Origin of the sequence: Alistipes sp. AM16-43 (assembly GCF_003435745.1) — a bacterium.
Classification (GTDB): Bacteria; Bacteroidota; Bacteroidia; order Bacteroidales; family Rikenellaceae; genus Alistipes; species Alistipes onderdonkii.
In genome coordinates, this window is sequence record NZ_QTUQ01000011.1 from 1 (window position 1) to 51,834 (window position 51,834).

The following is a 51,834-nucleotide window of genomic DNA, read 5'->3' on the forward strand; positions in this document are numbered from 1 at the left end:
GATTATCTTTTGCTTTACACTTTTTTATACCTCTGTTTTTTATCCCCGGAACTTCATGCGGATTCCGGGGATCATTATTGTATGGCTTGCGGTGCCGGCGTGCGTGCCCGCGTTTTTGGTACGTAGTAGCCGGTTCGGGACAGCCTATTCGCAGTTGCGGCAGCAGAGGTTGCGGTCGCCGTAGCCGTTGTCGATCTTGGTCACGTAGGGGAAGAACTTGGCTTCGCGCACCCATGCGAGCGGGAATGCCGCCTCGGCGCGGGTGTAGGGATGCGTCCATTCGCCGGCGATCTCGGCGGCGGTGTGCGGCGCGTTGGCGACCACGTTGTCGGCCTGTCCCGCGGCGGCTTCGCACTCGCGCTTGATGCTCACCAGCGCTTCGATGAAGCGATCCATCTCGGCCTTCGGTTCCGATTCGGTCGGTTCGACCATCAGCGTCTCGTGCACGGGGAACGAGAGCGTCGGGGCATGGAACCCGTAGTCCATCAGGCGGTGGGCGATGTCGCCGCAGTCGACGCCGTAGTCCTTCTTGAAAGAGGTCAGGTCGAGGATCATCTCGTGTCCCACGCGGCCGGTCTCGCCCGAATAATAGGTGCGGTATTCCGGTGCCAGCGCCGAGGACATGTAGTTGGCATTGACGATCGCCATTTCGGTGGCGCGGCGCAGCCCGTTTCCACCCAGCATCTTGATATAACCGTAGGTTATGGGCAGCAGCATGGCGGAGCCCCAAGGGGCCGACGCCACGGCCGTGATACCCTCGTCGCCGCCCGTCGGCATAACCGGATGCGAGGGAAGGAACGCCCTAAGGTGCTCGGCGACGCAGATCGGGCCCACGCCCGGGCCGCCGCCCCCGTGGGGCATGGCGAAGGTCTTGTGCAGGTTGAGGTGGCAGACGTCGGCGCCGATGTAGCCGGGGTTGGTCAGCCCCACCTGTGCGTTCATGTTGGCGCCGTCCATGTAGACCTGTCCGCCTGCGTCGTGCACGGCGTCCACGATCTCGCGGATGCGGCTCTCGAACACGCCGTGCGTCGAGGGGTAGGTGACCATCAGCCCGCACAGCTCCGAACTGTATTCCCCGGCCTTGGCCTTGAGGTCTTCGACGTCGATGTTGCCCTTGTCGTCACAGGCCACCGTGACGATCTTCATGCCGGCCATGGCGGCCGACGCGGGGTTGGTGCCGTGCGCCGAGGCCGGGATCAGCACCACGTTGCGGTAGCCCTGTCCGCGGCTTTGGTGGTAGGCGCGGATCACCATCAGCCCGGCGTATTCGCCCGCAGCGCCCGAGTTGGGTTGCAGGGAGCAGGCCGCGAAGCCCGTGATCGTCGCCAGGTCGTTTTCCAACTCCGTGATTAACTGCATGTAACCTTCGGCCTGGTCGGCCGGGGCGAAGGGGTGCATCATCTGGAAGCCCGCCAGCGAGAGCGGCTGCATGAGCGCCGCGGCGTTGAGCTTCATGGTGCACGAACCTAAAGAGATCATCGAATTGGCGAGCGAGATGTCCCTCAGTTCGAGCTTCTTGATGTAGCGCATCAGGTCGCTTTCCGAGCGGTAGGTGTTGAAGACCGCCTCCGAGAGGTAGGCCGTGCGGCGGCGCAGGGCGGCCGGCACGCGGCTTTCGGTGACGGGCTTTACGGCCTTGGCTTTCCTGCCTTTGGCGGCGGCGAAGATGCGTATTACCTCGGCGACCTCTTCGGGGGTGGTCACCTCGTCGAACGACATGCGCACTGAGCCTTCGGTGGGGTAGTAGAAGTTGATGCCGCTTTCGAGTGCCAGCGACTGCACGACGGCGGCTTCGGCCGAGACTTCGAGCGTGTCGAAGAAGTCTGCGGCGGCGAGTTTGTAATCCATCGCCTGGAGTGCGTCGGCGACCGTTGCGGCGGCCAGGTGGGCCGTGTCGGCGGCGCGTTTCAGCCCCTCGGGGCCGTTGTAGACGCAGTAGAAGCCTACCATCGAGGCCATCAGCGCCGAGGCGGTGCAAATGTTCGACGTGGCGCGTTCGCGCTTGATATGCTGTTCGCGCATCTGGAGCGCCATGCGCAGCGCCTTGTTGCCGAGGCGGTCGACCGAGACGCCGATGATGCGGCCGGGCATGTTGCGCTTGTAGGCCTCGCGCGTGGCCATGTAGCCTGCGCCGGGGCCGCCGAAGCCCATCGGGGTGCCCAGGCGTTGCGTCGAGCCGACGGCGATGTCGGCACCCCACTCGCCGGGGGATTTGAGCAGCGCCAGCGAAAGCAGGTCGGCGGCAGCCGTGACCAGCACGCCCTTGGCATGTGCCGCGGCCGTGAAGTCCGTATAGTCGCGCACGGCGCCGTTGGCGGCCGGGTACTGGACGATGGCGCCGAACTCCTTGCCCGTGAAGCTGTATTCGTCGTATTCGTCGATGATCAGTTCGATGCCGAACGGTTCGCTGCGCGTGAGCAGCACGTCGAGCGTCTGCGGGAAAATGTTGCGGTCGACGAAGAGCTGGTTGCGACCCTCCCTGACCGCTTCGCGCGGGCGCAGCGCGAACATCATCAGCATGGCCTCGGCGGCGGCCGTGCCCTCGTCCAGGAGCGAGCAGTTGCCGATCTCCATGCCCGTGAGCGAGATCACGGCGGTCTGGAAGTTCAGCAGCGCCTCGAGGCGGCCCTGCGAGATCTCGGCCTGGTAGGGCGTGTAGGAGGTGTACCAGGCGGGGTTCTCGAAGACGTTGCGCACGATGGCGGCCGGGACGGCGCAGGGGTAGTAGCCCATGCCGATGAACGATCTGAGGCAGCGGTTGCGGTCGGCCAGCGAGCGGATGTGGGCGGCGAATTCGTATTCGCTCATCCCTTCGGCCGGCAGCGCGAGCGGCTTCTTGAGCCGGATGGACTGGGGGATGACCTGCGCGATCAGTTCGTCGACCGACTTTGCGCCGATCACTTCGAGCATGGCTTTGAGGTCTTTTTCGTTGCTGACGCCGATGTGGCGTTCGGAAAACTTGTCGAACATATTTGTCATCAATTGGTTATTGTGGTCGGATGCGCCGGGCGGCGCGTAATCTCCATGCAAAAATACTATTTTTACGAAGACCGCAAGCGTCTGCCGGGTTTATATTTTCCCCGTGGCGCAGGGATACGCCTCCGTCGGTCGTAGCCGGCCGCGCAGGCACCCGCAGGCCGCGAAACGGGGAGTTGCGGCGGACACCGTGGGGCGGCAGGCGAGGGCGTCTGTCCGGCGGGGCTTGCCGGAGTCAGTACTTGAAACTGCTGCCCCCGATGAACTCCCGGATGATAGACGTGGGCGGGATCTCGTCGGGCGGGATGGGGGTGAAGTTTTTCAGGAACTTCAGCATGCGCCGCGCCTCGTCGTACTCGGGTACCGTGTCGGGAACCTCGCGGAGGATCTTTTCGGCATAGGGGCGCAACACCGAGATTTCGTAGAAAAGCGACGAGTTGAGCATGACGTCGGCGTTTTCCTGGTAGGGGAAGATGTGCTTCTCCTCGCCGCGGCGGACGGAGCCCCAGCGCGAAAGCGTCGCCACGGCATCTGCGCCGCGTTGCGTATAGTCGCGCGTGAGGCGGCGCAGCAAGCGGTTGTCGGTCGTGGCGATGCGCGAGAGGTTGTCCATCGCCACCGACGTGAAGCACGAGATGTAGATGCGGAATTTCTGCGCTTCGGGGACGCTCGGGGTGAGGCGCGGGTTGAGCCCGTGGATGCCCTCGACGATCAGGATCGAACGCTCGTCGAGCGTCAGCGGGTTGTTGTGCCACGTGCGGCGGCCCGTGATGAAGTCGTAGCGCGGGATGTCGACGCTTTCGCCGCGCATCAGGCGGCAGAGGTGGTCGTTGAACAGCTCGAGGTCGATGGCTTCGAGCGCCTCGTAGTCGTAATCGCCGTCGGCGTCGCGCGGGGTCTTTTCGCGGTCGACGAAATAGTCGTCGAGCGAGATCAGCACCGGCTGCAGCCCCAGTACCCCGAGCTGGATGCCCAGCCGTTTGGCCGAGGTGGTCTTGCCGCTCGACGAGGGCCCCGAGATCAGCACCATGCGTACGCCGCGCGAGATGTTGGCGTCGTAGATCGTGTCGGCGACCCATGCGAACTTGCGTTCGTGGAACGCTTCGGCCAGTTTGATCATGCCGCCCGCGTCGCCCGCGAGCACCTTGGAGTTGACGGCGCCCACGGTGGGCACGCCCATGATCCGCACCCAGGACTGGTATTCCTGGAAGATGCCGAACATCTTTTCCTGTTCGACGTTGGTGTTGAGCCGGTCGGGCGCCGTGCGCAGCGGCAGGGCAAGGTAGAATCCGTTGTAGTAGGGTTCGATGCCGAACAGGTCGACGAACCCCGTCGAGGGCGCCAGCGCGCCGTAGAAATAACCGTCGGTGTCGCCGAGCGTATAGAGGTCGCTGTAAAGCCGCGGGCGGGTGTCCAGCAGGGCGATCTTGTCGGTGAGGCCCTGGGCTGCATAGCGGGCGCGGACTTCGCTCGTGAGGATCTTCATGCGGCTGATCGGCAGGTCTTGCGCCACCAGGTCGCGCATGCGCCCTTCGAGTGCCTCGGCCAGCCCGGGCGTGAATTCGTCGATGCCCTCGATCTCGCAGTAAAAGCCGTTCTGCCCCATCGAATGGCGGATATGGAGCGTCTTGCCCGGAAAGAGGTCGCGGGCGGCTTTCTGCAGGATGAACCACGACGTGCGCTGGTAGACGCGGATGCCGGCGAAGGAGGTGATGTCCACGAAACGGACGGTCACCGGGGTATATATTTTGTAATACAGTTCCTTGATGCGGTTGTTGACCAGGGCGGCAAGGAACGGGTAGGGCCCCGGCGCGACCCGCTTTGCGACCTCGGAAAGCGGGGTGCCCATCGGCACCTCGACCGTGCCGCCGAGGTTTTCGCATATGATTTCGATGATATTTGTCATAAGATTTTCAGGCTTGAAAACATGTAAAGATATGAATAATTTATAACTTTGACAAACTAAAACCTGTGTTATGAAAGGAATACTGAGGATGGGGCTGGTCGCCGTTGCGGCGCTCGCCGCGGCCTGCGCACCCCGCGAAAGGACGCTCGTGTTGCTGTCGACGAACGACATGCATGCAAAGATACAGAATTTCCCGCGGCTGGCGTCGGCCGTCGAGGCGTGCCGCGATACGGCCCAACTCGTGGTGCTGGTCGATGCCGGCGACCGCTGGACGGGGAATGCCTATGTGGACATGGCGCCGACGCCCGGTATGCCGATGATTGCCCTGATGAACGAACTGGGGTATGACGTGGCGACGCTGGGCAACCATGAATTCGACCACGGGCAGGCGTTCCTGGGGCGGATGATCGACAGCATGGACTTCGAGGTGGTCTGCGCCAACGTGGTGAGCGACACCTGCACCTTCCCGCAGTTGCCGCCCTACACGATCGTCGACCGGGACGGGATCCGGATCGGGTTCGTCGGCGTGGTGACCAACTACGAGGGGCCGGGGCATCCGGCGGGCAATGAATCGAGTTTCGCGGGGCTGGAGTTTCCCGACCCGCAGGCGATGGCCCTGAAATATGCCGCGGAGCTGCGGCCCGAGTGCGACGTGCTGGTACTCGTGTCGCACATGGGCGACGACCGCGATGCGGAACTGCTCGCCAAGGGGCAGTCGCAGTACGACGTGGTGATCGGCGGGCATACGCACGAAGAGGTCGATACGCTCATCGGCGGCACGCTGCTGACGCAGACGGGCAAAGACCTGCGGAACATCGGCGTGACGACCGTACGGATGAAGGGGCATAAGGTGTCTGGGGTTGATTACCGGATCGTCCCGCTGGCCGATTACGAACCCGATATCCTCTACCAGAAGCAGGTCGAGGCTTACTATGCCGACCCGGAGCTGAACAAACCCGTCGGGCGTTTTGGCAATGCCGCCGACAAGTGGGGACTTGCCAACTGGATGGCCGCGGCGGTCGCCGACGAGGCCGATGCCGACGTCGGTTTCTACCACATCGGCGGCGTGCGCCTCGATTCGATCCCCGCGGGCGGGGTGAGCGCGGCGAAGGTATACGGACTGGAGCCGTTCGGGACGCTGGTGGCCCGGATGGAGATGACGCCCGCCCAGATGCGCCGCATGATCGTGTCGAAGTACAACGACCCGGTGAACGCCAAGGAGGCGCACCGCATCGACCTGATTTCGACCACGCCCTATATGATCGTCACCGATGCGGCGGACAACGCCCTCGACGTGCAGTTCCCGAAGCTGCGCGAGGGGCGGAAGTACAAGGTCGCCGTGAGCGACTATATCTACCGGAATTACAAGGATATGGAATATACCGGCGGGGAAATCACCGACGAGAAGGTGGCCGACATCCTGCTCGAAGAGCTCAGGGACGACAGCCCGCTGAAGATCGACAACACCCCGCGGCAGCGGGTGGTGCGCAAATAGGCGCCGCGGACGACGCCCGGAGGCTTCCGCGGGACGCAAATAACCGCCTGATTTTTTGCAGATTCGCAAAAAACCGTTACCTTTGTAGCCCTCACGTATGCGCATAAGGCGCGTAGGCGGGAGCTACGAGTTTAATTATTAATCATTTAACGAGCGATTGTATCGCAAAAAGAATTTCCATCATGGAAGAAACGAAAAATGTAGTCACGAACGAGAATTTCGACTGGAACGCGTATGAAAACGACCTGGGAGTCTATGACCATCCCAAGGAGGAGATCGCAGAGGCTTACGACAAGACGCTTTCGAACGTCAACGTCGGCGAGGTCGTGGAAGGTACCGTTACGGGCATTACCAAGCGCGAGGTTCTCGTGAACATCGGCTACAAGAGCGAGGGTGTCATTCCCGTTTCCGAGTTCCGCTACAACCCCGACCTGAAGGTCGGCGATAAGATCGAGGTCTATGTCGAGTCGGCCGAGGACAAGGGCGGACAGCTGGTTCTTTCGCACAAGAAGGCACGTCAGCTCAAATCGTGGGATCGTGTGAACGAGGCCCTCGAAAAGGACGAAATCATCAAGGGTTACATCAAGTGCCGCACCAAGGGCGGTATGATCGTCGACGTATTCGGCATCGAGGCGTTCCTGCCCGGTTCGCAGATCGACGTGAAGCCCATCCGCGACTACGATGTATACGTGGACAAGACCATGGAGTTCAAGGTGGTGAAAATCAACCAGGAGTTCCGCAACGTGGTCGTTTCGCACAAGGCGCTCATCGAGGCCGAACTCGAAGCGCAGAAGCAGGTTATCATGTCGAAACTCGAGAAGGGCCAGATCCTCGAGGGTACCGTCAAGAACATCACCTCGTACGGCGTATTCGTCGACCTGGGCGGTGTGGACGGCCTGATCCATATCACCGACCTCTCGTGGGGCCGCGTGAACCACCCCGAAGAGATCGTGGCGCTCGACCAGAAGATCCAGGTCGTTATCCTCGATTTCGACGACGCCAAGAAGCGTATCGCACTGGGCCTGAAGCAGCTCACCCCGCATCCGTGGGAGGCGCTCGACCAGAACCTCAAGGTCGGCGACAAGGTCAAGGGCCGCGTGGTCGTGATGGCCGACTACGGTGCATTCGTGGAGATCGCCCCCGGTGTTGAGGGACTGATCCACGTGTCGGAGATGTCGTGGAGCCAGCACCTGCGTTCGGCGCAGGAGTTCATGAAGGTCGGCGACGAAGTCGAGGCTGTCATCCTGACGCTCGACCGCGAGGAGCGCAAGATGTCGCTGGGCATCAAGCAGCTTACGCCCGATCCCTGGGAAAATATCGAAACCAAGTATCCCGTCGGCACGAAGTGCACGGCCAAGGTGCGCAACTTTACCAACTTCGGTATCTTCGTCGAGATCGAGGAGGGTATCGACGGCCTGATCCACATTTCCGACCTGAGCTGGACGAAGAAGGTAAAGCACCCCGGCGAATTCACGTCGGTGGGCGCTGATATCGACGTCGTGGTGCTCGAGATCGACAAGGAGAACCGCCGTCTGTCGCTGGGCCACAAGCAGCTCGAGGAGAACCCCTGGAACGAGTTCGAGAACCAGTTCTCGGTAGACAGCATCCACGAGGGTACGATCACCGAGATGACCGACAAGGGCGCAGTTGTCGCACTGGGCGAGAACGTGGAGGGCTTCTGCCCCGCACGCCAGCTCACCAAAGAGGACGGCACGACGCCGAAGGTGGGCGACAAGCTCGACTTCAAGGTGCTCGAGTTCTCGAAGGCTACCAAGCGTATCACCCTTTCGCACCTGCGTACGTACGAGGAGGCCAAGCGTGCCGAAGTGGCAGCCGAGAAGGCTGAGAAGCGTGCCGCCGCCGATGCTACGAAGTCGACCGTGAAGAAGATCAACGCTTCGGTCGAGAAGACGACGCTGGGCGACATCGCAGGTCTGGCCGCGCTGAAGAGCGCCATGGAGGCTGCCGAGGCGAAGAACGCCAAGAAGGCTGCCAAGGAAGAGAAGGCCGAGGAGTAATCCCCGTACGGAGGGACGGTGCAGCCGTCCGCCGATATATCGAAAGAACCGCAGGCGTTACGCCTGCGGTTCTTTTTTTGTGGGCGCGTTTGTGGGCGCAGGGGAAGGAGGGGCAGATGGTCGCGGTTGGGAAAAGGATTGCGGGGCGGGGTGCGGGTAGACCTGGGCGAAGGATAGGCCGGGAGCGGTGAAGGACTGCGGCGGGTTGAGGCGGAGGACAGGGCTTTTCGCCCCACTCCGGGAAAGTTTGCCGCCGATTTCTTGGACGCGTGGCGATAACTCCGTATATTTCGGGCCGAATCGTAAAATATAATCAGGAACTAAATATAATCATGAACGGATACCGCGCCTTATGAAAAAGCTGATATTATCCCTGTTTTCGCTGTTTTCGGTGTTTGCGGGTGTCCCGCACTGCCTGGGAAATCCTGCCCCCGAGGAGGTTCGGGCGTCGCAGCCCAACCGGGAGAGGCGGCACGGGGCTTACTCGAAGGATAACTGGACGGTGTATTACGAGGGCAGGAAGGTGAAGGGCGCTTCGGCATCGTCGTTCACGGATCTCGGCGGTGGGTACGGTAAGGACGACTGGACGGTGTTCTACCGCGGCCGGAAGGTGGAAGGGGCGTCGGCCTCGTCGTTCGAGAGCCTCGGGAACGGGATGGGGAAAGACAACTGGCATACCTACCAGTACGGGGAACGCTATGACGGGAGCACGTTGTCGGGCGAAAGGCTGGGCGGCGGTTACTCGAAGGACAGCTGGACGGTGTATTACCGCGGCCGGAAGGTGGACGGGGCGTCGGCGATGACCTTCGAGAGCCTCGGGAACGGATACGGAAAGGATGCCTGGAAGGTATTTTACAGGGGCGGAGCGGTGAAGGGCGCCTCGGCACAGACGTTCGAAGAACTCGGGGAAGGATACGGGAAAGACGCATGGAAAGTCTATTACCGGGGAAAAGAGCTGCCGGGGGCGTCGCCCGGTTCGTTCGAGGTGCCGCGCGACAGCTGGTGAGAAATGGCCGCCACCGCTATAACGGCAGTGCCCTTCCGAACGGAAAGGCACTGTTTTTGTTTCCCGCAGGGTAAACCCCGAGACGGAATGAGCAGATTCAAGCCCCACATCGCCCTGCTGATATGCAATATCGTATGGGCCATGGATTACCCGTTTTACAACATCGTATTGCCGCACTATGTCCATCCGATGGCCATGGTGGCGGGGTCGCTGGTCGTCACGGCGCTTTTTTCGCTCGTGCCGCTGCTGTGGCAGAAGGCCGAACGGGTCGCGCGCGCCGACATCCGCAAGCTGATCGGCGCCGCGCTGCTGATCGGCGTGCTGCGCAAGGTATTCATCATGTACGGGCTTTCGATGACTTCGCCCATCGACGGCTCGATCATCGACACCATCGTCCCGCTGCTGGTGCTGCTGCTCTCCGTATTGCTGGGCATGGATCGCTTCACGAAGCTCAAGGTCGCGGGGCTGCTGCTCGGCATGGCGGGCGCCGTGGCGGTGGTGCTGACGGGCGCCTCGTCGTCGCATCAGCATTCGCATGTCTGGGGCAACGTGATGATCATGCTTTGCGCCTGCGCCACGGCGCTGTACATGGTCTGGTTCAAAGCCCTGGTTGCCAGGTACCGCATCACCACCGTGCTGCGCTGGGTATATTGCGTGGCGGCCGTCGTTGCGCTGCCCTTCGGGCTGAAGGAGATCATCCACACCGACTATGCCGCCATAGCCGGCCATGCGCTTTTCCCGACGCTCTTCGTGCTGACGGTGCCGACCTACCTGCCGAACCTGATGCTGAATTATGCGCTCAAGAGTGTGCCGGCCACGGTGTCGAGCATCTATACCTACCTGCAGCCTGTGCTGGCGATCGCCATTTCGGTCGGGATGGGGCTGGACAAGCTCCATCCCGATACGGTGGTCTTCGCGCTGGTGATCTTCGTCGGCGTGGCGCTCGTGCTGCGTTCCTACTCCGTGCCGCCGCGCCATCCCGATCCGCCGGCCGCGCCGCCGCACTGACCCGGGGCGGGGAATCCGGCAGCATCGAACAGTCCGGAATGCGGGTTGGTAGGACACACGGCGTGCCCGTCCCCGAATTCGGTGGATACGAATATCTGGACGGAGTATTGCCTGAATGCAAAAAGGAGAGCCTTTGGCTCTCCTTTTTTAGGGTGCGGGTAGTTGCAGGGCGGAACCCTTGCAACCTCCTGCGGACTATTCTGCGGCGGTAACCGAGAATTTGATGACTGCCTTGACCTCCTTGTGGAGTTTGGCGGTTGCTTCGTATTCGCCGACGGTCTTGATGCCCTCTACGGCGATCAGCTTGCGGTCGAGTTCGATGCCTTTGGCAGCCAGGGCCTCGGCCAGGTCGGTGGCGGTAACCGTACCGAAGAGCTTGCCCTCCTCGGCCTTCACGGCCAGCGTGAGCGGCAGGTTGGCGATGGTCTCGGCGAGTGCCTGTGCGTCGGCAAGGATCTTGGCGTCCTTGTGGACGCGCTGGCGGAGGTTCTCGGCGAGCACCTTCTTGGCGGATGCGGTGGCAGCCTTTGCGTAACCCTGGGGAATCAGGTAGTTGTTCGCATAACCGGGCTTTACGGTCACGATGTCGTTGGCGTAGCCCAGGTTTTCCATATCTTTGATCAGAATAACTTCCATTGTCTCTTCCTCCTTTAATTATTTCATGCAATCGGTTACGAAGGGCAGGATGGCCAGGTGGCGCGCACGCTTCACGGCCTGTGCCACCTTCTTCTGGAACTTCTGCGAAGTACCCGTCAGGCGGCGGGGAAGGATCTTACCCTGCTCGTTGAGGAATTTCTTGAGGAACTCCCCGTCCTTGTAATCCACGTATTTGATGCCGAGCTTCTTGAAGCGGCAGTATTTCTTTTTCTTGACGTCGACCGATACCGGGTTGAGGTAACGGATTTCAGACTGTGCCTTGTTCTCCTGTGCCATGGTTTACTCCTCCTGTTTGTTAGAAAGTTTTGCACGACGCTTCTCCGAGTATTCCACGGCGAACTTGTCCTGCTTGAAAGTAAGGAAACGGATGATGCGCTCATCGCGGCGGTACTGCGTTTCGAGCGTGCCTATGAGCGAGCCCTCGCCCGTGAACTCGACCAGGAAGTAAAAACCGGTGGTCTTCTTCTGAATAGGGTAGGCGAGCTTGCGAAGGCCCCACGACTCCTTGTTCACAATCTGACCGCCGTTCTCGGTGATGACACCCTGGAATTTGTCAGCGACCTCCTGCACCTGTGCATCGGACAGAACCGGCGTGACAATGAAAACGGTTTCGTAATTGTTCATAATACGTATTAAAATTAGTTAATTGCCCCTCAATGGGGTTGCAAATATACGGATTATTTGTAAAATAGCAAAGCCGCGCACCTTTTTTTCGGTTTTATCGCCGTATCTTTGAGCCGATTCCGCCGCCGGGGTCAGTCCCGGGTGTACGGACAGCGGCCGCAAAGGCGGGGAAAGTGCCGGGGCGTGTCTGCCTCCGGAGCCGGAAACGGGCGGTGCCGGCCCTCGCCCTGCTGCGGAAAAGGGGATGGAAATGGAGCCCGGAACAGGATTTGCCCCGGGTTTCGGCGGTCGGCCGGCGGCGGCCTATTGCAACTGGTCGATCACGTCGGTGATGCGCGAGAAGACCTCCTCCATCGAACCCGTGCCGTTGACCGAGGCGTATTTGCCCCGGGCGGCGTAGTAGTCCGAGACGACGGCGGTCTGCTGGCGGTAGACGTCGAGGCGGCCGCGGATCACCTCCTCGGAGGCGTCGTCGGCGCGTCCCGAATCCTTGCCGCGGAGCAGGATGCGCTGGACGAGCTCCTCTTCGGGGACGTGGATGTCGACCATGATGTCGACCTTCAGCCCGTGCCGGGCGAGGAGCTTGTCGAACTCCTCGGCCTGTACCGTGGTGCGGGGGAAGCCGTCGAAGATACAGCCCTTGGCATGTTTGTGCTGGGCGACATAGTTGGCGACCATGCCGATGACGATTTCGTCGGGGGCCAGTTTGCCAGCCTCGATGTAAGATTCCATGCTGCGTCCGAGTTCCGTGCCGCGGCGGATCTCGTCGCGGATAACCTCGCCCGTCGAGACATGCTCGATGCCGTAGTGTGCTTTGAGCCGTTGTGCCTGCGTGCCTTTGCCGCAGCCCGGTGCACCGAATAAGACGATGTTTATCATATGTAGAAGCCGAATTTGGGATTTACCGGACAAAAATACGCTAAATTTTTGGGAAAGAGTAAAGAATCCGTAATTTTGTAAAAAAATTTATAATATGGAAAAGAAACGACGCACCGAAATAGCCGAGCTGGGTGAATTCGGCCTGATAGACCTGTTGACCAAAGGGTTCGACCCGGCGGATGCTTCGACGCTCCGCGCCGCGGGCGACGATGCGGCGGTCGTCATGCCGCCGTCCGGCGAGGCGGTGCTCTGTTCGACGGACGCACTGCTGGAGGGCATAGACTTCGACCTGACCTATTTCCCCCTCAGGCACCTGGGATACAAGGCCGTGACGGTGGCCGCAAGCGATATCCTGGCGATGAACGCACTGCCCTCGCAACTGATGGTGTCGCTCGGTGTGTCGTCCAAGCTGTCGGTGGAGGCGTTGCAGGAGCTGTACGAGGGAATTGCCTTCGCATGCAGGGAGCAGGAGATCGACCTCGTGGGGGGCGATACGAAGGCTTCGATGACCGGACTGGTGCTGGGCCTCACGGCGCTGGGACATGCCCCGAATGAGAAGGTCGTGTCGCGCGGCGGCGCACAGCAGAACGACCTGATCTGTATTTCGGGCAACCTCGGTGCGGCGTACATGGGGCTGCGGCTGCTGGAGCGTGAGAAGCGGGTGCTTGCCGACGTGAAAGACCCCGAACCGAAGTTCGCAGGGTACGAATACCTGCTGGAGAAGTATCTCAAGCCGCGTCTGCGCAAGGACATTGTGGAGGCATTGGCCGAGGAGGGCATCGTACCGACGTCGATGATCGACCTTTCGGACGGGCTTTCCAGCGACCTGATGCAGATTTGCAAGGCGTCGAAATGCGGGGCCCGCATATACCTCGACCGGATGCCGATTGCAAAGCAGACCTATGCCTTGGCCGAAGAGATGAATGCCGATCCGGTCGTGGCGGCGCTCAACGGCGGTGAAGACCACGAATTGCTGTTCACGGTGCCGCTGGCGTTGCAGGAGCAGGTGATGCGCATGGGGTGCGTCGATGTCATCGGCCATATAACGCCCGAGTCGACGGGGATATACATGGTGACGCCCGACGGTTCGGACATTCGGCTGCGGGCGCAGGGGTTTCCCGAGAAGGAGTGATTCCGGGGACGGATCCGGGTTTTCCGGGAAGGAGTGAGGCTGCCGGAGGATCAGGGGATCCCCGGGAAGGGTAGTGCCGCGCGGGGATGCCCCGGCGGAGAAAAACGGAAGCCGTCCGCAGCGATGCGGACGGCTTTGTCGTACAGGCGGTATGCCGGAGCGTATGTGTGCGCTGTACTTGGGCTGGCGGGACGGTGGCTGATACCGTTGTTTTGCGCAGGGGAATAAAAAAGCTGCCACAGGGGCAGCTTCTGGCTTTGCATCCGGCCGGGGTTTAGAGTGCGTTCACGTGCAGCTGGAGGGCGCTCTTCAGGTTTGCGGCCTTGTTCTTGTGCACTATATTGTGCTTGGCGAGCTTGTCCAGCATGGTGGTTACCTTGGGAAGCAGGGCTTCGGCGGCACTCTTCTCCGAGGTGTTGCGCAGTGCTTTTACGGCATTACGTGCTGTCTTGTGGTACAGACGGTTGTGGGCACGTTTGGCCGCGGTTTGGCGAATGCGTTTTTTCGATGACTTATGGTTTGCCATAATTCTGTGTTTTTTATTTTTTACTTTTTCAGTTGCTAAATCGGTTCCAGCCGTAGCTGTGTGCGGATAGGCCTGAAGCCCGCTCCTTGAAAAGTATTCACCCGTAGAGGTCTGCCGTTTTTGCTGTCCCGGTTGCCGGTCGGGAGCCCCCCCCGGTTCCGTGCCGCTCCGCAGCCCTCCTCGTTCGTAGCCCATAGGAGAGTCGAACTCCTCTTTCAAGAATGAAAATCTTGCGTCCTAACCGATAGACGAATGGGCCAATACCACTATCGCATACCCCCGAAAGGGTGGCTTTAGCGGTGCAAAGGTAAATAAAAAAGTGAGTTTAACAAAAAATTGGCGGAAAAATATTGGATATTCTACTTTTTTGCGAGCCGGATGGTCAGCGTCGCAGGGTCGAACGAGATGCCTGCGCCGGCGAAAAGCCGTTCGATATGGCCGCTCGCCGCCATGTCGGCCGCCGACATGCAGTGCAGTGCGGGGGTGTCGATGAGCGCTGTGGCGTCGCAGAGCCCGAGCGCCACGTCGAGGTCGTGCGTCGAGAAGAAGATGCATTTGCCCTCTTCGTGTGCCAGGCGGCGCAGCAGCGACGCCAGTTCGTAGCGGTTCGGAAGGTCGAGGAAGGCCGTGGGCTCGTCGAGCAGGATCACGGGGGTGTCCTGCGCCAGAGCGCGTGCGATCAGGATGCGCTGGCATTCGCCGTCGGACATGCGATCCATGGTCTTGCGGGCGAACGACGACATGCCCACCAGCGAGAGCGAGCGTGACACGATGTCGCGGTCGGCCTGCTGCATGCGCCCGATCCAGTTGGTGTAGGGCGCGCGGCCCAGGGCGACGACATCCTCGCAGGCCAGGTTGGCGATGCGTATCTTGTCGGTGGTGACGAAGCTGACGGTGGAGGCGCGTTGCAGCGCGGTGAGTGCGGCGAGGGGCTTGCCGCAGAGCCGGATCTCGCCGGTGGCCGTGCCCAGCCCGGCGATCGCCCGCAGCAGGGTGCTTTTGCCCGTCCCGTTGCGGCCTATGAGCGCCGTGATCGACCCTTGCGGGAGCACGGCGTCGGCGTCGCGTAACAGGACGCGGCGGCCGTAGGCGAGGGTGAGGCCGTGCAGCGAGATGCCCGGTGTCCCGGGTGCGGGGCCTGTGTGCGGTCGGGGGGTATGGAGGGTGTCGGCTGCCATCTTAGAAGAGGTTACGGTTGCGGACGACGACGATGATGACCACCGGGATGCCCATCAGGGCCGTGACGGTGTTGATCGGCAGCGCCAGGGTTTTCGAAATGAGGTCGCAGACCAGCAGCAGGGCAGCGCCCGCGAGCATTGATCCCGGCATGAGGATGCGGTGGTCGGCGCTGGCGAAGAGCATGCGTGCCAGGTGCGGGACGGCCAGTCCGATGAAGCCCACGGGGCCGCAGAAAGCGGTGACGGTACCGGCCAGCAGTACGGTGGAGAGGAACAGCAGCGTACGGGTGCGTTGCACGTTGAGCCCCATCGTGCGGGCATAGTTTTCGCCCAGCAGCAGCAGGTTGAGCGGCTTGATGGCGGCGACGCTGAGCACGAGCCCCGCGGCGACGACGGGGAGCATCAGGGCGAGGTTGCCGCCCGTGACGTCGCCCAGCGACCCCATCGTCCAGATGACGAACGATTTGAGCGCCGCCTCGCTCGACAGGTATTGGAGTATCTCGACTACGGAACTGATGCCCGAGCCGAACATCATGCCCAGGATGAGGATGACCATGATGTCCTTGATGCGGCGGCTGACCGCCATCACAACCAGCAGCACGAGTGCCGCGCCGAGCCATGCCGCGCCGGCGATGCCCAGCGACTGTACGAACGAGTGCGCCGAGACGCCCAGCAGCGGGGCTCCGAGCAGGAACAGCGCTACACCCAGCCCGGCGCCCGAGCTGATGCCCAGCACATAGGGCCCGGCCAGCGGGTTGCGGAAAAGGGTCTGCATCTGCAGGCCGCTGGCGGCGAGCGCCGCGCCGGCCAGGAGTGCCGTGACGGCTTTGAGCAGCCGTATCCGCAGGATGATGTCCCGGATGGCGGGGTCGCAGTCGCCGCCCGTGAGCGCCGCCCAGATGTCGGCGGGTGCCACGGAGACCGAGCCGACCAGGAGGTCGGCCGTGAAGAGCGCCACGGTCAGCAGCGCAAGTGCCGTGAAGAGGAATGCGGTTCTGCCGGGGGCCATTTAGCGGTACTGGAATTTGAAGGAGGTTTCGTAACGTACGTCGACGGGGACGCCGTTGGCCGTGCCGGGCGTCCACCTGGGGGATTTCTTCAGGGTCTCGATGGTCTTTTCCCGGCAGACGTCGTTGTGGGCGCGGAGGATCTCGATGTCGCGCAGTTTGCCCTTCTTGTCGACCGTGAAGGCGACCCGCACGGTGCCGGAGGCGGCACGCTGGTATTCGCCGCTCTTGTGGCGGATATTCCGGAAGAACCACGGGTAGAGCCGCGAGGCGTATTCTCCCTGGAAGAGCGGATAGACGATCTGCACGTTGAGTTTATTCCCCTGTGCGTCGACCGCATGGCATTTGATCGGACGAAGGTGCCGGAAGTCGACGGGCAGCAGGTTGCGGATTTCGACCGGCTCGCCGTCGACCAGGCCGGGCGACCAGGCCGGGGCTTCCATGACTATGCTGCGGACTTTGCGCAGCGCCCGGGGATCGCAGGCCGAGACGCTTTCGCAGCCGGTGATGCGCCCGTCCCTGCCGATGGTGACCACGGCGTTGACGACCTCGCTGCGGAGCTGGGCGTACTCGTTGTCCGACACGAAGGGCAGGCGGCTGCACACCCAGCGGACGAAATATTCGAAGTCCTGGTTGTAGAACTGGGGGATTTTCACCCGTGTGCCGAGGCGGTTGCCCAGGGTGTCGATGGCGAAGACTTCATAGCCCTGCCGCACCATGGCGATGCCGTCGTTGAAAGGATAGGCCTTGGTATACCGGCAGGGGATGACCTCGGCGCCGTTGCGGTCGGCGAAGCCGTAGAGCGAACCCTGCTTGATGACAGCGCGGCCGTCCGAGAAGTAGCGGAACCACGGTTCCGCGCCCGAGGCCGCCGTTTGCAGCCAGAGCAGGGCCGAGAGGAGTATTGCGAGCCGCTTCATTATTCGAGCCGTTTATAATAGTAGAGTTCCGCGGTGTCGACCGCCTGGGGGTTGAAGACGGTGCACAGGTCGCGCAGCACCAGGTCGGGGCGTATGACGCCCGACTCCCAGAAATCGGAGCCTCCGGCAGGGGTCTGGCGGCGGTTGTTGTTGAAGACCTGCCGGTTGCTAACGGCGGGGACGTCCGCGAATTTGGGGTTTTGAGCCGTGAGTTCGGCCAGGGTGTTGCACGGGCCGACGTTGATCCACGTGTCGGCGGACGAAGCCAGCAGGTAGGCCTCCTCAAGGTCGACGGCGACCGAGGTGTCTGAGGCGTTTTTCGTGTAGACGTATTCGCCGCCGGCGTCTTCGATCAGGCGCACCATGAAACTCCGCGACGAGGGCATGAACCAGGTGTCGCGGTAGGGCGTGTTGAGCATGACTTTCGGGCGTGGGCTCCGGGCTGCTTTGGCGATTCGGTTCTTGAGCGCGTTGTAGCGTGCGGCGATTCCGCGGAAAGTCTCGGCACCCTTGTCGCGGACGTTGCACAGTTCGGCGGCCACCATCAGCCATTCGGCCTTGCCCAGAGGCGACTCTTCCATATAGTCCCCGATATATATATAAGGAATGCCCAGTTCGCGGAGCTTGCCCGTGACGACGGTATTTTCGCCCGTCACGCCGTAGAGCAGGACGAGGTCGGGCCGCATGGAGGCCAGCAGTTCGAAGTTGAGGTTGGTGTCGTATCCCACGTCGCGCACTTCGCCGCAGTAGCGGTGTTCGTTGACGTAGGTGTTGCTGATGTAGTCGATGCCCGAAACACCGGAGATGCGCCGCACCTCGCCCAGGGCGTCGAACATGGCCACGTGGCTCGAAGACATGCAGACGACGTGCCGCACGGGGGCTTTCACGACCTGGGCGTCGAGGCCCGCCGGGGCTTTGGCCCCCTCGCGCAGGATGAGCAGGTGCTGCTCGACGTTGCCGGCCCCCTGCCAGGGGTTGCGGACGGTGACCAGGGTCGCGGCATCCTTGTCCCGGCCGCGGATGTCGAATCCCGAAGCATACTCGGGCGTGTAGATTTCGACTGTGAAGTCTGCGGCGGAGCGTGTCGCGGAGCCTCCGCAGCCGCTGGCCAGGAGCCCGGTGAGTACCGCTATGAGAAGTGCGAATCGTTTCATTGAGGACAAAATTAGAAAAAAATCTTGCAGAAATGTGACGATTTGTGAAAAATACACTATATTTGCACTCCGAAACGCTACGGGGTGTAGCTCAGCCCGGTTAGAGTACGCGTCTGGGGGGCGCGTGGTCGCAAGTTCGAATCTTGTCACCCCGACTTTTCGAAAAGCCTTGATAATCTGATGATTGTCGAGGCTTTCTTGTTTTTGTATCTGTTCGTATGGGTAGGGCTGTGCGGGCGGGGGAATACGATTCTGCGGGGAAATACGTTATTTTATGGGATACGGAAGATGCGGGCGGTGCGGGAAACCCGGAAGGCCGCGGACGGGAGGTTTCAAATTTTTTGCTATATTTGATGTAGTCTGAAGGTATTTAATTGACTACAAATAGATTAAAAGAAACTCGCATGAGAATAGGCAACGGATAAGAAATTGGTAAAGTGCTTTGATACACTATATTTCTCATGCTGTCAAACAACTCTTATTTGTTTGCAAATATAATATTATTGCAGGTAAAAATCAAAAATAACGAGGTTTATTTTCATTTTTGCCTGCTGATATTTGTTCCGGATTGTCGGATACGATATATTTGTAATTAGGATTCGTACCGTGTTCCAAGCGGTTCATAAGTAACGACTTGCGGAGTTTTGGCAACAAGGGGATGCGGCTCCGTTTTATAGAAATGACTTATGCAAACCGACTTATCCATTTACAACAGTCTTCGCCCTTCCTTTATAGAAGGCGTTCACGCCGTGAAGTTCAATGCTTTGTCGGCGGTCATATCGCGTTACCGGGATTATGCCCGCAGTTCCGAACAAATAAAAGCGTACTCGGGAGATTCTCTGCTGATGCGGGACATCGCCTCCTTGCTTGACGAAGCACCCCGTCCCATAACGAGGGAATACCAGGATTTCACCCCGTTCCTGCTTCTTCTGATGCTTTCGGAGGAATTTCATGTCGTCCATTACGTCGAGCGTCTTGTAACGTGGTATTTCGGCTACTGTTGTGTCGATGAACTGCGGACGGTTTGCACCATTCTGTCCGAGTGTTCCTACCCGCATCACGACACGCTGCGGCTGCGGTTCAAGAATTACCTGCGTGAAGCCCGTAAGACATTGGGTATGCCCGTTGAATGTAACGCTGCTGTCATGCTGAAAATGCTCGACGCCTCTTATGAACATCTCACTCCCGCCGATGTCGGGGAGTTCGAGGAGCTGTTGCACCTGGGGGACGATTACGAGTTCATCTCCCGTGTCAAATCGAATTATCTTGCCTCGGATAACGTCACGGAACTCGCCGGGGTTTGCGGGTATTCCAGCACGATTACCTTCCGCCGGCGTTTCCAGCGGGTTTTCGGCTGCTCGGCCTCCTCGTGGTTACGTCAGCGCCGTATCGAACGTATCGGGGAGTTGTTGCGGACGACACACTACACGTTGCAGGAAATAGCCTACATGTGCGGTTTCTCCGCCCAATCCCACTTTACGGACTTTTGCAAGCGGAATATGGGGAGCAATCCCACTTCCATCCGCCAGGAAGGTCGGATCTGACATTAAAATCGGCTCCGTGATAAAAAAACGAAGAGAAAGATAAAAATCGTAATCCGCCGGTTTTTCGATTCGCTAACTTTATACGCGAAAGTAACAAGACGGATTATGATTGCATTTATAGAAAAATTAAACAGCGAAGTCCTGCGGAGTATCGAACGTATCGAATCGCGGGATACCGACGTGTTGAAAAAGTCGCTTGAAGCGTCACGTGTCCTGGGAGAAGCGTTCGACCGTTTGAAACAATATATCATCGGCTACCGTTTTCAAAACGATGACGAGGAAATAAAGTTCTTCAAAGAAATCAAACCTCGTCTTTTTTGCCGTCTGATCTATTACCGCAAGCTCTACAATATCGAGATGAACCGTCCGGTAGGAAGTATCGAGGCACAACGGGAGTACCTGGACGCCCATGTTCGGGCCATCAACGCGTACACGCAGAAACGCCTCGACTTTATCCGCTATTTCCGCAGCGGCGCTACACACCTGGACAGCCTCTATTTCCTGCGCGGGCAGACCGACACGGAGCAATACCTGGAAACCTTCTACTATGAACTCGACCCGCAGTTTTCGACAAACGCGGATTTCAAGGTGGCGAAAATCCTGGCCAACGATATGTTGTCGGTTTATCTTATGGGCGAATTGGAATCACTGGAGAGCACGAACCTCCGGAACATGGTTCTGCCATTGCCTGACGTGCGTCCGACATGGCAGGACTCGAAGACGGATCTGACGGAACTTATTTACCTGCTCGACAGTAAAGGCTGTTTCGGCAATGTGCCACTCACGCAACTTGCCAGCTACATTTCCAACGCTTTCAACGTACACCTCGACATGAACCTTTCGAGGACATTCTGCGATATGAAAATCCGAAACAACCCGACACCGTGGCTTGACAAGGCGAAAGAGGCCCTGCTTAAACGTATGCAGACGTGGAAGCGAAACAAGAAAAACGGCAATTCCGAGTAGAACATGAACCGGTAAAGCACTCTATTTCTTATAGAAGCACTGATAATCAGCGTTGTATATAACAAAAGAACCGAGGTCGGTTTTCCCCCGTAACTCTCGAAAGGAACTTTCCCGAACGCCCGTATTTGCACCCGTATAAGGAGCCGATACGGGTGTTCCGTTGTAGCCCCGTCCGGATTAGAACACCGTTAAGCGTTGAATCACAGTATGCTATCGCATTTCTGCCAATAAAAATACCGAGTACGGGCCGCGGATTTCGGTAAAAAACACTGCCTTCTTCACCGCATGAACCGTTGAGAATCAGTTCACTGCAAATTATCAAAAAAAAGTCGTACCGACCTCGTTTTAAGCTGTCCATATAAGCCCGACCTTTGTAACAGACTAAAAAACAAAGGAGTATGAAAATCATAGTGATCAGTTCGCGAGCCTATAACGAGCTTGTCGGGCGTATAGAGAAAATAGAGGCTGCAATCGCCTCTCTCCCTGAAAAGGGGCGTGCATGGAATAAGGAGTATATAAACGACGAATGGATGGACGGCGAGCAGGTCTGCCGTTACCTGGGCATCAGCGGGCGTACCCTTCAACGCCTCCGCTCGGATCACGTGATCACCTATTCGGCCATCAACCGGAAGCTGTATTATTCCCTCACGGAAATCCGCCGTGTGCTGAAGGAGCGTTCCGTGCGGCGCAAAAACCGACCAAAGGAGTAGGCCATGTTTCTGGATAAGGAATATTTCGACGGATGGATGCAGCGGCTCTCGGAACGGCTGGAACGTATTGAGAAGCTGTGCGCGGGGGACGTGGAGCAACCGCTTTCCATCCTGCCTGACGGGGAGCGTCTTCTGGACAATTACGACCTGTGCCGTATGCTCAATATCAGCAAGCGCACACTCCAGCGTTACCGCACCTCGGGAGAGCTGCCTTACGAGATGATCTATCACAAGACCTTCTACCGGGAATCGGACGTCCTGCGGTTCATCGAGCGTAACTTCAGTAATTTCCGCAAGCTGAAAAAGGATCGTCCTGCCGGTTCCGGTTAGGCCCTGTCCCGAGAGTCCGGCGTCATGGAAAAACGCGGAGATACATGGAATAAGGCACGACAAGGCGGTACAACCGTTCGATATTTGCCGTAAAATCAGTATGTTTGCACTTGGAAGCCTATATAATAATGAACAATGAAAGAAACAGATAAAATATATCCTGCCGACAAAGGGGAGGAAGAGCTACTGCATAACGTGCGCCATATCTTGCAGGAAGCGCGCGCGAAGGTGATACATCATGTCAATTCGACCCTCGTGAGGGCTTACTGGCAGGTAGGGAAATACATAGTGGAGTACGAGCAGCAGGGAACCGGCCGTGCCGGATATGGCAAGGCTGTCATCAACACCCTTTCCAGGCGGCTCGTGGCGGAGTTCGGAAACGGGTTCACGGCCACCAACCTGCGGTACATGAGGCAGTTTTACCAGTGCTACCCGAAATATCACACGCTGTGTGATAAATTGAGCTGGTCGCATTGCCGCACGCTTCTCAAGGTGTCGGGCGATGCCGCCCGTGATTTTTACCTGCACGAGTGCGTCAAGGAAAACTGGAGTGTCCGGCAGCTCGACCGCCAAATCAACACGCTTTTCTATGACCGCTTGCTGGCCAGCCGAGACAAGAAAGCCGTGAAAGAGGAGATTTCCCGTACCGAACCCGGGCGTGTCGAACCCAAAGAGATCATCCGCGACCCGTATATCCTGGAGTTTCTCGGTATCCCCCAGGGAGAGCATTTTCTGGAAACCGATCTGGAGCAACTGCTCATCAGCCGCTTGCAGCGCTTGATGCTCGAACTCGGGAAAGGCTTCGCCTTCGTCGCGCGACAGAAGCGTATCTCCTTCGACGACAAGCATTTCTACATCGACCTGGTCTTTTACAATTACCTGGCCCGCTGTTTCGTTTTAATAGACCTTAAATCCGGGGAGCTGACCCATCAGGATTTGGGGCAGATGCAGATGTATGTCAATTACTACACCCGTGAGTTGATGAATCCCGGGGATAACCCTCCGGTGGGTATCGTCCTCTGCGCGGAGAAAAACGACGCGGTCGTCCGTTATACGCTGCCCGAAGATGAAAAGCAGGTCTTCGCCGCCCAGTACATGACCTATCTTCCCACGCAGGAGGAGCTGCAAACACTCTTGCAGGAAGTGTGACAACAACGCTCATGGGCATATGAAAAAAGCCGACGGAAATCTGTACTTCCGTCGGCTTTTCGCTTACATCTTAATCCCTTTCTTTGCGGGGCCGTTCTCCGGCGGGCTGCCCACGCCCGCGATCACGATGCGCCCCCCGGAGGCGTCGGCAATCTGCCGCAGCCGGGAAGGAATACGGGCCGCCGTGTTGTCTTCCTTCGGGAGCTCTTCCGCCGTGTCATGCCGTTCCCGGCACACGTCGTTATCCTCCTCCGCCTCCTTTCCCTCGCTCTCTTCTATCGGTTTGAGGCTTTGCTGTATCCTGCGGTCTATTTCCGTCAGGTCAGTTTTCAGGGCCGTCAGTTCGGGCTCCTTGCGCCAGGAACTTTCCACCACTTCCCGCAGGACGGGAATATCTTTCTCCAGTTCCTCGTTCTTTTTCCGGAATTTTTCCAGTGTCGGCTCGATGGTCGCGAGCGCGTGGATGAAGTTCATCGCCGCCAGTCGCGGGTCGGAGGCGATATTCCCGTAGTTATACTGGTATAGATAATCCCCTTCACCCCGGACATAAAAACGGTTCTGCACCAGGTCGAGCCCGTCTTTCCCGGTCGTTTCGCTCTGGACGAGCAGTTCGAACCCGTAGAGGCTCCCGATGGGTTCGAGCCTGTCGAGCGTGCGTGCCGTTTCGGCGATACGGTTGAGCTGTTTCCCGATGAGCTTGGGGTCGGAGGTTTCCAGCCCGTTCAGTTTCACGGGATTGCGGTACGAGCCGTCCTCGTTGAACTCGACGCGGGCCTTGAAGTGTTCCAGATCCTTGCCGATACGCCGTATCAGGTCGTTGTTCTTCTCTATCTTCTCCGTGATCTGCTCCAGCTTGTAGCGGCTCGATGATTTGCCGCGCACGAATGCCTGGCGTTCGCTTTCGAGCGTGGCGATCTTCTTCTCCAGGCGGGCCTTGTCCAGCAGGTCTGTATTTCCCGAGAGGACGGCTACATACTCGGAAAAATTCATGCCGCTTTTCTCGTCGATGGCCCCCTCGTCGATGGTACGGCTTCCCATGTTGTTGGTCTTGAGCTGGCGGATGAACAGTTGCTTGTTGTGCAACAGCCCGAACTTGTAGGCGTCGAGCGACTTCTCGACGGCGTATAATATCACGTCCACCTTGTTGTCGGCATGGAGTTTGGCGATCTCGTTCCCGGTGCGTATTCCCCGCCCGTCGCGCTGCTCCAGGTCGCTGGGACGCCAGGGGCAGTCCAGGTGGTGTATCGCCACGCAGCGTTTCTGCGCGTTCACTCCCGTCCCGAGCATCTCGGTCGATCCGAAGAGTACGCGGATTTTTCCGGCGTTCATACCGGCGATCATCTCCTTGCGCGCTTTTTCCGAGGTCGCCTCCTGGATGAACCGCACCTCGCTTTGGGGTATGCCGTAATCCTCCGCGAGTTTACGCCGTATCTCGGAATAGACGTTCCACCCCGCTCCGGGTTTGTAGGTTCCCAGGTCGGAGAATACGAACTGCGTACCTTTGTACGCCTCGAAACGGCGGTAGTAACCGGCAATCATACGGGCGCAGTGGCTCGCCTTGTTGTCCACGTGGTCGCTGTATAGTTCGGGGTCTATCATACGCATATCGAGCGACATCTTGCGGGCGTAGTCTGTGGCAATGAGCATTTTCGCCTTTTCCTCCCGCTCCGAGAGCGGCAGGCGGCCCAGGAGCGTGGCATCGCCCGATTTGGCGAATTGCACCAGCCGTTCTATGAACTCCGTCTGCTGGGGTGTCGGCGGGATATTGTGCAATATCTCGTTCTTTTGCGGTCGGTCGATCCCTATATCCTCCGCCGAGCGGTAATCTGTAATCTCGGAGTAGAACATGGCCAGTTCGGGAACCTTGATGAAATATCGGAACCGTTCTTTCTGCACGACCTCGTTGGTCACGGAAAACTCGTAGTCGATGGTTTTCTTGGCAAATATGGCCGCCCAGGCATCGAAGGTGCGGATATTCTGACGCTCCAGTTCCTTCGGGCGCAGGTACTTGAAAAGCAGGTACAGTTCCGTGAGCGAGTTGGAGATGGTCGTTCCCGAGAGGAACGTCGCCCCCAGGTCGCGGCCCGTGCGCTGCTGTATGGTACGCAGCGCGAAAAGCATGTTGAGCGCCCGCTGCGACCCCTCGGGATTTCCGAGGCCCGCCACCCGGTCATGCCGGGTCGTGAAAGTCAGGTTCTTGAATTTGTGGCTCTCGTCCACGTAGAGGTGGTCGATACCCATGAGGCGGAAGTCCACGGCGTCGTCCTTGCGTGTTTCCAGCGCGTGCGCCACCTTCTGCAACTTGGCTTCCAGGTTGGCCTTGCGTTTCTGACACCCTTTCATCATGGCGCGGGAAACGTCCCTGCCTTGTGCTTTGAGCACTTCGAGGTTCTCCTCCACACAGTCCAGCTCGGCCTGCAATATCTCCTGCTGTATCTCCGGGGACTGGGGTATCATGCCGAACTGTTCGTGCGAGAGGATCACGGCGTCCCAGTCGTTGTTGCGTATCTCCCGGAAGATGCGCTCACGCTTCCGGGGCGTGAAATCCTCCTTGCCCGGGTAGAGGACTTTGGCCATCGGGTAAGCGGTGCAGAACGTCCGGGCTATTTCATGGATGTTGGCTTTCAGCCCGATAATCATGGGTTTATTGGCCAGCCCGAGGCGTTTCTTCTCGTAGGCCCCGCAGCACATGATAAGGGTCTTTCCGCCGCCCACCTCGTGGTCGATTATCCCGCCGCCGAGCAGTTTGTCCATCCATATCGCGTCCTTCTGGCTGTCATACAGTTTGTCGATTCCCAGCCCCTTGAGGTCGAGGTCGGGGAATTCCTGGTGCGTCCCGTCGTACTTCGGGCGCACGTAACAGTTGAAAGTACGGTTATAGAGGTCTGTCAGGCGGTCTTTGAAGTCGGACGACTGCTCGCGCAGCCATTCGGGGAAAGCACCCCGGATCTCATCTATCTTGCTGTTGGCGAGCTGTATGGCCTCCCCGTCACGCACTTTGACCTCCCGCCGTTCTCCGTCCACCCATTTGAGGACGGTCTTGGTGATGTCGGGCGAAGTGTTTTGCAGGGCGTGTTTCAAAAGGTGCAGGCCGTTGTACTTACGGGTCTGCGCGCTGACGGCATACTGCTCCGTGATCTTCACGTTCGTCGCTTCCGCCTTCACGCCGTACTCGTCCAGGTTGGAGGCGAAGGTGATCTTCACCTCCGTATCGAAGAGCGAGGAGGCGAAACGCTCGTAAACACCTTTTGGAATCCACCGTTCGCCCAGGTTGAAATCCAGGTCGTCGAAAGCGATGGGTTTGGGCGTCGCCTCGCGCAGAGCCTCCAGCGATTCCCGGGCCGGGGCGTGGTCGGGATTCTCCCGCAGGAACGCCTCGATCCGTTCGGCTTTCCCAATGACATTGCCGGCGATGAACTTGTCGGCAACCTCGTAGCCGTCCGTTTCCGGGTTGTAATAGATACGTCCTTTCAGTTCCCCGAGTATTCCCTCCACGGTAGTTCCCGTGAGCGAGGCCATGTAGTGCGGTTCCACCCGGCCGTACTTGTTCAGGCTGGCCACAAGGGCCTCCGAAGCGTCGTCGGCGTGCGTGATCTCATCGGGATTGAAGGCCACGGGACGCTCGAAGATGTCGGCTTTGCGTGCCTTGCCGTCGATGTAACGCTCCAGCGACAGAATCTCCGTCCCCCGCGCGTCCATCTTGATCAGGTCGAGGTTGCGTTTGTCATTGAGCCGTCCGAAGCGTTCGGTGAAATTGTCGTAAAGCCGGTTGAGCATCTCCCGCAGGGCGGGGTTCGCCGTCAGCGTTTCCGCCTCGTTGTTATAAAGGTGGTAATAGGCATCGCGTATCTCGATATACATGGAGGCTTTCGTCCGTTGTGCAGGCGTGAGTTCCAGCGGGTGGAACATGGGTTGCAGGGATTCAGTCTCCCGCAGGTAGCCGACCCGGTTTTGTCCGTCCGTGACGAGTGTTCCCTCGCGGAAATAGGGGGCGACCTCCCCCTCGAACGGTCGGGGTTTCATATCCGCCTCCCGTATCTGCGGCATTTCTTTACCGGGTTCTTCCTCCTCTGGATTGTCCGGCGTGTCGAACAGGCCGCCCGTTCTCGGCGTACCGGCGGCTTGTTTCCGTTTGCCTTTCGGGGCTTCCGTCGGGGGGTGTACCGCCTGCCGTTCCCGCTGTTCCGGGGTTTCCTGCAGCCGGGCGCTTTGTCGGCGCAATTCCGCCCTCCGTTCCGGGGTAAGCGACATCATCATCTCGTAAAAGCCGTTGATCGGCGGGTTGTCCTCCCAGTTCAGGGAGGCATACAAGTCTTCGGGATCACGCTCCGGTGGCGTCGTTTTCGGCATTTCGCTCTTCTGTTCCTCCGGAGAGGAGGCCGGGGCGAATAATGAGGGTTGTCGGGGCGTCTTCCGCTTTGCTCCCCGGCGGCTGTTCCTTTTCTTGGATATACCGAGTTCTGCCTGCCGCCGCTCCTCGGCGCTGAAGCCGAACAGATCGTAGAGCGTCAGCAACGGTTCCTGCTGCACATTTACCGGTTCGGCAGCTTGGGTGGCAGGTACGGGAGCCGCCGTTTCCACCGTGTCGAAAAGCGACCCGGCGAAGCCCTCCCGCGGTTTCGGTTCCGTTATTCCGCCCACGTGCTGCACGGGAGTATCTGCCATGCCGAAATCTTCGGGTTTCGGCGGGTGCTGCTCCCACAAGCGATTCTCCCGCTCTTTCGACCAGGCCCCGAAGTCGGCCAGATCCTCTCCGGTCGGTTCTCCGGCGGGTGTGGCAGCAGAATCCGGTGACACTTGTCCGGGTTTGTTTTCGATTCGGGTAATCTCCCCGGTTTCGGTATCGACATGGTAGCCCTGCGCCGCCATTTCGGCGACGACGCGGCGTTTTTCCTCCTCTTCCCGCTGCTGCTGAAGGTTACGGGCATCGGCGATAATCTCCTTGACGATTTCTCCGGCAAGGCGGGGCTCGTGTCTTTCGGCACGCTGGCGTTCCGCCTGACGGGGACGGGACAATTCCCGCTCCGGTGTACCGGGTGTCTGTTCCGGAGCATGTTCCAGGCAATAACTCTCGTTGAAATGCCGGTTGAAATCCTCCGAGAGCATACGCCGCATCTCCCGGTCGATGCCGTCCACGCCCTCCGCGTGGGTGAACTCCATCGCCGGTTTGCCGTAGGGGTCTTTGCCTACTTTGGCCTCGGTATGGATCACCCTGTCGAACGACTGGAAAAGGTTGTTTATCCGGATGCCGTTCGACAGCTTGCGGGATTCGATGAAATCCCGCTGCCGTTCGGACAGTTCCCCCGTGGCGGCTTTCTTTTGCAGGATAACCAGGTCGCTGCCGACCTCCGTCCCCGCGTGTTCTGTAAAGAGGTTGTTCGGCAGCCGGATGGCCGATACGGGCTCGCAGCGGTTCATCAGCCACTCGCGCACGGGGCGTCCCTGCTCGGCGTTCAATACTCCCTGCGAGGTGATGAATGCCACCAGGCCGCCCTCGCGTACCATATCGACGGACTTCATGAAAAAATAGTTGTGCAGCGCCCGTGTGCCTTGCCGCCGCACGGGGTCGGTATGGGTGGAGAAGAACGGGTCGAAGAGCGCCACGTCCCCGAAAGGGATGTTGCTCACGGCCACGTCGTAGTAACCGGCGTATTTGGGTTCGATGCGCTCGAATCCCTGTACCCGCACCCGTTTTTCGGGGTGCAGGTGCTTCAGGATCAACCCCGTGGCGGGGTCTTTCTCGAAGCAGGTGATCTCCGCATAGGGGGCGTGGAAATCCACGGCACTGACGAAAACCCCCGTTCCCGCACTGGGGTCAAGAATACGTTTGGGGACGATCCGCGTGTCCCATATCGCCTCCACGATGGCGTCTGCCACTTTCGGGGGCGTGTAAAAAGCCGTCAGGACGGAGTTCTTGATCCCGTCCATGTAGCGCTTGTATTCCCGTTCGTCGGGGGTGTTCGCCCTGATGACCTCGTGCAACTCGGCCACGAGCGTTGCCATGCCGTCCTTGTCCGGTTTCCCGGTGGGGTTTTCCAGCACTTCCTTGATGGCGCCGAAGCCGCTGTATGCGCCGAGTGTCCTTTCTTCTTCGGGAGTCGGCGCCCGCCGTTCCCTGTCGAGCGTGAAGGCCGTCTTCAGCGCGTCGATATTCTGGCGGAGGTGGGTTTTCTTATTGAATGCCATCTTCGAGAAGTATTTGGACGGTTCCCGTCAGTTCGGTATAGAACAGTTCGTAGTCGGGCGTGTCGGCGAAGTCGTCCGTGAGGTCGTACTTCTCCAGCACCCCGCGGCAGAGGGGCAGCAGGCGTAGAGCCGCCTGCCGGGCGGTATCCTCGGGAATCTCCGCCTCGAATTCCCTCCAGAGGATGTTTACCAGCGTGTTGTAGGGTGAAAAGTGCAGTCCGCGGCAGAGTTCCTCGCGGGCAATTTCTTCGGCCTCGATGTGGTTGCAGCCCGAACGGATCGCCTCGCTGTACGCTTGGGCGGCGCTGTCGGCCCGCTCGGCGATGAACTCACTTTCGGCGATGAGTTCCGGGTGGCTGTCCTTGAGGTAGGATAGTAACGAAAGTCCGTAATAGGACAATTCCCCCGTGGGGGTATGGTGTTGCTTGTCTGGCATGATAAGAATTTTTAGTGGTCGTTGATAATCGGGGAAGAGAAAGGCGCCCCGGGTTCCCACCCGAAGCGCCGACCACTGAAAAAATCCTTATCAAACAAGCGTATCTCGTTATGACAGGTCTTTTCCAGTGGCAAAGGTAACGATTATTTCCGTTTGTTCCTCTTTCCCTGCCTGGGAGTATCGCGCGGTTCGAAAACGAACGAGGTCTTGAACTGGTCATCGAGCGTGAGGGCCGCGTCGAACGTCCCGCCGCCGTTTTTGACGAATCCCCGGATCGTGCCGGTTTTGCCTTTGGTCAGCAGTTCCGCGAGCTGCTTGTCGGTCAGCTCCTTGCGGGCCACGGTTCTCCATACGGTCAGGCCGCAATCGGGATTCTGGCACTTGGCGAGTTTGGGATAGAACACCACGGGCCTGCCGCAACGCGGGCAGGCTGTGTCACTCTCCGCGCCGTCGATTCTTGCTTCCAGCAGTTCTTTGGCGATTTGCGAGGCGAAGACCTCGATACCGCGATGGAACGTCGGGGCGTCCATCTCCCCGGTGGCGATCTTCGAGAGGGCCAGTTCCCAGCCGCCCGTCATGGCGACATCGGCGATCTTCTTGTCCCTGACCACGGCATACACGGCCAGTCCCTTGTCCGTGGGTACAAGCGACTTTTTCTCTCGCCTGACATACTCGCGGGCAAAGAGCGTTTCGATGATGGCGGCACGGGTGGCGGGCGTGCCGATGCCGGCATCCTTCATCGCCTCGCGTTCGGCCTCGTCGGACAGTTCGCGTCCGGCGGTTTCCATCGCCGCCAGCAGGCTCGATTCCGTGTGAAGGGGGCGCGGCCGGGTCTGTTTCTGTTCCGTGCCGCATCCTTTGACGGGCAGCTCGTCGCCTTGCACGATGTCGGGAAGGAGGGTCATGTCCTCCTCTTTCTCCTCGACAGGTTCATTCAGGACGGCCCGCCAGCCCGTCTCGACCATGATACTGCCGCGGGCCGTGAAATCATGCCCCGCGCTTTGCAGGGTAAGGGAAGTGTTTTCTTTCACGCAGGCCCCGGAAAAGGTTTCGAGCATCCGCCCCGCGACCATCTCATAGACGATGCGGTGGTCGGCATCCAGTTCGGAGGGGAGGTTCTCGGTGGGAAGCAGCGCGTGGTGGTCGGCGATCTTTTCGTTGTCCACGCTTCGGCGGGAGAGAGATGCGGTATCCATCAGGCCCGCGTATTCCGCGAAACGGGGATAGCGTGTCATGTTCCCGATGAGTGCCGGAATCTCCTCGGCCACATCTTCCGATATATAGCGTGAGCCGGTACGGGGATAAGTGATGAACTTCTTCTCGTAAAGCGACTGGGCGATGTCGAGCGTTTTTTCTGCCGAAAAACCATACCGGCTGTTGGCCTCTTTCTGGAGTGTCGTCAGGTCGTACAAGAGAGGCGGCTGTTCCCTGGCCTCCTTGCGCTCCACGTTCACGACGCGTACCGTTCGGGCGCCGATAACCTCGGCGCGGGCTGCTTCCGCCTTCTCCCTGCCGTCGAATTTCTCCGTGGAGAGGACGGTGAACTCCGTGCCCTCCTTTGCCGTGGAGAGCTTCAGCCGGAAATAGGTGGCGGGCTTGAACGCCTTGTTCTCCAGGTAACGGGAGCAGATGATCGCCAGCGTGGGGGTCTGCACCCGTCCGAGCGACCAGACGCCCCGCCCGGCAGCCACGGCAAGCGCTTGCGAGGCGTTGATACCGACGATCCAGTCGGCTTCGCTGCGGGCTTTGGCCGAGAGGTAAAGGTTGTCGTATTCGTTGCCAGGGCGGAGGTGTTGTAACCCCTCGCGGATGGCCCGGTCGGTCAGGCTGCTGATCCATAACCGCACGAAAGGGGTGCGGCATTCCAGGTAAGAGTAGATGTAGCGGAAGATCAGCTCCCCTTCACGCCCCGCGTCGGTCGCGACGATGATGCGCTCGGCCATGCCGAACAATTCCCGGAGAATACCGAGCTGCTTCACGACACCCGGGTCGGCCTTATACTCTTTACCCTCCCGAACCTGCCGGGGCAGGAGGATGAACGATGATGGCAGGATAGGCAGGTTTTCCCGGCGGAAACCCGCGATGCCGTACTGTTGGGGCATTGCCAGCCCGACCAGGTGGCCGAAGGCCCAGGTTACGGCGTAGCCGTTTCCCTCGATAAAACCGTCTTTACGGTTCGTGGCTCCCACGATGGCGGCGATCTCACGCGCCACCGAGGGCTTTTCTGCGATAATTACTTGCATGATGATTCGGATTTTTCAGTGGTTGTTTTCTTGTAGTTCTTCTTCTTTCTCTTTTTCCGGACGGGCGATCAGCCGGCGGTCGTAATAGACATGGTTGCCGTTCCCGTCGTAATACTGCCGTCCGTCGTCCGCCTCCTCCGGGGGGCTGCGTTTACCCGGCCGGAGGTACAAGGCGGCCAGCGCCGCGATCAGGAGCGGCATGGCTCCGGCCTGCATGTAGAACCATTTCATACGTTATACCTTGACACCTTTGGAGTTGCTCTTTTTGCTGCTGCGGTAATTTTTCTTCTGCGTCGGGGTGGCTTCCTGCTGTCCCTGCTTGAGCGGCTCTTTCACACCTTTGACCGCTTCGACGGTCTTGCCCTCGGAATTGACGGCGACCTGGGTACGGCTTTCAACGGCGGGTTTGACCTCCGCTCCCTGCCGTTTCGCACGGTCGGGATTCCAGCGGAAGAAGTCCATCTTGTTACGCTCGAAGTTGGGCTTGACCCAGGCGTTGAACGGCTCACCCTGCCCGTCCTTGACCATGCCCTTGATGTAGAAAGCCTTGACATCCGCCCGCTTGGAGGGATCATTCACCGCTTCCGTCCACTGGTCATAAGCCTCTTTGGGCACGGAGGCTTTGAGGATTGTCCGGTGAATCGTGAGCGTGGGCTGTCGTTCGGAGGCCGTAGTTTCCTGCCGTCCGTTTTTCTCGGCGGCCTTCTGGCGGTAAATCTCCTTGTTCTCCTGGGCGTAGCGGTTGCGATCCAAACCGTCGTAGGTAAAGGAATAGTTACGTTCGGCCGCGTCGATTTGGATATAGGCATCCCGCTTATAACCCGCGCGGGTGGTATATCCTTCGAGCAACACCTTGCCGCCGCCGTAGAAATCCATCTGCTTGCCTTCCGAGAGGTCGGCCTCCTTGATGCGGGCACGTTTTTCGAGTAACGAAACGGGCATGGGTTCCAGCGTGTTCGTCCATTTGTCTATCGACACGTAGCAGGGCGTGAGCTTGCCCGGCTCCAGCTCCAGGTCGATCACTTTCCCGGCGTGGCGGGTGTTCATCAGGTTCGTTTTCGCCTCCTCGTCGAGCAGCACCCCGTGGAAGGGGGCGTCGAGGTCGGGCCGTTCCTGCCAGTAATGCGGCACGACGCGCAGCGAGCCGTCCGCCTGCTCTTCGAGCGACACGCGCCCTTTGGTGGAAACACGCATCCCGTTCTCCAGTTCGGGGTTCATCTCCACCAGCCCGTTGGATTTATGTCCGTAAGACATGGCTTTCAGGTGCGGCTCGATGTCCTCCATGCGGATACCTTTCTTCTCCATATCCGCCAGGTCTATCTTCGTGACGTCCAGCGGCTCGAACTGCCGCTGCTCCTGCGTCTGAAGCCGTTCGGAGGGGTCGATACGGTAATTTTCCAGAATCTCCGGGTCGAAGTCGATGCGGATAAGTTTGTTCAGGGCATTCTCCGTCATGACGAAGATACCCGTGTGGACGGGGTTCTGGGCCTGTTCCATGAACTTTTTGAAGAAGGCTTCGAGGGCTGAATCCTGCGTGTTCACGTTCAGCAGGCTCGCCACATTCTGATCCGTGGGGTCGGCGGTCTGGATATTGCCGTCCCGATCCACGCCGGTAACGGCTTGCAGTCGTCCGTCGTCGGCATTCTGAACGAGCATGACTTGTTTAGCGTCGTTCTTTACGTTTTCGTCCATAATTACGAGTGTTTTTAGTTAGCACCAATAGCGATGCGGGAACGAAAGTAAGGGGAACCGGCTGAACGTAAAAGAGTTGGAAAGGCTATGGAAGCATCGGGCACAGAAGTGGCCGCTTGTGGCGCAGGGCAGAGGAAATCGGAGAAACGGAGTGCCGGGAAGGACGGATTTGGCAGAGGGTATTTTCGTGGCTCCTCACCTTATTGTCAGGTAGTCGGGATCTATTGTTAAATGTCAATAAAGCGCATGGATAACCCGTGTTTTTTTATAAATTTGCGAAAACGGGTTTCAATATCCGACAAAACGTGAGGCATGGAAATATATACCCCAAAAACCAAGATCAAACTTTCTCCGGTGATAAGAAACGGGAGAGAATTTGTCGAAGTGACTTTCGGTAATGACAATGACATCCGCTTGTCGCTGTCGAAGGAAGAAAACGTACTGCTTGTCGGCGGCAGGGCTTATCTGCCGGCAGAAGATTTCGTGCTTGCCGAGTTCTTCGACCGCTATGTGAAAATGGCGTTTATAGACTATTCTGCCATCAAGGAAACCGCCCCCCGTAAAGAGGAAGACAAACGGCCGCCACTGCCGGAAGGCTATCTGGAAAAACTTCAGCAAGTGCGTTACAGTGACCATACCGTAAGGGTATATACCTCCTATTTCCGCGATTTCCAACAGCATTTCGAGGGGCGTAAGATTGAAACGGTTACCCCCGGCGAGATAAACGACTACCTGCTGTATCTCATCCACGAGAAAAACATATCCTCCTGCCAGCAAAACCAGCGTATCAACGCCATCAAGTTCTATTACGAGAAAGTTCTCGGTCAGGAACGGCGGTGTTACAAGGTGAACCGTGCCAAACGGGAGAAGACGCTGCCCGACGTGTTGAGCAAGGAGGAAATAAAGAAGATACTCGACGCGACGGTGACAGACCTGCGCTTCTTCTGCATGTTCTCCATACTCTATTCCGCAGGATTGCGCATCAGCGAACTGCTGGAACTGAAACCCGGCGACATCAACGAATCCCGCTCCCTGATACGGGTGCGGCAGGGTAAAGGAAAAAAAGACCGCTACACCCTGCTATCAAAACCGTTGATGAAAAAGCTGACGGAATATAACAGACTATACAAACCGAAAGTGTGGCTTTTTGAACACAGACCGGGCGAACCTTTCACCGAGAGTATCGTGTCGAAACGGCTGAAGGCAGCGGCCCGGGAAGCGGGAATCACGAAACGGATTTATCCGCACCTGCTGCGCCATTCGTTCGCCACCCACTTGCTGGAGCAAGGAACCGACATCAAGATTGTGAAAGAGCTTATGGGACATAACAACATCAAGACAACGGAAAGGTATGTCCACATAGCCGACACTTTCAAAAGCAATATCAAAAGCCCGTTGGACGATCTGTTGATGGAGGAAGACGAGGTCTGATACTTAAAGAAAATAACAGCCAAATCGGCTGATAGTATAACGTTAGTCGCTTGAAAAATAAAAAGAAAAAATATGAGTGCATTTACAGAAATAATGGAATACATTCGGACTTTTGAAAAGTATGGATGTAAAGAATATGAAAACGGGACAAAAGAATACGGTCATGCACCTTTCATTGCTCCTGAAGCATATAATTTTTGCGTCTTTGCTACGCTAAATGAAGATGATATTGTTGAGTTAGAACGAGATTTGAAAAGAGAAATTCCGTCTCAATTTCGCTCGTTTTTAATGACAGATACAAATGGATTACATCTTTTCCACCATTTCAGTTTATATGGAATAAGAAAATCTTACAACCGAGATTTAAATGCAACTCCAGAGCCTTTTGGCTTACTTGAGCCGAACATTTACGAAAAACCTAAAAATGCAAAAGACACTTATTTTTTCATAGGCGGATATAGATATGATGGTTCGAAGCTCTATATAGACTCTGAAGATGGAAAAGTTCATTTCTGTAAACGTAGAGATGCTTCATCTCTTTTAGCTTGGGATTCATTCGAGGATATGCTTTTATCTGAATCCAAAAGAATATTTACTCTTTATGATGATAGAGGTAGAATGCTTGCGCCAAGCGAAAAAACACTACCGATATAGAATGAAGCGACTAACAAACAGCACTACCACTTGAAGCGGAACGCTGTCAAACCATTATCTGCCCATAAAAAGAATGAATATGAAGATAGAATTAGAAAATTGTCAAAAAAGTCTTACTCTCAAAGATTTTGAAGAAGTTGAGAGCAAGTTGGGTCATGTTTTGCCGGAAAGACTGAAAGAGTTCTATTTGCAATATAATGGAGGAGAACCTAAACAGCAAACCATCTCCATAAACAAATATTACGAAGTGGAAATTAGAATTTTCCAACCGTTCAAATATAATAAGAGTTTTAAAAATGCTCTTTTTCATACTGTTGAAGGAGAAACCTTGGAGCATCGTAGTTCTAATTCGATTTCTGACAATATTCTGCTATTTGCCAGTGGACATAACAATTTGAGAAATATTGGTGTAATTGCAATCAATATAAAAAACAGAGCTGTATATTTTTATAAAATTATTGGTTTTGTAAAAAATAGCGATGCATTTATTTTTGATGAACCTCAATTGATAGCGGATTCAATAGATGATTTTTTCAATAATCTCGTTGCTTTCCCAAAAATCGAAGAGGAACAACAAACGGAGATTATAGAAATAGAAGGTGTAATGCCTGAACTTTCGGACTGTTCGGCTTCGCTAACAAAAGAAGATATAAAGAATTTTGAGGTTGAGTTGAATGTAAAGATTCCGGCAGGCATGAAGAACTTTTACCTCAAGTTCAACGGTGGTATGCCATCACCATATTGTTTTCAACCGCAGGACGAGGATTTGGATCGGGTGGAGATAAATGCGTTCTTTCCGATAAAGGAACGCACCAATGCTTTTGAAACAATTGAAGTCATAGCCAAAGATATATGGAGTAGGAATTTAATGCCATGCAATCTGTTGCCTTTTGCTATGGATTCGGGTGGAAACTATTATGCGTTGAACTTGAAGAATAAAAAGATTTACTATTACGTGACTGACGAGTGGGACGAAAACGCTTCAAGAGAATACAACTTTGAAACAAATACTCGTTACATCGCCCAGTCATTCAATTACTTTATAAATCATTTCATCGAAGAAGAGGAATAAAGCGGGCAGATAACAAGCGGATCAATCTCCTTTAATGATGATTATCCACCGAACATTATCGACCATAAAAAAGATTAACTAACTGATAAATAATTAAATGACTGAAAGATGATGGATTTAAGAAATATCATATTGGAGAAGAAAGACCATTTGCCAAAACAAACCGGGAAGTTGGTTAATCGACTATATAACAAAATTAAACTTGATAGTTATTATCCTGACAATAAGAATGTAATAAAACTTAAAGAGTTCTCAACCGTAGAAATAAATAATTTTCTATTAGAATGTTTGGCGGAGTATGATAAAACAGAAAGACTATTTTGTGAACATCATGATATTGTTGGCTTACGAGGTGTATGGGCGGTTTTAGCCTTCTCCAAAGAAGAGAATGTCTTAAAGTATTTCGACGAACTTATAGACAAATATATTCACGGTAAACCGTTTTATTTACATTTTTTATTTGAATTATTTGGCTATTCGGAAATTCAGCACCCTTTATTCGATAAGATACGAAAGTATTATGATAAAATTTCCGATGATTTACCAGCATATATATTATTGAAAAATCTCAATATAGTGCCTTCGGATAAATATAATTGGTCTGTATCTCTTATAATTACAACAGATGGAGAATGGCTCACATCCAGTCAACTTACCGATGAAGAAAAAGAGCAAAGATTTTCATTTGAAATGCGGCTGAGTAACCCGCGAACAATGGGAGATACTTATGAAATAATAATCGAAAATGAACTATCCTCTCGAAAAAAACAAATTATTTTTTCAGATAGTAATATTCGGGCAATTAGCGTTGATAAGACAGTATTTAGCACTCCTAATATATTAGATCTGAATAATTTTGTTAGTGAGGTAGAGAATTATTTTGGTATTCAATTTAATTTTGAAAAAATAGCCTACTTATCAGTAAGCAAAGGCATAAACAGAAAACAAATAGAAAAGTGGGTGAAGAATAAATTTGTGATATAATATGGTCGATAACAAGAGGCTTAACATCTTAAAGGTAAGTTAGCCACCAAACATTAACATCCCAATTAAAAGCATGAGAAAATGACTAATTATTTTGATGATAAACAATTATATCCACTATTGTTTCAGAATGACTTTTCAAAGATTCTGTCTTTCCTTGAAAAGTATGGGCTAAATAGCGTGGATAGAAATGGCAGGAGTTTTTTAATGAATTGCATAGCTGAAGGGAAAAATGATTTTGCTTATAAACTTATAGAATTAGGCGCAAATTTAAATCATCAAGATGCGAGTGGGGCATCCCCTTTATTTGCAGCAATTTGGGCATATAATATAGAAATGATAGTTTCTTTACTTGATAATCCAAGCGTTGATAAAAATATAACGGATAATCAAGGAAGAAATGCACTTCGGATAGCATTACAATATCATCCCGAAGATTGTGAATTAATGATAAGATTTATACGTGCTGGTGTAAACCCATTTTCATGCGACAACAATGGCGTATCATTTTATGATCTACTTCAAAAATACGCTTCGGGTAGTATAACTAAAGGAGGACGCAAGTTGAATGTGAAACCAATTATTATTGAAATAGAGAATGGGATGTTAACAAACAGCAAACCGACTGAATAAGCGGAACGCTGCCGGACATTATCGTTGTCAACATTAGAATAAAAAAAATGAAAACAATAGAAGATATGAAACTTGAATTATTGAGTGATAACTCAAATAAGTTCATGCAGACTCTAATAGATTATGACATAAAAAGTAAAGACAAATATGGCAGTAATCTACTTCATTATTATATAATGAACTATGATAGTATTGTACATCCAGCAGGTGTGATTATATCCGAATTTATAAAAAAAGGATTGGATATAAATGATAAAAGAAAAGACGGACGGACTGCATTATATCTTTCTGTTCAGTGTCAGCTACAAGATATTTTTGAAATACTCCTGAATAGCAATGCAGATTTGGATATACAAAATGTAAATGGGAATACTCCTTTATGGGAAGCCGTTATGCGATACCGTGGAGATGGCTTCTTTATCGAACAACTTTTGAAAAATGGGGCTAATCCCGATATAAAAAATAACTATGGAGTATCTCCTAAATCATTGGCAAGAACTATCGCAAATTATGATGTAAGAAGATTCTTTAACAACGATAACAAACAGCAAACCGACTGAACAAGCGGCACGCTGCCAAACATTAGCAACTTGTAAAAAAATAACAATGACACATAACGAAGCCATAGAGTTATTAGTTAAAGAAGCAGCTTCATCTGACAAGAAACGGCTTACGGAGCTATTTCTGCAAACGTTAGTGAATGGACAGATTCATTTTGGACTTCAAGTATTGTCTAAAATGAAAACTTTTCATGTACATTCTTACTCGTATTTGAATATACCTAAGACTGGAGATAGATTCAAGGATGATAGGTTAATAGCAAAAGAATATAAGAAACCAGTTTTAGAACGGAATGTAATTGCTTTTGAAGATATGCCCAAAGAACAGCAAGCAGAAATCGTTAACCAAACTAATCTTCAACATTGTATTTTATGTTCTTGCCAATTTGAGCGTAATCTGGAGGAATATCCTTACGACCCTCTTATTGGACCTTGTGATGATAATATTTATGAGATGTTGCAGTGCTTATGGCAAGAAAATAAAGAGAGCCAAAGTTCTCTTCACAATCAAGGGCTTCAAAATGAAGGACTGTATATTCTTAAAGAAGTCTTTGAAACTATTATATCTGTGCAGAAATCAGACGGAATTCGTGATGTGTTCAAATTATTGAAGAAAAAAGAATTTTTCAAGCATTGGAAGAAAGAAGGAAAATGTATTGATGCTGAATTTTGTGCAGAACTCGCTTTACAAAATTTGTTGGAAATAATGGGGTATCTTGGCATTCTCCATACTGAAAAATATAAAGGAGCTTTTTATGAATATTACGGAGGATGTCCACCCAGAAGTAGCGGTCGTTCGGATTGGAATTATCCAGTGGATTTTTGGAGGGGCACAAATGGTATTGATAAAGTCGCTTTTCAGTATTGGTTTGGAGAATATAAAGAGCTTGAAAAATTTTGGAAATAAGTTGCTAACACGCAGCACTACCGCTTAAAGCGGAACGCTGCCGAACATTAATCGCTGAGAAAAATATGAATAATTGGATTGAAACATCAGGAAGCCCATTTGTCATTGTTGAGCAACAATATGCCCATCAATGGAAGGGTCAAGAAAACTACAATGCTATATGTAGCGTAACAGATTACTTGGGGAAAATCTATATAGACAATCATGTCTTATTGGTAATGGGAGATGAACCGATGGCTACACGCATAGTAAATAAAGATGGAGCAATTTTAATAATTCGTTGGAAGTATGCTCCCGATTATCTAACGGTGGAAAAACTTCTGGAGAATGATATAGTAACTGGGGCAGAACCGATAGAAGAAGTTGAAGTAAAATGGGATTCTACTGAATTAGTCCTATTTGATTCTTTGTCTCCCTATTGTGAAGCGTCGGTTAAAGTTTTTTTATCATTACAAAAAACATCTTGTATAATAAAAACTTATCTTTATCAAAAAGACGAAGTATCTTTAATAATACATTCAATCCAATAAAGACGATTAACAAGCGGCTCAACCTCCCCTTAAAGGTCGGTTAGCCACCAAACATTACAGCTATGGATATAACGAATAGAATTATTGTCGCCTTACTGGAACGAATGAAAAGTAGAAACAAGAACTTTTCATTATCAAGACCTAAGTTTCATCGGTTGTTTCAAATAAATCCCGATGGCTACTTATGGTATGGCGAGAAACTGGAGCGGCATTTACTTAACAAATATGGAGAATCGGCTGATACATTGAAATATCTTGATATATATTATTTCATTTCCAATATTGTGCGGTTGTATTACATGCCTAAAAATTCAAATTCGGAGGAAAACGAGTTTGGAAAGCTATACGCTTATGGCTCCATAATAGGGTTACACCGTTGTCATATTCCAGATAAGCGAATATATCTGAACCGATTGTTAAATACTTTACTGTTCTGTTGTCCGACTTCTGAAGAATATATCCGTAGATTCCGCTGGCAAAAAAACGGTATATATTACAAATCGCAGGATGTGGAAGTTCTTATTGCCGATACATTTACAGAAATACGGGAATCGGACAAACAATCAGAATCCATTGAAATAGTTGAGTCAATAGTCAATGAGACATACCGTTATCTGGTAGGCTCAAATACGGGGCTTCCATTTGTCCGTTCGGAAACTTTATTGCACTACAACCTGAACCCATCTGATTATATGTGGCTATATCAGCACGATAAGGAATTGTTTTATACTTGTCTTGATGCAGCAGCATTACAGTCGGAGATTTTCAGTTACAAGTCATTTGTGTACAATTTCAACCTGTATATTCTAAAAGACGCAAATATATTGGATGAATTGTCCAGATATTCCAAATGTTATGAAGCCGTTTTAGAACTGCTTTTCAAATCCGATTCAATTATGCAGAACTCTGTTATTCGGCAAATCAAATTATGTAGAAATGAAGATACCATTAAACAGAATAACAGATTGGATGCTATTAACAAATGGCTCAACTCCCTAAACAAGATTGGTTAGCCACAGAACATTAAACATTAGAAAATGAGAACACCAGTCATAATCCTGTTATTTGTAATCCTGCTTGCCGTAAGCTGCGGAGAGCCTCCCATGCCGCCGTCGGACGAGGAAATGATACGCCATTTCACCACGCACGAGGTGGCGTTCCGTAAGGTGTACGAAATCATGGCAGAGAGTTCAGAAGGTAGTTTTCACTACCCGCCGCTTTCTCCGGAAGAGGTTATTATACTTGATTCAATGGAGCAAAGCGATACATCCCATGAAACGAATGATGAACAAGACATCCCGGTATATGGACTGTTGAAGCCGGAGCGAATCCTACTCGACTCCCTGTTATCAGAGATTGGATGCGGTTTTATCCTTGTTGATCGCAGGGAATGGGGAACGGCAGATTCGGTATATGTGAGCCTCGTTATGCCGTACTACTCCCACGGCATCGTGGATGCCGGAACGTCCAAGAGTTTCGTTTACGATCCCGGATTGAGAAGCCGTCGGAATATCCGTATCACCGAACATGGCGACCTGAACGAGATCTACCGCAGGACGTACAACGACACCACGCTTTACAAGCCCATCAAGGGAAACTGGTACATCGAGTTAGACCATTCGATATAACGGCCCGGAGTCCGTATCAAAGTATGTATCACTTTTTGTCAAGAAGATACATCATAAAGCAGATAATGGCCATCGCAAGGAAAAATAACAGAACCGCAAGGAGTTCGTTAAACCTGCACTTGGCATAGTGAGACATCACTGCTTTGCCTCGCCATTTGTAAATCCTGCTGACGAGCGACATAACGGCAAATGTGACAATGCTAAAAACGACACATGGCAACAATGCCGACACACCTGGAAAAAGCCGGATAGTAACAGTCATCATAGGGAATATCAAAAGAGCGAAGATATAAATCGAGAGCATCATTTCGCCATCGACCCTGCCTGTTCGTCTTGCCTGCTTCCATTTCTCCCCCATCCACCAGAGGTAATCCCAGAGATAAAACCGTTGCTTATTCTCCTGCCGTTTCATCATGCCCAATGTATAAATCCGAGGTGGAACATCAGCGCTACATTTGCCACGATCAGGGCGATAGCGATAAGAACTATTTTGGCGAGCTTCCTGCCGGGATGTTTCATCTTCCCGTAATGTTCACGGAGCGCTTCACGCCGTCCGGCTGTATAGCGTAGCTTGCAGAATAAATCGGGAAGAAAGCAGAGAGGAATCACTATGGCCAAACCAATCATCCAGCCGAAAAGGCGCAATATCGGCGGAAACCCAAGCGGTATGAGTAGGACGAAGAGCCAGCACCAAAACAGTAGCATACGTCCGTTGAGATTGGTACGCTCCCTTTCGTGCCATATCTCGGCTACATACCACATATAGTCGATGAAGCAGATCCGGTATTTGCGATTGTCCTTTTCCATACCGTTATCTCCATACAAAGAAACCAACCAATATAAGTATAATCAGAACGCTGACCAACACAATCTGAACCCTGCGGCGTGTTTCAGGCTTGCAATCGTCAAATAACCACAGTTTGCTGTTAAACTGCCAATGACACGCCCATTTCCAACGGAACAGCAACCCTGCAAGCCATAGGGCAAGCAACCCGACACCAAACAGCAACCCGTATTGCGGGTGAGCCTGCAACCACTCGAAAAACGTTTCCGCCTTGCTGTTCATTGCTTCGTATATATCGGTAACTGTCATACTTATAATTAAAAGGATTCCGAACACAAAAATAATGTTTTCCGTTCACATAATCACTACTTTATGCTCCAAAACACCAGCTGTGCGGTTATAAAACCAGGAAACAGCCCCCGTTAAGGTAACGGAGGGTGTTTGCGGGGTGTTTGTGTTCATTTAGTTCTGTTCCGGCAGGAGCTTGCAAAGCACCGGGTCGTTCTTGATACGTTCCAGCTCCTCGGCGACGATGCGGCCGGCCTCTGCCTTGATACGTTCGTAGTTTTCCTGCACGACCTGTTTCATGTGATCCGTCCCATTCTCATCCGTGAAGTCGGTAATTTGTGGTATCTTCTTGTACCGGGCCGTTTCCGCTTTCACTTTTTCGTTGTCCACGACAATCTCGCAGTGGAAAATCTTCTGCTCGATACGTTCGTCGAAATTGTCCGCCACGGCCCCGACGAACATTCCCTGCGTGAGCGTCGAGATCTTCGAGGCCGGGATCAGGCTGTCCAGCTGCGTGGATATGGATGTCGATTTGTCGCTGCGGCTCAACGTCATGCTCTGCCGCTTCTGCAATACCTTACCGAACCGTTCCGAGAGTGTCTTGGCCGTTTCACCTACGACCTGCCCGGAGAAGATGTTGCCCACCGTGTTCATCACGACGGCGGCCTCCTTGTCCCCGTAGTCCCTCTTCAACTGTGAAAAATCCTGGAAGCACAGCAGCACGGCGACCTTGTTGCTTCTGGCCGTGGCGATCAGGTTGTCGAGTCCCTTGAAGTAGATTGTCGGCAACTCGTCGATGATGATGCCCGATTTGAGCTGGCCTTTCTTATTTATGAGCTTGACAATCCGGGAATTATACAATCCCAAAGCCGCTCCGTAAATGTTTTGCCTGTCGGGATTGTTCCCCACGCAGAGTATCTTGGGATCGTCCGGGTTGTTGATGTCGAGCGTGAAATCGTCGCCCGACATGACCCAATATAGCTGGGGCGAAATCATGCGGGAAAGCGGAATTTTGGCCGATGCTATCTGGCCCTGGAGCTGGTCTTGAGCGCCTCCGAGCCAGGCATCCATAAAGGGGCTGAGGTAGTTTTCGAGTTCCGGGTAGGATGTCAGAATCGGGAAAATATCCTCGTACCGCTTGTTCAGGAACTCGATGGCGTGCGGGAAGGTACAATACCGCCCGTTGTCGTAGATGCGCAGGAACCAGATCACGGCCGCAAAAAGGATAATGGGGCTTTCCACAAAAAAATCGCCCTGCTTCTGCACCCAGCTTCGGTTCAGGTTGAGCATGATGGTATAGGCGCTCTCGTAGGCGTCCGAAATATCGGTCATGAAGTCCGGGTGAATGGGGTTACAGCGGTGCGAGCGGCGCGGGTCGTCGAAATTTATGACGTAGAAAGTCGGGATTTTCTTGTAACCTTTCTGGTGATTCAGCAGGTGGTTGTAAGCGATTTCCGAAAGATCGGGAAACTTGTAGTCATAGATGTATTGGGTATAGCCCTTTTCGATTTGCTGTTTAATGAACTGGTTTACAACACAATAACTCTTCCCGCTGCCCGGGCTTCCCATGCAGATGCAAGCCCTTTGCGGGTTTACGACGTTGGCGAACCCGTTGTTCCACTGTTTGTTATAGTAAAATTTCGTCGGCAGATTTATGGAGTACTCGTTCTCGATCAGGCGTGTTTCCTGCTGGAATGATTCGTTCTCGTTGTTGAAAGGGTCATCCATGAGATTGTTCTTCAGCAGGCGGGACATCCACACGCCGCCCATCAAGAGGCAGATATACCCGGCCGATAGGGTCAGTATGTAGAAAGCCGCGTTCGCCATCGCCGTCAGCGGCAAGTCCAGCAGCCACCAGTTGAAGAAGAACAGCACGCCTCCCGTGGCCAGCGATGCCGTGATTTTCCGCCAGGTAATTTTCTCCTCTTTTACTCCTTTTGTCCCGAGGCATGAAAGGGCGAGGAACACGACGGCGAAAAGTTTCGTCCATAGTATATTCCGGAACAGCCCCGCGGTGCGGTCGAAGTTCAGCAGAATCCTATCGACCACGCCGATATTGATTCCCCATTCCCGTATCTGCCCGTAACAGAACCAGTAGATGTTGATAACCACGAACAAGATACTCAATGCCCGCATGAAATCCATTGTTTTTGCAAGACCCCGAAGGTCGTCTTCCTGTTGCATAACCGTAAAATTTAATAAATGAATGATAATTGAGATGTTATACTTTCCTCCGTCGTGAGGTATTCCGCTTCCGTTGCCCGTCCCGTCCGGCAGGCGCTTGTTTCGGGGACAAGCCCCTCGTGTTTTCCCCGGGATTCCGTTTCCCGCCGAAGCGCAGCTCGAAGGCGTTGGCCGAGTATGCCTTTCCCAGCCGTGATCCGTTCACGACCGTCCGTGTTTCGTGGTCAATGAACGTCACTCCCACGATGCGGCCGTTTTCGTTGCGTCGTATGTAGAGATCCACCCGGGCTCCCCGCAGGCGTTCGCGCAGTTCTTCCTCCGTGGGTTCTCCCCGAAGCGCTTTATCGACCCGGCCACGGATTTGCCTCCTCGTGTCGTCCTTCCCGAACCGTTCGGCGTTGCGCTCCATGTGCCGTTCCAGCCCGTCATACCCGACCTCTTTACCGAACAGTGAGGATTTGAGCGGCGCAGCCACTGCCTTGTCCCCGTTCTCGTCCAGCAGCGTGTAGAGCAATCCCCGGTAGGGGGTTCCGTTCCGCTCTCCCCGGACTTCCTCTATACCTATATTATATAAGGACAACAATGCCCGGAACTCGCCGAGGGTCTGGAAGCGGTATGTCGCCACGGCCGGTTTTATTACCGCTGCCACCTGGCGTTTCAGGTCGCCCCGCGTGTAATCGGCGGGGACGATCCCTTGCCCTTTCTCCCGCCTTCTCCCTTTGGCGGGATGCAGTCCGTACTCCCGTTCCAGTTCCTCGGTAACGGCCACGCTGCGTTCGTTGCGCCTGCTGTCGTTTATCTTGCGCCCGTCCTGGGCCACCTGCACCGACACGATATGGATATGCTCCCGTCCGATGTCGGTATGCTTGAATACGATATAAGGTTGTCCTCCCCAGCCCATGCGCTCCATGTAGGCCCCGGCTATCTCCGCGAGTTGCCCGTCGTCGAGGCGGTCTTCGGGAGCCGGGTTGAGCGACACGTGCACGACGGGTTTTTCCGTCCGGTAGTGCGAGGGCATCCAGCGCAGGAGGTCTTCTGCCGTCGCGGCCACGTTGAAGCGCCCATCCGCCGGCTCCCTCACGATGTGGGTCAGCAGCACCTTCCCGTCGCCCCGATCGACTTTCTCCTGGTTGTACGCCAGCGCGCCGTACACGTCTTTTCCGGTGGTGATATTGGCTACCATCGCTGTTTGAACTCTTCGGAGAGCGACACGACCTGCTGCCCGACGGCCGCCAGTTCACGTGTCGCTCTCTCCAGTTTATAGAGCAGCGCGAGTGTTTTCTTCTCGGAAAAATGCGCGTGCAGCTCCTTCACCACCTGGTTATAATTCGTTCCCACGGCACGGAATTGGGCGTGGAAAGCGGTCAGCTTCGCCACGTATTCGAGCGTTCCCCGGTCGGTCTTTACCACCCGGAACGCCTCGTTGAACACTCTCGCTTTGATAAAAGCGGCTTTGGACAATAGCCCGGACTGCTCGTAAAGGTCGAGGAAACGGGCATGTTCCACGGCTGAAAAGTTTACCGAAAAGCGGTAAACGGCCGGGTCGTTTTTCGCGGGTCGTCCCCCTTTGCCCCCTCGGGGCTTTCTGTTCTTTTCCATCGCATCGAAATTTTAAGGAGAGGCCAGGGCCCCACCGGTTCCTGAAAATTCCGATCCCTTCGCGGCTTGCCGCCCTTCTGAAAAGCACCGACTCCGGAGGTGCTTTCTCCCCCTTGCGGGCAAGCTGTTTTCTGCTGCAAAACGAGAATCGTGCAGCAGAAAACACAGCTTGCTATTTGCCCTTTGCAAATACCTTCTGCCCGCTCGCGGACAGAACATTGAAAGAGCCGCCGTAAAACGGGGCAAGGACGGCTTCATTAGCGTCGGGATCGTTCACGAGGCAAAGATACCGACCTATTCAATCGCTTGTACTACAAGTGATTACGCCACTTGCGTCCACTTTGACGCCACACGCGGCCATAGCGGAAAAAGAGCATACAACCCGTGTTTTTAAGGGTTTACTTTGCACGTGAGAACGGATACGGGCAATGACACATCCCCCTGTCCGCACACGTGCGGACGGATGCAGAAAACACCGTGTGCAGAGGAAAAAGCGGGTCTTTGTCCGGATAAGCAAATGCGGTTGCGCATGAGTATAAAATCGGACACGCGCCCATGCACCGGCATACCGGCGTAACAGCCTGCCAGCGCACCAGCATATATGCGTGCCGGCATACCTGCATAAAATCTCATGCCGTCACTTGCCCGGATACGTGAAGAGATGAACGATTACCCGATTGTATAACTAAAAACGCATGGAACAATGAAAGAGAAAACGAAATTCGTGGCCTTCTCCACCCAGAAAGGCGGAGCGGGTAAAACCACCCTCACGGTGCTGGCAGCCTCTTACCTGCACTATGTAAAGGGTTTCAATGTCGCGGTCATCGACTGCGATTATCCCCAACACTCCATCGTGGAGATGCGGGAACGTGACCTGAAGCTTGCCCTCGAAGACGAACATTACAAGAGGTTAGCTTACGAACAATTCACCCGGCTTCAAAAGAAAGCCTATCCCGTCGTGGAAAGCAACACGAAAGAGGCGTTGGCCGATGCCGACTACCTCCTGCCGCAAGGTGATTTCGATTATGTGTTCTTCGACCTTCCCGGTACGATCAATAACGAGGATCTGATTCATTCCCTGGCCGGAATGGATTATCTCGTCGCCCCGATCAGTGCCGACCGGGTTGTCATGGAAAGCACCCTGAATTACGCGGTTGTGGTAAAAGAGCATATCATGGGCCGCGAGAAGTCCCGGATGAAAGGGCTGTATATGCTATGGAACATGGTGGACGGACGTGAAAAAACAGAGTTATATCAGGTTTACGAGGCGGTAATGAAAGAGCTGGATCTTCCTGTTCTGAAGACCTTCCTGCCTGACACCAAGCGTTTTCGTCGTGAGCAGAACGCCAGCCGTCGCTCTGTCTTCCGCTCCACGCTCTTCCCGGCAGACCGTTCTTTGATCCGGGGCAGCAACCTGGATAAACTCGTGGATGAATTGATCGAACTGTTAAAGTAGGATCTTATGAGCGGAAAAGAACATGACGACGGTTTGGACGCTTCCTTCATCATCAGCCAGGCCAAAAGCCGAAACCGGCCATTACATCCTTACACGCCGGAAAAAGAGGAGGAGGCATCGGCTCTATCGGAACCGTCCGGCGAGGCCGCCTCCTCGTCGGCTACGAAAGAGGAGGGACGCCGCCGAAGAGGGAAAGGCCAGGATTACGAGCGTCTTTTTATCCGGAACGCCCCCTCCAATACCCGAAGCGGCAAAACGGTGTATATCCGCAAGGAGTTTCACGAGCGTATAACCCGGATAGTGCAGGTTATCGGTAAGAACGAACTCTCGCTGTATAGCTACCTGGACAATGTGCTGGAGCAGCATTTCGCTACCTATCAGGAGGAAATTTCGGAACTCTACAAGAAACGGAACTCCGATATTTTTTAGTTATGAACCCAATATTTACAACCTATTAAAAACAATCCATCATGTCAGACAAAGCAATTATTTTATCTGTTATCCTGGCGGCCGTCCTTTGCGTCGCCGTGCCCTTCATCTTCCGCGTGTGCCGCTACCGGCGCAGGATGAAAACCCTTATCGTCCCCGACGGCCCTTCGGGGGAGGTCGCCGTGGGGACTGTCCCCACCCCCGAGGCCGAGTACCTGGCCCGTTACATCTGCCTGCTGCGGCTGCCTTTCGCCGGTAACAAGCACGTGAAGATACGTCCGTCGTATCACGAGCGTATCCGCGAGATCACCCGTGTCATCGGTCGTGGCGACGTGACGATCACGGCCTACGTGGACAAGGTTCTCAAGGCGCACCTGGACGATAACCGGGAAACCATCGAGCGGCTTTTCGAGGAGCGTGAGGCCGTGGCCTCCCGGCAACCCAAAGCGGAGGAGCGATGAACGGGGCGTTGTGGCTGCTGCCCCTCTTTGCCGTGGGGTATGCCTTGTGGGCGTTTTTCCGCCTGCGGCGGATGGAACGTAACGAACCGGCAGACGGGATCGTTTCCGAAGACACGCCCTGCCGGCAGGAGATCATCGGCAGGAGCCGCTTTGTCCTCGACTTGCGCCACTCCCGGCCACAAGCTGCCGTAGAATCTGAAACTGAAAAAGTTACGGAAAAAGCCGATATATTTGTGCCCACGAATGTACCCGAACACCCCCGGCAGATTCCGCCGGAAGACCTGGATGAAGTGTTCGGTGTCGCTCCCGAGGGGGAGCCTAACGAACCTCTGGAAATCGACTTTCCGCTGTACGATGAATCTTTCCCGGATGCGGACGCGGAGGAGCCGGATTATGACGAGGATGAAGACGACACCGAAGAGCTGCCCCTTTTGGGCCGCTCGCTTGCCCAGGGGGTTAGTTTTGAACAGATGGGCGAAGCCTACCGCCACGTGGTACACGATCCACCTTCAACAGACGAGCAAAGGGAGGAAACGGGACGTGTCCTCCTGGGCCTGAAACAGACCGACATGTTCGAGGTCATCGTTTCGGGCCGCCCCGACGGGAACGACAGGGTAAAATCCCTGATCGACACCTACCTCTCGGCTTTTCACCGGCGTATGTCCGAGAGGTCTGCGGAAAGCCCATCTCCGCAGGGTTCGGTTCCCACGGGTTTCGACGTCCGTGAGTTTGTTTAACCCCATAATGACATCACGATGAAAGAAAAAGACTACGGGTAGCGCGTGAGGCTATCCTCGAACCACTGAAAAAAAACGAATCAAGAAGTTTAACCCGGTGCGGGGCCTATCCATCCCCGCGCCACAATTCAAACATTATCGAGTTATGAGAAAGAACAAGATTCTTCTTCCGGCGGCATTTCTCTTTGCCGCCATCTCCTCCGCTTTCGCGCAGGGCAACGGCATCGCCGGCATTACGGAGGCTACCAACATGGTAACCAGCTACTTCGACCCCGGCACGAAACTCGTGTACGCTGTGGGGGCTGTGGTCGGCCTTATCGGGGGCATCAAGGTCTATAACAAGTTTTCGAGCGGCGACCCCGACACGTCGAAGACCGCCGCGAGCTGGTTCGGCGCGTGTATTTTCCTGATTGTCGCCGCGACGATCCTACGCTCTTTCTTCTTGTAGTCCAACCTGTCATGCAAATAATTATGGAATATGGAATCAACAAGGGAATCGGCAAGAGCGTGGAGTTCCGGGGCCTGAAGGCGCAGTACCTCTTCATCTTCGCGGGCGGCCTGCTGGCCGTCTTCGTGGTGTTCGTCATCCTCTACATGGCAGGGGTCGATCAGTGGGTATGTATCGCTTTCGGCGTTGCGGCGGCTTCGGTGCTGGTCTGGCTTACCTTCCGCCTGAACACCCGTTACGGGGAACACGGGCTGATGAAGCTGCTCGCCGCGCGCCGGCATCCCCGCTACCTGCTCAACCGCAAGTCCCTGCGCCGGTTGCTGAAAAGAAAGGGGGGCCGCGTATGAGAAACCTCTTGAAAGCCACCACGCTGGAAAGCAAGTTCCCGCTCCTGGCCGTGGAAGGCGGTTGTATCATCAGCAAGGACGCGGACATAACGGTCGTCTATCGGGTCGAACTCCCGGAGCTGTTCACCGTCACGTCCGCCGAGTACGAGGCGATCCACGCCGCCTGGTGCAAGGCCCTGAAGGTCTTGCCCGAATACAGCGTGGTACACAAGCAGGACTGGTTCATCCGCGAGCGTTACCGCCCGGCCACGGGCGAGGGGGACATGAGTTTCCTCTCCCGCAGTTACGAGCGGCATTTCAACGAGCGTCCGTTCCTGACCCACGCCTGCTTCCTCTACCTGACGAAAACGACGAGGGAGCGTATGCACATGCGTTCAGACTTCTCGACCCTCTGCCGGGGCAACATCATTCCCAAAGAGGTAAACCGGGAATCGGCGACAAAATTCCTGGAGGCGGCGGAACAGTTCGAGCGTATTCTGAACGATTCGGGTTTCCTGACCCTTGTCCGCCTCACTGGGGACGAGATCACGGGTACGGCGGATTGTCCGGGCCTGCTGGAACGGTACTTTTCCCTCTCGCTCTCGGAGACGACTTCTCTTCAGGACATCGAGCTGGGGGCCGAGGTTCTGCGCGTGGGTAACAAACGGGTGTGCCTGCACACGCTCTCGGACACGGAAGACCTGCCGGGGCACGTGGGTACGGACACCCGTTACGAGCGTCTTTCCACCGACCGTTCGGACTGCCTGCTCTCGTTCGCGGCCCCCGTGGGGCTTCTGCTTTCCTGCGACCACCTTTACAACCAGTACGTGTTCCTGGAAGACAGCGACGAAAACCTGCGTATGTTCGAGAAACGTGCGCGCAACATGCAGTCCCTTTCCCGCTACTCCCGCGGGAACCAGATAAACAAGGAGTGGGTGCGATACGTCGCTGTGTAAGTAATTGTTAAACTTAGATTTAACC

Annotated in this window: 48 protein-coding genes, 2 tRNA genes and 1 pseudogene; 28 read left to right on the forward strand and 23 right to left on the reverse strand. The window is 54.9% G+C overall.

Features of this window, described 5'->3' with window-relative positions; genetic code table 11:
• Positions 1 to 144: 144 nt before the first annotated feature.
• Entirely contained in the window at positions 145 to 2,970 is a 2,826-nt protein-coding gene (gcvP, locus tag DW189_RS13225) for an aminomethyl-transferring glycine dehydrogenase (protein WP_117508519.1), read from the reverse strand.
• A 241-nt stretch (positions 2,971 to 3,211) separates the two neighbouring features.
• Positions 3,212 to 4,882, reverse strand: coding sequence for a nucleoside kinase (locus DW189_RS13230; RefSeq protein ID WP_117508520.1), 1,671 nt, complete (start codon positions 4,880 to 4,882; stop codon positions 3,212 to 3,214).
• Between the two features lie 70 nt (positions 4,883 to 4,952).
• Between DW189_RS13230 and DW189_RS13235 the strand changes: the two genes are divergently transcribed.
• From DW189_RS13235 to DW189_RS13250, 4 genes are all read left to right on the forward strand, one after another.
• Positions 4,953 to 6,377, forward strand: a complete 1,425-nt coding sequence (locus tag DW189_RS13235) for a bifunctional metallophosphatase/5'-nucleotidase (RefSeq protein WP_117508521.1) — start codon at positions 4,953 to 4,955, stop codon at positions 6,375 to 6,377.
• A gap of 182 nt (positions 6,378 to 6,559) precedes the next feature.
• The gene (rpsA, locus tag DW189_RS13240) at positions 6,560 to 8,395 is read left to right on the forward strand and encodes a 30S ribosomal protein S1 (protein WP_018696096.1); all 1,836 of its coding nucleotides are present in this window, start codon (positions 6,560 to 6,562) and stop codon (positions 8,393 to 8,395) included.
• A gap of 352 nt (positions 8,396 to 8,747) precedes the next feature.
• Positions 8,748 to 9,401: a DKNYY domain-containing protein gene (locus DW189_RS13245; protein ID WP_117508522.1), complete on the forward strand. Its 654-nt coding sequence runs from the start codon at positions 8,748 to 8,750 to the stop codon at positions 9,399 to 9,401.
• Positions 9,402 to 9,488: 87 nt separating this feature from the next.
• Positions 9,489 to 10,409, forward strand: coding sequence for a DMT family transporter (locus DW189_RS13250; RefSeq protein ID WP_117508523.1), 921 nt, complete (start codon positions 9,489 to 9,491; stop codon positions 10,407 to 10,409).
• A 195-nt stretch (positions 10,410 to 10,604) separates the two neighbouring features.
• Here the strand turns inward: DW189_RS13250 and rplI are convergent, their stop codons facing one another.
• The 4 genes from rplI to DW189_RS13270 all read right to left on the reverse strand — a co-directional run bounded on the left by rplI (position 10,605) and on the right by DW189_RS13270 (position 12,569).
• A complete protein-coding gene (gene rplI / locus DW189_RS13255) occupies positions 10,605 to 11,045 on the reverse strand; it encodes a 50S ribosomal protein L9 (RefSeq protein WP_117508524.1) in 441 nt (146 codons plus the stop codon).
• An 18-nt stretch (positions 11,046 to 11,063) separates the two neighbouring features.
• On the reverse strand, positions 11,064 to 11,342 hold the full coding sequence (rpsR, locus tag DW189_RS13260; protein WP_018694586.1) for a 30S ribosomal protein S18: 279 nt from the start codon (positions 11,340 to 11,342) through the stop codon (positions 11,064 to 11,066).
• A 3-nt stretch (positions 11,343 to 11,345) separates the two neighbouring features.
• Entirely contained in the window at positions 11,346 to 11,690 is a 345-nt protein-coding gene (gene rpsF / locus DW189_RS13265; protein ID WP_018694587.1) for a 30S ribosomal protein S6, read from the reverse strand.
• A gap of 303 nt (positions 11,691 to 11,993) precedes the next feature.
• Positions 11,994 to 12,569: an adenylate kinase gene (locus DW189_RS13270; protein ID WP_018694588.1), complete on the reverse strand. Its 576-nt coding sequence runs from the start codon at positions 12,567 to 12,569 to the stop codon at positions 11,994 to 11,996.
• A 94-nt stretch (positions 12,570 to 12,663) separates the two neighbouring features.
• On the opposite strand from DW189_RS13270, the gene thiL reads away from it, so the two are divergent.
• Positions 12,664 to 13,701, forward strand: coding sequence for a thiamine-phosphate kinase (gene thiL, locus DW189_RS13275; protein ID WP_117508525.1), 1,038 nt, complete (start codon positions 12,664 to 12,666; stop codon positions 13,699 to 13,701).
• A gap of 274 nt (positions 13,702 to 13,975) precedes the next feature.
• Here thiL and rpsT read toward each other — a convergent pair whose 3' ends face one another.
• The 6 genes from rpsT to DW189_RS13305 form a co-directional block, all read right to left on the reverse strand.
• On the reverse strand, positions 13,976 to 14,227 hold the full coding sequence (rpsT, locus tag DW189_RS13280; RefSeq protein ID WP_018694590.1) for a 30S ribosomal protein S20: 252 nt from the start codon (positions 14,225 to 14,227) through the stop codon (positions 13,976 to 13,978).
• 187 nt (positions 14,228 to 14,414) lie between these two features.
• Positions 14,415 to 14,486 (reverse strand) — tRNA-Glu (locus DW189_RS13285).
• A gap of 100 nt (positions 14,487 to 14,586) precedes the next feature.
• Positions 14,587 to 15,405 carry an ABC transporter ATP-binding protein gene (locus tag DW189_RS13290; protein WP_232045461.1) on the reverse strand — a complete coding sequence of 273 codons (819 nt, stop codon included), beginning with the start codon at positions 15,403 to 15,405 and terminating at the stop codon, positions 14,587 to 14,589.
• Between the two features lies 1 nt (position 15,406).
• Complete coding sequence (locus tag DW189_RS13295) at positions 15,407 to 16,414, reverse strand: iron ABC transporter permease (protein ID WP_117508526.1); 1,008 nt, start codon at positions 16,412 to 16,414, stop codon at positions 15,407 to 15,409.
• Complete coding sequence (locus tag DW189_RS13300; RefSeq protein ID WP_117508527.1) at positions 16,415 to 17,332, reverse strand: energy transducer TonB; 918 nt, start codon at positions 17,330 to 17,332, stop codon at positions 16,415 to 16,417.
• On the reverse strand, positions 17,332 to 18,495 hold the full coding sequence (locus tag DW189_RS13305; protein WP_162508137.1) for an ABC transporter substrate-binding protein: 1,164 nt from the start codon (positions 18,493 to 18,495) through the stop codon (positions 17,332 to 17,334). Before DW189_RS13305 ends, DW189_RS13300 begins: the two co-directional genes overlap by 1 nt.
• 71 nt (positions 18,496 to 18,566) lie before the next feature.
• Here DW189_RS13305 and DW189_RS13310 point away from each other — a divergent pair.
• The 6 genes from DW189_RS13310 to DW189_RS13335 all read left to right on the forward strand — a co-directional run bounded on the left by DW189_RS13310 (position 18,567) and on the right by DW189_RS13335 (position 23,185).
• Positions 18,567 to 18,641: transfer RNA gene (locus DW189_RS13310), tRNA-Pro, on the forward strand.
• A gap of 531 nt (positions 18,642 to 19,172) precedes the next feature.
• Positions 19,173 to 20,030 (forward strand): helix-turn-helix transcriptional regulator, encoded by an 858-nt coding sequence (locus DW189_RS13315; RefSeq protein WP_004294809.1) that lies wholly within the window; start codon positions 19,173 to 19,175, stop codon positions 20,028 to 20,030.
• 105 nt (positions 20,031 to 20,135) lie between these two features.
• Positions 20,136 to 20,996: an RteC domain-containing protein gene (locus tag DW189_RS13320; protein WP_004295489.1), complete on the forward strand. Its 861-nt coding sequence runs from the start codon at positions 20,136 to 20,138 to the stop codon at positions 20,994 to 20,996.
• Positions 20,997 to 21,394: 398 nt separating this feature from the next.
• On the forward strand, positions 21,395 to 21,706 hold the full coding sequence (locus DW189_RS13325; protein ID WP_117508529.1) for a helix-turn-helix domain-containing protein: 312 nt from the start codon (positions 21,395 to 21,397) through the stop codon (positions 21,704 to 21,706).
• A gap of 3 nt (positions 21,707 to 21,709) precedes the next feature.
• Positions 21,710 to 22,036: a helix-turn-helix domain-containing protein gene (locus tag DW189_RS13330; protein ID WP_004295487.1), complete on the forward strand. Its 327-nt coding sequence runs from the start codon at positions 21,710 to 21,712 to the stop codon at positions 22,034 to 22,036.
• Between the two features lie 135 nt (positions 22,037 to 22,171).
• Complete coding sequence (locus tag DW189_RS13335) at positions 22,172 to 23,185, forward strand: YhcG family protein (RefSeq protein WP_004319206.1); 1,014 nt, start codon at positions 22,172 to 22,174, stop codon at positions 23,183 to 23,185.
• 63 nt (positions 23,186 to 23,248) lie between these two features.
• Here DW189_RS13335 and DW189_RS13340 read toward each other — a convergent pair whose 3' ends face one another.
• From DW189_RS13340 to DW189_RS13360, 5 genes are all read right to left on the reverse strand, one after another.
• The gene (locus DW189_RS13340) at positions 23,249 to 29,371 is read right to left on the reverse strand and encodes a helicase-related protein (RefSeq protein WP_117508530.1); all 6,123 of its coding nucleotides are present in this window, start codon (positions 29,369 to 29,371) and stop codon (positions 23,249 to 23,251) included.
• A complete protein-coding gene (locus tag DW189_RS13345) occupies positions 29,358 to 29,807 on the reverse strand; it encodes a DUF1896 family protein (RefSeq protein WP_004295482.1) in 450 nt (149 codons plus the stop codon). Before DW189_RS13345 ends, DW189_RS13340 begins: the two co-directional genes overlap by 14 nt.
• 143 nt (positions 29,808 to 29,950) lie before the next feature.
• Positions 29,951 to 32,050 carry a type IA DNA topoisomerase gene (locus tag DW189_RS13350; RefSeq protein WP_004303817.1) on the reverse strand — a complete coding sequence of 700 codons (2,100 nt, stop codon included), beginning with the start codon at positions 32,048 to 32,050 and terminating at the stop codon, positions 29,951 to 29,953.
• Positions 32,051 to 32,065: 15 nt separating this feature from the next.
• Positions 32,066 to 32,281, reverse strand: coding sequence for a hypothetical protein (locus DW189_RS13355; RefSeq protein ID WP_004319199.1), 216 nt, complete (start codon positions 32,279 to 32,281; stop codon positions 32,066 to 32,068).
• Between the two features lie 3 nt (positions 32,282 to 32,284).
• Positions 32,285 to 33,742 carry a DUF3945 domain-containing protein gene (locus tag DW189_RS13360; RefSeq protein ID WP_007558960.1) on the reverse strand — a complete coding sequence of 486 codons (1,458 nt, stop codon included), beginning with the start codon at positions 33,740 to 33,742 and terminating at the stop codon, positions 32,285 to 32,287.
• A gap of 312 nt (positions 33,743 to 34,054) precedes the next feature.
• Here DW189_RS13360 and DW189_RS13365 point away from each other — a divergent pair, with 312 nt between their 5' ends.
• The 10 genes from DW189_RS13365 (at position 34,055) to DW189_RS13415 (ending at position 42,141) form a co-directional block, all read left to right on the forward strand.
• Positions 34,055 to 35,173: a tyrosine-type recombinase/integrase gene (locus tag DW189_RS13365; protein WP_007565622.1), complete on the forward strand. Its 1,119-nt coding sequence runs from the start codon at positions 34,055 to 34,057 to the stop codon at positions 35,171 to 35,173.
• Between the two features lie 72 nt (positions 35,174 to 35,245).
• Positions 35,246 to 35,827, forward strand: coding sequence for an SMI1/KNR4 family protein (locus DW189_RS13370; RefSeq protein ID WP_007662660.1), 582 nt, complete (start codon positions 35,246 to 35,248; stop codon positions 35,825 to 35,827).
• A gap of 73 nt (positions 35,828 to 35,900) precedes the next feature.
• Complete coding sequence (locus DW189_RS13375) at positions 35,901 to 36,899, forward strand: SMI1/KNR4 family protein (protein WP_117508531.1); 999 nt, start codon at positions 35,901 to 35,903, stop codon at positions 36,897 to 36,899.
• Positions 36,900 to 37,007: 108 nt separating this feature from the next.
• Positions 37,008 to 37,883, forward strand: coding sequence for a hypothetical protein (locus tag DW189_RS13380; RefSeq protein WP_117508532.1), 876 nt, complete (start codon positions 37,008 to 37,010; stop codon positions 37,881 to 37,883).
• Between the two features lie 81 nt (positions 37,884 to 37,964).
• Positions 37,965 to 38,516, forward strand: a complete 552-nt coding sequence (locus DW189_RS13385; protein ID WP_117508533.1) for an ankyrin repeat domain-containing protein — start codon at positions 37,965 to 37,967, stop codon at positions 38,514 to 38,516.
• Positions 38,517 to 38,563: 47 nt separating this feature from the next.
• The gene (locus tag DW189_RS13390; protein ID WP_008763874.1) at positions 38,564 to 39,076 is read left to right on the forward strand and encodes an ankyrin repeat domain-containing protein; all 513 of its coding nucleotides are present in this window, start codon (positions 38,564 to 38,566) and stop codon (positions 39,074 to 39,076) included.
• Between the two features lie 46 nt (positions 39,077 to 39,122).
• Positions 39,123 to 39,983, forward strand: a complete 861-nt coding sequence (locus DW189_RS14300; protein WP_118458472.1) for a hypothetical protein — start codon at positions 39,123 to 39,125, stop codon at positions 39,981 to 39,983.
• A gap of 65 nt (positions 39,984 to 40,048) precedes the next feature.
• A complete protein-coding gene (locus tag DW189_RS13405) occupies positions 40,049 to 40,513 on the forward strand; it encodes an Imm21 family immunity protein (RefSeq protein WP_004295263.1) in 465 nt (154 codons plus the stop codon).
• Positions 40,514 to 40,575: 62 nt separating this feature from the next.
• Entirely contained in the window at positions 40,576 to 41,526 is a 951-nt protein-coding gene (locus DW189_RS13410) for a hypothetical protein (RefSeq protein ID WP_007662662.1), read from the forward strand.
• A 24-nt stretch (positions 41,527 to 41,550) separates the two neighbouring features.
• Complete coding sequence (locus tag DW189_RS13415) at positions 41,551 to 42,141, forward strand: DUF4948 family protein (protein WP_004295259.1); 591 nt, start codon at positions 41,551 to 41,553, stop codon at positions 42,139 to 42,141.
• Between the two features lie 28 nt (positions 42,142 to 42,169).
• Here DW189_RS13415 and DW189_RS13420 read toward each other — a convergent pair whose 3' ends face one another.
• The 6 genes from DW189_RS13420 to mobA all read right to left on the reverse strand — a co-directional run bounded on the left by DW189_RS13420 (position 42,170) and on the right by mobA (position 46,996).
• Positions 42,170 to 42,556, reverse strand: a complete 387-nt coding sequence (locus DW189_RS13420; protein WP_004319173.1) for a hypothetical protein — start codon at positions 42,554 to 42,556, stop codon at positions 42,170 to 42,172.
• On the reverse strand, positions 42,553 to 42,948 hold the full coding sequence (locus tag DW189_RS13425; protein WP_004295258.1) for a hypothetical protein: 396 nt from the start codon (positions 42,946 to 42,948) through the stop codon (positions 42,553 to 42,555). Before DW189_RS13425 ends, DW189_RS13420 begins: the two co-directional genes overlap by 4 nt.
• 4 nt (positions 42,949 to 42,952) lie before the next feature.
• Complete coding sequence (locus tag DW189_RS13430; RefSeq protein ID WP_009123648.1) at positions 42,953 to 43,234, reverse strand: Imm17 family immunity protein; 282 nt, start codon at positions 43,232 to 43,234, stop codon at positions 42,953 to 42,955.
• Between the two features lie 153 nt (positions 43,235 to 43,387).
• A complete protein-coding gene (mobC, locus tag DW189_RS13435; protein ID WP_004319168.1) occupies positions 43,388 to 45,397 on the reverse strand; it encodes a conjugal transfer protein MobC in 2,010 nt (669 codons plus the stop codon).
• Between the two features lie 37 nt (positions 45,398 to 45,434).
• A complete protein-coding gene (gene mobB / locus DW189_RS13440; protein WP_117508536.1) occupies positions 45,435 to 46,580 on the reverse strand; it encodes a conjugal transfer protein MobB in 1,146 nt (381 codons plus the stop codon).
• Positions 46,574 to 46,996, reverse strand: coding sequence for a conjugal transfer protein MobA (gene mobA / locus DW189_RS13445; RefSeq protein ID WP_004295462.1), 423 nt, complete (start codon positions 46,994 to 46,996; stop codon positions 46,574 to 46,576). Before mobA ends, mobB begins: the two co-directional genes overlap by 7 nt.
• A gap of 703 nt (positions 46,997 to 47,699) precedes the next feature.
• Between mobA and DW189_RS13455 the strand changes: the two genes are divergently transcribed.
• The 7 genes and pseudogenes from DW189_RS13455 to DW189_RS13485 all read left to right on the forward strand — a co-directional run.
• Entirely contained in the window at positions 47,700 to 48,452 is a 753-nt protein-coding gene (locus DW189_RS13455) for a ParA family protein (protein WP_007559008.1), read from the forward strand.
• 6 nt (positions 48,453 to 48,458) lie between these two features.
• Complete coding sequence (locus DW189_RS13460) at positions 48,459 to 48,881, forward strand: DUF3408 domain-containing protein (protein WP_004295459.1); 423 nt, start codon at positions 48,459 to 48,461, stop codon at positions 48,879 to 48,881.
• 41 nt (positions 48,882 to 48,922) lie between these two features.
• A complete protein-coding gene (locus tag DW189_RS13465) occupies positions 48,923 to 49,342 on the forward strand; it encodes a DUF3408 domain-containing protein (protein ID WP_004295458.1) in 420 nt (139 codons plus the stop codon).
• Positions 49,339 to 50,079: a hypothetical protein gene (locus DW189_RS13470; protein WP_070782548.1), complete on the forward strand. Its 741-nt coding sequence runs from the start codon at positions 49,339 to 49,341 to the stop codon at positions 50,077 to 50,079. Before DW189_RS13465 ends, DW189_RS13470 begins: the two co-directional genes overlap by 4 nt.
• 145 nt (positions 50,080 to 50,224) lie before the next feature.
• Entirely contained in the window at positions 50,225 to 50,527 is a 303-nt protein-coding gene (locus DW189_RS13475) for a DUF4134 domain-containing protein (RefSeq protein WP_004319158.1), read from the forward strand.
• A gap of 20 nt (positions 50,528 to 50,547) precedes the next feature.
• Positions 50,548 to 50,874 (forward strand): DUF4133 domain-containing protein, encoded by a 327-nt coding sequence (locus DW189_RS13480; RefSeq protein ID WP_029429442.1) that lies wholly within the window; start codon positions 50,548 to 50,550, stop codon positions 50,872 to 50,874.
• Positions 50,871 to 51,791, forward strand: a pseudogene (locus tag DW189_RS13485) (TraG family conjugative transposon ATPase); the annotation flags it as partial. The gene DW189_RS13480 and the pseudogene DW189_RS13485, both read left to right, overlap by 4 nt.
• Between the last annotated feature and the right edge of the window lie 43 nt (positions 51,792 to 51,834).

Coding starts and splice junctions, on each gene's coding strand:
- DW189_RS13360 (WP_007558960.1), bottom strand. CDS start 33,742: ATGGACGAAAACGTAAAGAACGACGCTAAACAAGTCATGCTCGTTCAG.
- rplI (WP_117508524.1), bottom strand. CDS start 11,045: ATGGAAGTTATTCTGATCAAAGATATGGAAAACCTGGGCTACGCCAAC.
- DW189_RS13415 (WP_004295259.1), top strand. CDS start 41,551: ATGAGAACACCAGTCATAATCCTGTTATTTGTAATCCTGCTTGCCGTA.
- DW189_RS13380 (WP_117508532.1), top strand. CDS start 37,008: ATGATGGATTTAAGAAATATCATATTGGAGAAGAAAGACCATTTGCCA.
- DW189_RS13335 (WP_004319206.1), top strand. CDS start 22,172: ATGAAAGAAACAGATAAAATATATCCTGCCGACAAAGGGGAGGAAGAG.
- mobB (WP_117508536.1), bottom strand. CDS start 46,580: ATGGTAGCCAATATCACCACCGGAAAAGACGTGTACGGCGCGCTGGCG.
- DW189_RS13425 (WP_004295258.1), bottom strand. CDS start 42,948: ATGGAAAAGGACAATCGCAAATACCGGATCTGCTTCATCGACTATATG.
- DW189_RS13340 (WP_117508530.1), bottom strand. CDS start 29,371: ATGGCATTCAATAAGAAAACCCACCTCCGCCAGAATATCGACGCGCTG.
- DW189_RS13455 (WP_007559008.1), top strand. CDS start 47,700: ATGAAAGAGAAAACGAAATTCGTGGCCTTCTCCACCCAGAAAGGCGGA.
- rpsR (WP_018694586.1), bottom strand. CDS start 11,342: ATGGCACAGGAGAACAAGGCACAGTCTGAAATCCGTTACCTCAACCCG.
- rpsT (WP_018694590.1), bottom strand. CDS start 14,227: ATGGCAAACCATAAGTCATCGAAAAAACGCATTCGCCAAACCGCGGCC.
- mobC (WP_004319168.1), bottom strand. CDS start 45,397: ATGCAACAGGAAGACGACCTTCGGGGTCTTGCAAAAACAATGGATTTC.
- gcvP (WP_117508519.1), bottom strand. CDS start 2,970: ATGTTCGACAAGTTTTCCGAACGCCACATCGGCGTCAGCAACGAAAAA.
- DW189_RS14300 (WP_118458472.1), top strand. CDS start 39,123: ATGACACATAACGAAGCCATAGAGTTATTAGTTAAAGAAGCAGCTTCA.
- DW189_RS13295 (WP_117508526.1), bottom strand. CDS start 16,414: ATGGCCCCCGGCAGAACCGCATTCCTCTTCACGGCACTTGCGCTGCTG.
- DW189_RS13420 (WP_004319173.1), bottom strand. CDS start 42,556: ATGATGAAACGGCAGGAGAATAAGCAACGGTTTTATCTCTGGGATTAC.
- thiL (WP_117508525.1), top strand. CDS start 12,664: ATGGAAAAGAAACGACGCACCGAAATAGCCGAGCTGGGTGAATTCGGC.
- DW189_RS13405 (WP_004295263.1), top strand. CDS start 40,049: ATGAATAATTGGATTGAAACATCAGGAAGCCCATTTGTCATTGTTGAG.
- DW189_RS13345 (WP_004295482.1), bottom strand. CDS start 29,807: ATGCCAGACAAGCAACACCATACCCCCACGGGGGAATTGTCCTATTAC.
- DW189_RS13290 (WP_232045461.1), bottom strand. CDS start 15,405: ATGGCAGCCGACACCCTCCATACCCCCCGACCGCACACAGGCCCCGCA.
- DW189_RS13230 (WP_117508520.1), bottom strand. CDS start 4,882: ATGACAAATATCATCGAAATCATATGCGAAAACCTCGGCGGCACGGTC.
- DW189_RS13355 (WP_004319199.1), bottom strand. CDS start 32,281: ATGAAATGGTTCTACATGCAGGCCGGAGCCATGCCGCTCCTGATCGCG.
- DW189_RS13250 (WP_117508523.1), top strand. CDS start 9,489: ATGAGCAGATTCAAGCCCCACATCGCCCTGCTGATATGCAATATCGTA.
- rpsF (WP_018694587.1), bottom strand. CDS start 11,690: ATGAACAATTACGAAACCGTTTTCATTGTCACGCCGGTTCTGTCCGAT.
- DW189_RS13300 (WP_117508527.1), bottom strand. CDS start 17,332: ATGAAGCGGCTCGCAATACTCCTCTCGGCCCTGCTCTGGCTGCAAACG.
- DW189_RS13465 (WP_004295458.1), top strand. CDS start 48,923: ATGTCAGACAAAGCAATTATTTTATCTGTTATCCTGGCGGCCGTCCTT.
- DW189_RS13470 (WP_070782548.1), top strand. CDS start 49,339: ATGAACGGGGCGTTGTGGCTGCTGCCCCTCTTTGCCGTGGGGTATGCC.
- mobA (WP_004295462.1), bottom strand. CDS start 46,996: ATGGAAAAGAACAGAAAGCCCCGAGGGGGCAAAGGGGGACGACCCGCG.
- DW189_RS13235 (WP_117508521.1), top strand. CDS start 4,953: ATGAAAGGAATACTGAGGATGGGGCTGGTCGCCGTTGCGGCGCTCGCC.
- DW189_RS13365 (WP_007565622.1), top strand. CDS start 34,055: ATGGAAATATATACCCCAAAAACCAAGATCAAACTTTCTCCGGTGATA.
- DW189_RS13460 (WP_004295459.1), top strand. CDS start 48,459: ATGAGCGGAAAAGAACATGACGACGGTTTGGACGCTTCCTTCATCATC.
- DW189_RS13315 (WP_004294809.1), top strand. CDS start 19,173: ATGCAAACCGACTTATCCATTTACAACAGTCTTCGCCCTTCCTTTATA.
- DW189_RS13375 (WP_117508531.1), top strand. CDS start 35,901: ATGAATATGAAGATAGAATTAGAAAATTGTCAAAAAAGTCTTACTCTC.
- DW189_RS13320 (WP_004295489.1), top strand. CDS start 20,136: ATGATTGCATTTATAGAAAAATTAAACAGCGAAGTCCTGCGGAGTATC.
- DW189_RS13325 (WP_117508529.1), top strand. CDS start 21,395: ATGAAAATCATAGTGATCAGTTCGCGAGCCTATAACGAGCTTGTCGGG.
- DW189_RS13350 (WP_004303817.1), bottom strand. CDS start 32,050: ATGCAAGTAATTATCGCAGAAAAGCCCTCGGTGGCGCGTGAGATCGCC.
- DW189_RS13330 (WP_004295487.1), top strand. CDS start 21,710: ATGTTTCTGGATAAGGAATATTTCGACGGATGGATGCAGCGGCTCTCG.
- rpsA (WP_018696096.1), top strand. CDS start 6,560: ATGGAAGAAACGAAAAATGTAGTCACGAACGAGAATTTCGACTGGAAC.
- DW189_RS13410 (WP_007662662.1), top strand. CDS start 40,576: ATGGATATAACGAATAGAATTATTGTCGCCTTACTGGAACGAATGAAA.
- DW189_RS13245 (WP_117508522.1), top strand. CDS start 8,748: ATGAAAAAGCTGATATTATCCCTGTTTTCGCTGTTTTCGGTGTTTGCG.
- DW189_RS13475 (WP_004319158.1), top strand. CDS start 50,225: ATGAGAAAGAACAAGATTCTTCTTCCGGCGGCATTTCTCTTTGCCGCC.
- DW189_RS13385 (WP_117508533.1), top strand. CDS start 37,965: ATGACTAATTATTTTGATGATAAACAATTATATCCACTATTGTTTCAG.
- DW189_RS13390 (WP_008763874.1), top strand. CDS start 38,564: ATGAAAACAATAGAAGATATGAAACTTGAATTATTGAGTGATAACTCA.
- DW189_RS13370 (WP_007662660.1), top strand. CDS start 35,246: ATGAGTGCATTTACAGAAATAATGGAATACATTCGGACTTTTGAAAAG.
- DW189_RS13270 (WP_018694588.1), bottom strand. CDS start 12,569: ATGATAAACATCGTCTTATTCGGTGCACCGGGCTGCGGCAAAGGCACG.
- DW189_RS13430 (WP_009123648.1), bottom strand. CDS start 43,234: ATGACAGTTACCGATATATACGAAGCAATGAACAGCAAGGCGGAAACG.